We start from the raw sequence: 55,997 nt of genomic DNA, 5'->3' as shown, positions 1-55,997 counted from the left end.
GGAACACGTCCTTGTGGCGACCGAGGATCGACAGGAGCCGGTCGGGCTGGAGGTAGTCGTTGAGGTAGAGCTTGTTGTGGGTGCCCGAAACGGTGTTGGGCAGCGGGTGGTGGGTCATCACCATGACGGGCTTGCGACGGCGGGCCCAGTACGCGAGACGGTCATCGAGCCAGGCGAACTGCTCGTCGCTGATCCACACCTCGTCCCACAGCTTCGCGTCGTGGTAGTGCGAGTAGCGCTCGGTCCCGAGACTGAGCACGGGCACCCCACCGAACGAGGTCTCCGAGTAGACCCTGTTGCGGCCCGCGAAGTTGTAGAAACTGCGGAAGAGGGAGTCCTCCGTCGTGCCGTTGGGCCAGGTCGCCTGCGCGAGCGTGTTGGGGTCGCTGTACTTCGGTACGTAGAACTCGTGGTTGCCGATGGCCCAGGCGACGTTCCTGGGGTGCGGGTGCCGTTCAAGGGTCTGGCGGACCGCCGCGTACTCGAAGTCGTAGCCACGCGGGGTGATGTCGCCCGCTATGCCGAGGCCCGCACTGTCGGGGTTGACGCGGTGCAGGTCGTCGAGGGCCTTGCCGAAGTCGGTCAGGTCGCCCTGGATGTCACTGATGATGTTGAACCGGACCGTCCGGCCCTTGCCGGGCCGGTGCGGCGCGGCCTCGGCGGCCGGCGCCGCGAGCCCGGCCCCGGCGGCGAGAGCACCGCCCACCAGGGATGCGGTGCCTGTGGTGGCCATGAACGATCTGCGATCCATCGGAACTTCCTTCGTCTGTACGCCCCCGTGCGAATGGGACAGGGGGAGTGTCGCGGCTCGGGATGGCCCGGTGGGGTATCGCAGATGACTGTGGCCTGAACTGTTCGTTCTGGCCGATTTCGGTGGTGGGTTCCGCCGGGGCTCCGCGCAGCGCCCGTCGGCGGCAGCCCGGCCGCGATGCCTGACAGCGGGTCAGCCGACGGATCGGGCGGGCACCGCGGCCCCGTCACTCACTGAGTGCGGTAGGCGTCCACGATGGTCTGGGTGAGTGTGTTTCCCGTGGTGTCCGTCAGCTCCGCGCGCAGGGAAACACCCGTGCCCGCGCCCGGGTTGTGGATCAGGACGGCACCGCGCTCGACCGGCACCCGGCGCCACGAGCCACCGCCGTCCACGGACACCGACACGGCAAGCGAACGGACGCTTCCCCTCGCGGCGGCGCCCTGGACAGTGACCGGAACCCGGAGCACCGCGCCCGCGGCGGAGGTCCCGGTGGGGCCGAGCACGGGCGAGAACCGCACGGCGCTCACCGGCACCGGGACCGGACCCGTGGTCCTGCCCGAGACGAAGGTCCATGACACGGTCACACGGGTTGCGGTGCCGGGCGCACCGCTGCGCTTCACCGTGCTGGTCATCCGGTACGTCGCGCGCCCCGGGGCCACGGTGAACTCGGCCCGCCCGGGAGCGCCGGTCCGGGTTCCGACGAGCACACCGTCGCGGTGCAGTGTGGTCGAGGCCGACGCGTACGACGGTGACGAAGGCACATGGCCGCCGCCGTCCGCGAGCAGCGGAACATCGACAGTGAGTGTGTTCCCGTCGCGCACGACGCCGGGACGGCCGGCGAGGGCGGGCCCGAAGACGGCGTTGTCGAAGACATGGGTGGTCGTGGATCCGGCGCGCACGGCGACACCGTCCGCGCTGTAGCGGTTCACCGAACCGCCGGGCACACGGGGAGCCATGTACGTGATGTCCCAGGAGCCGCGCTCCGGAGTCACCAGGTAGGTGGTGGTGCCGGGAGTCGCCAGGGTCTGCGACACGCCGACGGTCAGTCCGGCACTCGGTTGCAGGTCGACGGACCCGGTGCCCGCGGTGCCCGGGAGCGCGGCGGCACGGATCTTCACGGTGGCCAGGTCCTTGGCGGAGGGGTGCCGGGTGAGGCCGGTCAGGGCACGGGCACCCGTGAAGACGTATCCGAGCGCGTAGCCGACACCCTTGGCCGTCCAGTACGAGTCGAACCACTGCTTCACCGAACCGGCCTCGGCGTCGGGGCCCAGGTGCGCCACGCGCAGATTCGCCGAGGCCGAGATCAGGTTGACGAGCCGTTCGGCGCCCTGATGCCTGACCTCGACGACCATCGCGCTGTGCGTGAAGGCCGCCGAGCGGTCGGGCGGCCGTACGTCGACGGGCGCCGTGGTCCGGGCGTCGACGGTGATGGTGGTGTCACGGTCCAGGTCGAGCCGCGGCTGGACGATCCAGTCGGTGCCGCCCGCACCGTCGGCGGCCGTCAGGGCGCTGCTCAGCAGGTAACGGCCCTTGGGCAGGCGCACGGTGGTCGTGCCGGAGGCGTCGTACGGCCGGACCTCCTGGTCGGCCCCCGGACCGGAGACTTGGGTGACGGTGGTTTCGTACGCCCCCGTCGGCCGGCCGTTGCGGTCGAGGTGCTCGATCGTGAGGGCGTACGTCTGCGGCGCCTCGGCGAAGGCCGTGGTGTTCCAGGCGGGCGTCGTGCTGCCGGCCACGGCGGCGATGGCCATGGTCCGCAGGACGGTCCGGCGGGGTACGGAAGAATTGGTCATGACCTGCACTGCGCTGCCCGGCCCAGCAGTTCCGGTGAGCCGCGTCACACCGGTCATGAGGGTCACGGCCCCGGTCCACGCATGTGGCGCACATCACGGGAACCGGCGCAACGGACGTGGCAGGGCAGAGTGTGGAAACACTCATGAGGAATCGCTTCCGCCGCGGGGACCGCGACGCCTTGGGAGAGCTGTACGACGAGCACGCCCAGGTGCTGTACCGCTATGCCCTTCGCGTGACCGGCGACTGGGCGGAGGCCGAGGATGTCGTCTCGGTGACCTTCCTGGAGGCATGGCGCAGCCGGGAGAGGCTGCGCCCCGACGGGGACAGCCTGCGCCCGTGGCTGCTGGGCATCGCCACCAACGTCATGCGCCGCAACGCACGTGTACGCCGACGCCGTGACATCGCCCTCGCCCGCGTCCCGGAACGCGGCTCCATTCCGGACTTCGCCGACGACCTCGTGGCCCACCTCGCGGATTCCGAGCAACTGCGTGCGGCGCACGACGCCCTGGCCCGGCTGCGGCGCCGCGACCGGGAGGTCTTCACCCTCGTGGTGTGGGAGGGCCTGGACTACGTGGCAGCGGCCGAGGCGCTCGGCGTACCGGTCGGAACCGTCCGCTCCCGCCTCTCCCGCGCCCGTACCCGACTTCGCGAACTCGCCGACGCCGAGACCCGTGCCACCCGCCCGCGCACCGGGCGACCCCGACGGCCCGAAGCCGCACCGTCATCAGCGGAGCCGGGCAAGGGCACCTGCCCCGCGGAGGGCAGCAACCCCGCCCGGGCGGAGGGCAGCGCCCACCGCGCCACCACCCACCGCGCCACCGCCCAGCACACCACCGACACCCCCGTCCCCGGCCGTATTGCCGCGGTCCGCCCGTCCAGCCAGGAGACCCACGGATGAACACCACCCCCCGGCACCCCTCGGACCACCCCTCCGAGGAGGACGAGCGTCCTGGCCTGACCGCCCTACTGCCCCCGCCGCCGGTTCCCGGCCTGGCCCCTGACCGCGAACTGTTCCTGAGGAAAGCACTCCTGGCCGACGCGGCCCCGGCCGACCCCTCCGGCAGACGCACCGCCCGAGCCGCGCGCCCGCGTCGACAGCTCGTACGGCTCGCGGTGCCGGCCGTTATCTGCACCCTGGCCGTCGGCGGCGTCACGGTGGTGAACCTGGCGGACACCCCCGGCAACGGCACCACCGCAGTTCCGGGTGGCGGCGCCACCAACTCCTCCGAGGCGACACGGCTCCTGGACCACATCGCGCTCGCCACCACCGGGGCGAAGCAGCCGACGGTCCGCGCCGACCAGTTCGTGTACATCGAGAGCAAGGTCGCCTACGCAGGGCAGAGCGCCGGAGGAGGCCCCGTGACCATGCCCCCCGTGCACACACGCCAGGTGTGGCTGTCCGCCGACGGCAGCCGCCCGGGCCTGCTCCGCGAGGCGGGCGGGCCCGACACCCCGCTCGGCACCGACGGCCCCGTGGAAACCCTGGACGGCCCCGGGGCGACACCCCGGCCGAGCACCCTCGACGCCTCGGATCCGTCGATCAGCAACCCGACCTCCGCGTACGTCGCATCACTGCCCACCGACCCCGACGTCCTGATGAAACTGATCCGGGACCAGACCCGGGGACAAGGCCAGGACCCGGACCAGCGGGCGTTCACCGCGATCGGTGACCTGCTGGCCGAGACATGGGCCCCACCGAAGGTCGGCGCCGCCCTCTACCGGGCCGCCGCGAAAATCCCCGGGGTCGCCGTGGTCCACGCGGCCGACGACGCCACGGGACGCGAGGGCATCGCCGTCGCCCGCACGGCACACGGGGAGCAGACACAGTGGATCTTCGACCCGGCCACGTACGCGTTCCTCGGCGAACGCACGGTCCTCGCCGAAGCGGGTGACGCCGGTCCGGCAGGCACCGTCGTGGGCACCTCGGCGGTTCTCACCAGGGCCGTGGTGGACCGCCCGGGCGAGATTCCCGCTGCGTGACGGAACCGCGGTGAGCAGACGGGTGTAAATGGCCGCACCGAGCTGCGCCTTCCCTTGTGCGGGAACCTCTAGAGTGCGAGTCCTGGACAGCGGCAGGTCTTCGGACGGAAGCCGGGTTTGCGTGGAGTACCTGGCTCGGCCGTGCCGGGCGGGGGATGGGAGCGGATCCTGAATGAGGGTTGAACTGCCACCGGAACCGGTGCACTTCGTCAATCGCGAGGAGGAGAAGGCACGGGCCTTCCGTGCGGTGGAGGAGTGGCAGGGGCGCTCCCGGCCGCTGGTCCTGTCGCTGAGCGGACCGGGAGGGCTCGGCAAGACCGAGCTGGCCTTCCTGATCGCACGGAAGCTGCGCGACAGCTTCTCCGATGTGTTGTCGGTCGACCTGGACGACTACCGGGTGAGTGGCGAACTGGACCCGGGCGAGGTGCTCGCACAGTTGCTGCTCTCCCTCGATGTGGAACCGGACGCGCTGGAGCGCCAGTTCAAGGCGCGCTGCCGGCAGTACTGGAACGTGACCTCCGACCGCCGCATGGTGGTCGTCGTGGACAATGCCCGGTACGCCTCGGAGATCGTTCCGTTGCTTCCGGCGTCGGGCAACAGCGTGGTGATCGTGGCGAGCCACGGACCGCTGTACGACCTGGAGGACGGTGCCGCCGTCGACCTGGTGCTACCGCCGCTGGAGGTCCCGGTGGCGACGGAACTGCTGGAGCTGATCGTCCGGGACCGTCGGCTGGCCACCGATCCGGAGGCCGCGCGGACGGTGGTGCAGATGTGCGACGGCTTGCCGGCCGCCCTGCATGTCGCGGGCCGCTGGGTCCGCTCGCGCCCCCTGCGGCCGCTGTCGCGTCTGATCCCGGAGCTACGGGCCGAGTTGGACGAGAACGGGGTGTCCTCGGGGGTGGAGGACATCTGGGACACGGCCTACCGAGGGCTGTCCTCCTCGGCCGCCCTGCTCTACCGCCTGCTGCCCCACCATCCCGGCTCGACATTCACCCACGAGTCCGCCACCGCGTTGCTGGGACTCGGCCCGGAAGCCTGTCAGGACGCACTGGAGGAGCTGGTCAACGCGGGCTTACTGGACCTGCGCATGCTGCGGCTGACGGATGACGGCCGGATGAGGCTGCCAGGTCCGCTGCACGCCCACGCCCGGCGCAGGGCCCGCGACCACGAGGCGCACGGGGAGACGGCCGAGGCACAGAAGCGGCTGCTGCGCTGGTTCGTCCGACAGGCCCAACTGGCCGACCGGTTCGCCGCCGGCAAGCGGCTCGTCGTCGCCGATCTCTTCGACCCCGTTCCCGATGCGCCGGACATGCCCCTCGAAGATCCGGAGGGGACCGAGGACCGTTCGGTCCGCACGGTACGCGCCGAGCGGGCGGCGCGCCGGCTGCACGGGGAACGGCACATGCTGTTCGCGTGCGTGCGACTGGCCCACGGGCGGGGGCTGGACGCAGAGGTCGTGGCACTGTGCGAACCTGTGTGGACGTACGCGATGGACCATCCCCACGCATCCGATGTGACCGAACTTTTCCGGCTCGGAGTGACCTCCGCACTCCGATCCGGGAACGCATCCTGGATCGTGCGCATGCGCTGCCAACTCGCCCGACCGCTCTGGGAGTCGGGCAAGCTCGCCGACGCAGGACGGGAACTCGACGGTGCGTTCGCGGCCCTCGACCTGTTGGGCGACTCCGAGCCGGAGAACAAGCTCCGTGCCTCGACGATCGAGTTCCGGGGCATGCTCGGCTCCGCGCGCGGGGACTGGAACGCGGCAGCGGCCGACTTCGCCAGGTCCCGCGAGGTGCACCTCGCGATCGGCAACACCTATGGAGCCATGCTCCAGACCTACCGCCTGGGCCAGGCGAACGCGAACCTCGGTGACCTGGAGGCGGCGGCCCGACTGCTGGCCGAAGCACACGACGCGGCCGTGGCACAGCACCGCGCGAGGATGAGCGCGCGCACCGGATTCGCGCTCGGCGGCGTTCTGCAACAGCTCGGGCGTACCGACGAGGCCCGTGTCCTGTACGAGCGGTCACTGGACGGAGCACGCCAACGGGGCTCCGGCTTCGACGAGGCCAGAGTCCTGGATGCACTGGCCGGGCTGGCCGGTACGGAAGGAGCGAGCGCGGCGGCCGAAGAGCACCGCGCAGCCGCGGAAGCCATCCGGCGACGATACGGCCTGTCCCGGGCCCTGTCCGGCGGACCGGGGCCGGACAGGAGCTAGGTGTATTGACCCGCAGCGTTGTTGATGCGGCTGATGGGCGGGTGTCCGCCCGAGGCGGTGTGGCAGCGGTGGTGGTTGTAGGTGTGGAGGAAGTCTGCCAGGGCCTCGGTCCGCTCGGTGTTCCACCGGCGGACCCACTTGTGGGCCGTGGGCCGGGATATGCCCATCTCCGCGGCAACGTGCGCGACGGGTCGGCCCGCGAGGACGCGTTCGACCAGGATCCGCCTGCCGTGAACAGTCAGACGGGCGTTACGGTGGGACACGAAGACCTCCGTGTGCGGTGTGGAGCCTAGACACCTCCACCACACCGGAGGTCTTCGCCATGATCAAGACCAATCGGTGTTGACAACGTCCGTGATCGATACGCCTAGACCGTTCGTCCGGCTTCCTCGTCCGTGGCCGGGCGGACCAGTACGCGGAAGGTCCGGTCGCCGATCACGCAGTCCAGGCCGAGCCCGTCGCCGGGCAGGCATCGGTGGGCGGACGACCAGGCGTGGACGGCGGACAGTGCGGCGGCCGGGTCGATGCGTACGATCCGGCCGTCCTCGGAGCGGGGTCGGACGAGCACGGCATACGTACCCTCGTCGCCCCGGACCTTGAGCACGCACAACCCGGAGGTCAGGATGGCTGCGGCGGAACGGCAGCCCGCGTACTCGGACAGAGCGTGCCGCGCCCACCCCGCCGCCGTCCACGCCAGTTCCCCGGTAGCGGGTGACGGCGGAAGCGGACGGCAGTACAACAGACCGGCGGAACGGACGAGTTGTTCGCTCGCCGCGCCGTATTCAACGGCCAGGTGGTGACCGGGCGGGCCGATCCCGGCGGGGCGTCGGTCGACCCGGACTCCGTCCTCGGAGATCGCGGCGTGCACGTCGAAGGCGGCAGGGGTGCGGGTGGCGGCTGTGGGAGAGGGCAGCAGCCGCGGTGGGGCGTGGTGGGCCGGCGGAGCGAGGCCGAGCAGTGCGTACACCTCGGTGCGCAGTCGGCTCAACGACTCGCCCTGGGCCGCGAACCCGGCTCGGGCTGCGGCGCCACCCGTACCCGGCCGGTACGCCCTGAGTGCATCCCGCACCGCTTCGGCCGGGCCCAACTCCGGTATCTCTCCAAGGAGTACGTCCATCGGGCTGCCGGGGATCAGCTCGACGCCGGCGCGGTGGACGTTCACGACCGGCCGGTCGCTCGCCGCGGAGAAGTACAGGGCTGTCGATCCGTGGTCGGTGATGAGCGCGTCGGCGGCGATGAGGACGGATGCCCATTCCTCGTACGGTCCGGCGAGCACCATTCCGGCATCGAGGGCGGGGGACAGTCGTTCGGTCAGCTCGTATCTGCCGAGCAGACTCCGCTCGTTGGGGTGCACGATGAGCGCCAACTGGTATTCGTCACAGGGGAGTTGGGCCGCCAACTCCGCCGGCAGTGCCGGCCGCTGACGCAGCAGGCACTCCGGTCCCCACGTCGAAGCGAGAACGATCAGTGTGCGTGACCCGGTGCCCAGCGCCGTCCGGTATCGGTCGCGGAGGGACCGCGAGGCGAGGATGCGCTCCAGCGTGGGGTCACCGATGACCTTGGCACTCGCGGCGGCCCTCGGGCTCGCGGCGGCCAGCCGGGCGACCTGGTCGGGGTGGGCGAGGGCGTACAGGGCGGTGGGCGCTTCGTCGTCGGACGACATCAGGTATTCCGGATCCAGCCCGGAGGCCGAGTCGGCGGAACCCTCACCCGGAATCGACTTGTTGAACCCTGCTCCGTGCGGGAGCAGCACGTGCTGCCCGCGAAGCAGGCTCAGTTCGCCCTTCGGGCTGGCTGTGAGGACCAGGTCGAAGGTGCGCCGACACGCTTCGTCCCAGGGGAGCGTGCGGCCGCCGACGTCATCGATGACCGAGAGCGCGTCAACTCCGAAGTCCGATCCGGGAACCAGGGTGAAGAGGCGGGTGATGCGCTCATCGCCGGTGAAGACGGGGAGAGCGTCGAGGAGGCGGTACAGAGCCACCGCCGACCGAGCAGCGAAAAGCACCGCTCGTCGCCCCGTCGCCCCGTCGCCCGTCGCCCGTCGCCCGTCGCCCGTCGCCCGTCGCCCGTCGCCCGCAAGTGTCCAGTCTAGGGAGGCGCGGCGGGGCCCATCCGGCGTTTCCGCAGATCGGGGGTGCTTCTTCGCGCCGTCGAACGACATGATCCGATCGTACCGCGCACCCTTCGCGGTGGCCGAGCGTGATCCACAACGCACATTCCGCAAGTGCCGGGCTGTGCCCGCGGGCGTTCGGGAGGATGGCGGCATGAGTGAGTTGGGAATCGCACTGATCGCTGCGGGAGCCGCCGTCGCGGGAAGCGTCGCCACCGGTTGGTACACCCGCAGCGCCGGACTCCGGCAGGCTGAAGCGGCACGTCAGGCCGGTGACCGTCAGGCCGACGCGCTGCTCGAAACGGTACGGATGACTCTTCGGGAACAGGCGGCCCTGCGTGTGCTCGACATCCGGCGCCAGACCTACGTGGCGTTCCTCGCGGCTGCGGAGTCGAGGATCCGGATCGAGCGGACGGGGCGGGGCCGGGGGGACGACGACGCCCTTCTGGAGACGGCCCTGGGCGAAGTCGTCCTGGAGGGACCGGCCGAGGTCTCCGCTGCGGCACAGGATGTCGCCGACCGACTGCGACGCCATGAGGCGCCGGACAGCATTCAGCGCGCCAAGCTCGCTTTCGTAGCCGCTGCGCAGGAGACGCTGGCCGCGCCACCCGGAGCCCGGTAGGCGCTGCCGAGCCGTCGAGCAGCGGGGCGCGACGCCTGGCGAACTCCGTTGTCAGTGGCGACGCGTAGGGTCTGCGCATGGTTGATCGGAGATCTCGTCCGTCGTTGCTGCACGACTTCGCGACCTGGGAGGCCGTGCTGCGATTGCTGCGGGACGGCGGAGAGACGGAGCAGGCGGCCTCCTCGATCCGTGTGGCGGGGCGCATCGGCCGACAGAGCTGGAGCCTGCCCCGGCAACGCCGGCTGCCCCGGCCCGATCGGGCCGCCCGGTCCCAGGACATGCAGGACGAGATGCAGGCGGTGGAGCTGGTGCGTCGCGCACTCTCGGATGCCGGTGTCGACGACGTCCCGTTCACAGCGGAGATCGCACCGACGGGTGAGACCGAGCTCCGTCTGTTCGGGTCGAGCCCCGCCGTGGAGCCCGGCCTCGGCAACCCGCACCCGGGATCGCTCATCCTGGTCGAGGACGCCGTTCCCCGGCCTTGGCTCTGCCTGCCCGACCCGGTGCCCGGCGCGGTGCCGGCCCCCTCGGCGGATCCGGCGCTGCTGGGGCGGACGCTCCATGAGCGGCTGCCGGACGCCATCGGTGCCACGGATGCGGAGATCGCCGCCGCGGAAGCCCGCCTCGGTGTCGCCCTGCCCGAGGAACTCAAGGCGCTCTACCGGGTGACACGGTCACGATGGGAGGACCGGGCCGACGACCACACGGCGGCTGAACGCGAATGCAGGGCGGTCGGCTGCGAGCTCTTCGCCCTGGACGGCCTGTACATCGCGGAGGCGTCGTCCCGCCGCACTCTCTGGAAGTTCGCGGCGATGGAAGCGGTCGTCACCCCGCCCGACGCCGCGGTGCAGGGACTGGTCGGCTCACCCGGCTGGATCGTCTTCGGGGACAACGGCGGCGGCGACCGGCTGGCGGTCGATCTGACACCCGGGCCGCGCGGACACACGGGGCAGATCATCATCCTCAGCCACGAGGAGAACATCGGCGCCTGCCTGGTCGCCGACTCGCTCACGGACCTGGTGATGCGTCGGCCCGGCAAACGAAGTGGCGGTTCGGGCGGAGACCGGCCGCCGGCCGTGGCCCATGTCAACATCCGGAGCCTGCCGAGCATCGAGGCCGCCGCGCATCCCGGTCTGGAGGTCCTGTCCATCGGAGTTTGGGAGGACGAGCCACTCAGCCTCGCGCCGGTCACCGGGCTGCCCCGCCTGCGGACCCTGGCCGCCTGCCCCGGCACGCTCGCCGATCCCATGGAGATCGCCGGGCTCACCACACTGGAGTTCCTGGAGCTGGGCCCGGAGGAATGGCGCGTCCTCCTCGACGCGGGAGCCGTCCCGCGCAGCCTGTCCGCCGCCGCGATCACGGCGGACGGAATCCGGAACCCCCTGCCCGTCGTGGCCATCGCCAACGAACTCCTGGCCCTATGGGACCGGCCCCGGATCACCCAGACCGTCCTCGAAGGCGACATCGGCCCCGCACGGCACTGAGCGGTGCCGGCCAGGGAGTTCATGCACCGGAACGACTGCGACGGCCGTCGCGGATCGCTCCGAACGTGACAGGGCCTGGATCTTCGGGCAGGTGGCGTACGGCGGCCGCCACCGCCTCCTGCGCCGTGGCGGCCTCGGCCGGCAGGCCCGTGCCTGTGAAGCCCTTGCTCACCGTGTAGCCCTGCTCGACGCGATCCGCGAGCAGGCACGGCCCGATGAGGGTCAGGTTCGGGCGGGTGGTGGTCGAGAAACGCAGCGTCCAGTGGCTGGTGAACGGGTAGAGGCGCCGCAGTACCGGCTCGGCGTATGCCGCTTCGATGAGTGCCTGGTACGCGGGCCGGTCCTGTTCTCCCGCCTCCGTGCGCATGCGCTGCCACTCGGACTCGGTCAGGCGCACGGGGTCAGGCTCGGGCACCTCGAAGCGGCCGGTCAGGCGGACGAACGGTGCTGCCTGCCGGATGTCGCCCAATGCCACCCCGTCCTGCCACGCCCGTGCGGCCCCGGCGACCTGCGCCAGATCGTCGGTATCTCCACGGATCACTGCGCTGCCTTCGAACGGCTCCTCACCCCGGACCGACCACCGGCGCTCGGCCACCCACGAACTGACGATCAGCGCCTTGCGGTACGGCAGTCCGCTCTCGGCGGCGGCATGGGACAACGGGCTGGAGTCCGGGGACGTGACGGATACGGCGAAGCCGCACTCCTCCGCCACAGCTTGCAGCGCCGCGGCAAGGCTGCCGCGTGCCGCTACATCGGGATAGAGAACGGCTGGATGAGGGTGCGTAGTCACAGCCGGTGATTGTGCCGTGGATCCCACCCCGCTCCGCGCGCGTCAGCCCTGCCGTGCGGTCACGCAACGGGCCCGCCACTCCGTGTCGGAGGCGAGGTCCAGACCGGTCCAGGCCATCGCGAGTGCTCCGTCGAGCACCGCGTCGTCCCCGGCCGGGGACGCGGTCTCCTCGGCGAACTGCCGGGTGTGCGGAATGCCACGGGCGCCCAGCACCCCGAGGCCGGGGTGGATGGCGGGCAGGGCGTGGGTGACGTTGCCCATGTCCGTGGAGCCGCCCGTGCCCTGCGGTACCGGACCGGGCTCGGGCACCTCCCGCCCGGTAGCGCGCAGATTGCGGGCGTAGGCGGCCATCAGCGCGGGGTCCTGGCGCAGATCGAGGTAGTCGGGCTGGATCTGCCGTACGTCCACGGTCGTGCCGGTGGCCAGCGCGGCGCCGCGGAAGCAGTTCAGCACCCGTTCGCGCAGATCGGTGAGTTCCTCGCCGGTGGGGGTGCGCACCTCGTATTCGAGCACGGACCGCTCGGGGATGATGTTCGTACGTTCCCCGCCGAGACGGACGATCCCGGAAACCCGGTATCCGTCCCGCAGCTGCTGGCGGAGCTGGCCCACCGCGACCTGGGCGACCACCGCCGCGTCGGCTGCGTTGAGCCCGGCCTCGGGGGCCGCGGCGGCATGTGAGGCCCGGCCGGTGAAGGTGACCTCGAAGCGGGCGACCGCGTTGCTGGAGCCGCGTGGATCCGTGATGTCGAAGGGGACGGGATGCACCATCATCGCCACCGTCACATCGTCGAAGGCGCCGCGTTCGAGCATCAGCACCTTGCCGCCTCCCTCCTCCTCGGCCGGGGTGCCGAGCAGTTTCACCCGGAAGCCGAGTTCGTCGGCGGCCGAGGCCAGGGCGATCGCCGCACCCGCACCGGCGGCGCAGATGATGTTGTGCCCGCAGGCATGGCCGATCTCGGGCAGCGCGTCGTACTCCGCGCACACCCCGATCGTCAGGTCACCACTGCCGTACTCGGCGGTGAGCGCGGTCGGCAGTTCGCACACCGCGCGATTCACGGTGAACCCGGCGTCCTCCAGCAGTACCGCGAGCCTTTCGGCGGCCCTGGTCTCGGCGAACGAGGTCTCCGGATCGTCGTGCAGTGCGTGGCTGAGCTCCAGAAGCCGGTCCTTGTACGTGTCGAGGCGGGCGGCGACGCGGTCGCGGAGCGACGAGCCGGCTGCGGGCATGGGGATCCCTCCACTGAAGCAGGCACGCGATGAGTGGGCGTGCAAAAATGGAAACGATTCGTTTCCTTAATCGACTTCCATGTCTACCCGCCTGCGCGGGAAATGGCCAGCGGTGCGGCACCATCTCGGGGAAACCATCCGTTTCCCATTGACGTGGGGCGTCGCATGCCCCGAAATGGGATGTCATGGCTAGGAGCACTCAGCGGCCGGTCGGCCGGCCCCGCAGCGAGGACGTCCGGGACCGGGTCATCGGGGCGGCCGACGAGCTGCTCGCCGAGATCGGCTATCTCGGCATGACCATGGACGAGATCGCCGTACGGGCGAAGGTGTCCAAGAAGACGCTCTACCGGTGGTGGCCGCACAAGGCGGCGGTGACCGCCGAGGTGCTCGTCGCGCGTGCCGACGTACGTGCCGTTCCCGACCTCGGAGACACCCGTGCCGAACTCCTCGTCGTCTTCGACCACATCGACGAATTCACCCGCGCCCGGGACACGTTCACAAGGTTGTGTCTGACCGAGGCGGCCGTCGATGAATCGGGCGTACTCCAGTCCTTCCTCGATGTCGTGCTGCGGCGCCGGGACCAGGTCCGGGCCGTCATGCAGCGCGGAATCGCCCGCGGTGACCTGCCCGCGGACACCGACGCCGACGCACTGCTCGACCTGTGGAACGGGTTCTTCGTCTACCGACGGTCCTTCCGGCCCGCTCCCGTGCATGAGGACACGGTCCGGCAGCTCGTCGATCTCGCCCTGGCCGGACAGGTGCCGCGCCTGCCCTCCGAGGAGCGGGCCGACGGCCGCCCGGCCGACTGACGGACATCCGGGGGGCGCCAATGCGGCCGACGCCGGGAGGTCACCGGCCGTGTCAGGTTTCCTCGTCCTCCCCGCGGCGCTCGCCCTCCGCCTGGGACGGCTGGGTGCGCATGGTGGCGGGGTGTCGCTCCTCGGCCGGATCCCTGTCCTCGTCCAGCCTCTCGCCCTCGGCCTGCGACGGGGTCGGGTACTCGATGTTCTCCTTCATGGCAGCCTCCGTGGTCGGAACGCGTGCCTACAGATCGAGCGTAGCGCGTCCGTCCGGTCGGCCGCCGGGCCGGATGTGACCGGTCGGTGCGGACGCCGAGCGGGCGCATCGAGCCGGTGGCCATTCCGGCCTACCGGTACGTGCTGCCCGGGGTCTCGTCGGTGAGGGTGAGGCCGTTGTACCGGACAGATCGAGCGAGACATGGCAGGGGCAGATGGCCCAGCCGGTGATCGCGGTGTTCACACGATTTGCCGCGGATGCCGTGCATCGTCCGTCTGATCGCCGAGCTCAACGTGCCCGAAGCAGGACCGGAGGCGGCCGGCGGCCCGACCAGGGCCCGGAGCAGGCTGCCCGCCACGATGACGGCGAAGGCCTGCCGGAGGCTCGGCCCATGAGGATCAGGGCGCCGCCGATGACCAGGTACAGATGGCTGACGTTCGCGCGGCCCGGACGGAGAACCGCCCGCGTGGGCGGCCATGGCGTTCCCGTTCGGGAACGTGGTCGATGCCGTGGGCCTAGATTCGTCCGGGCTGATCGGGCACCGGATCGAGAGCCGGGGCGTCCTCCGCGAGGTCGGGGGCCGTGGAAGTCATGCGCGCCTCCGCCCGGTGGGCGTATCCGCGCATTTGTCTATTGGTCACACACTCAATAGCATTGGTTTCATGACGCCAAGAGTCCAGCGGCGACGCATTCGGAAGTCGCCGTCCGATCGACGTGCGGAAATAGTTGACACGGCTGCCTCGGTTGCCCTGGCCGAAGGGCTGGAAGGCATTACCCTGCGCCGGATCGGCGAGCGCCTCGATGTACGCCCGGGGCTGATCGGTCACTATTTCCCCGCAGTGGACGAACTGGTTGCGGAGGCGTTCGGCAAGGTCGTCGGTGCCGAACTGGACACCCTCGTACCGCCCGGTCGGGCCGAGGTCGCCCCCGTCGAACGACTCGCACGCTTCTTCGCACTCGCGACGGGGGAAGGTCATGGCGCCCTCAGCCGGCTGTGGATCAACGCCCGGCACCTGAGCCGCTACCGGCCCGTCCTGCGTGACCGGGTCGTCCGCCAGGAGGCCCAGTGGCGCGGGCGGCTGGAGCAGCTGATCCGTGACGGTGTCGGCAGCGGCCACTTCCGCACCGCCGACCCGTACGCGAGCGCCGTCCAGATCCTCGTCGTCATGGATGGGCTCGGAGCCCATGCCAACACCGAGACCGGCATCCGCCCCCGCTCGGTGAACCGGCTGGCCGCGGCCACGGCCGCACGCGAACTCGGCCTGGCCGACGGCGCTTTGTCGACCCATCCGGCCTATCTGACCCATCCGGCCCATCCGACACCCCGGACCGCAGCTCTCCTCGCCACCCACTGACCAGCCCCCAAGGAGTCCGCCCGTGCATCCCGGCCTCGTCCTTCTCTCCGCCCGCCTCCTCGATGTCGTCACCGGCGAACTGCTCCCGCAGACCGCCCTGGCCGTCTCCGGCGGACGGATCTCCGCGCTCGACGACGACCAGCGGATCCGCGCCCTCGCCGGACCGGCGACCACGGTGATCGACCTCAAGGGCGCCGTCGTGACGCCCGGCCTCGTCGACGGCCACATCCACCCCCTCATGGGGGCCGAACTCACCCACGGCCTGGACCTGTCCGGATGCACCACCGTCGACGAGGTACGTCAGGCCCTGGCGCGGGAGGCCGGATCGCTGGCCCCCGGAGCGTGGCTGCACGGCTGGGGTCTGGACCCGAACGTCTTCGGCGACCGGCCCGTCGCATCCGCCACCATCGGACCGGTCCTCGACGGCATCCCGGCCGCCCTGCTGCTCTTCGACGCCCACTCCATGATCGCCAGCCCCCGCGCACTGGAGATCGCCGGCGTCGACGGCCCCCGCCGGTTCGAGCAGTACGCCGAGATCGTGTGCGACGATGCCGGCCGCCCCACCGGTCTGCTGCTGGAGGACGCCGCCTGCGAACTGGTCCAGCGGGCCGCACCGCCGGTCGCCCCCGCCGAGCGCCGCGCCCGCCTCGCCTCGGCGCTGCGCGAGGTGGCCGCCTCCGGACTCACCGGCGGGCACGCCATGGACGCCAACGGGGAAAGCCTGTCGCTGTATGCCGAGCTCGACGAGGCGGGTGAACTGCCGCTGCGTCTGAGGGTCGCCCCCTGGCTCCAGCCCGGGGCCGACGGCCGGGCCGTGGCCGACCTCATTGCCCAGCAGGGCACGGGCGGCCGGCTGTGGGAGGTGGCGGGCGTCAAGCTGTTCATGGACGGCACCATCGACAACGGCACCGCCTGGCTGGAGCGGCCCGACTGCCACGGCGAGTCCACGCACGCCTTCTGGCCCGACCCTGCGGCTTTCACGAGGATCATCGGCGAACTCCACCGGGCCGGTGTCCCCACCGCGACCCACGCCATCGGGGACGCCGCCGTGCGCCATGTCCTCGACGCGGTGGAGGCGGCGACGAGCGCGGAGTTCCGAGGCGTACGGCACCGGATCGAGCACATCGAGACGGTCCCCGACGACACCCTGCACCGGTTCGCGGAGCTCGGTGTCATCGCGTCGATGCAGCCGACCCACTGCTGTGACTTCACCCGTGCCGACCACACCGACAACTGGTCGCGGCGGCTCGGCGAGGAGCGCGCCGCGCACGCCTGGCGCTGCCACGACCTGTGGGAATCCGGAGCCACCGTCGTACTGGGCTCCGACTGGCCCGTCGCCCCCTACCCGCCGCTCACCGTGATGGCCGGTGCCCGCCACCGCCGCCCCAGCCGCGACCTCACCCAGCCCCCGCACAACCCCGGCCAGGCCCTCACCGCCCTCGAAGCGCTCCAGGGCATGACCCTCAACCCGGCCTACGCGGCAGGCGCGGAACACGAGTCGGGGCGACTGGCCATCGGCCACCGCGCGGACCTCACCGTGTTCGCGGAGAACCCCCTGGCCACACCCGCCACCGACCTGGCCGGCCTTCCCGTCGTGCTCACCGTGGTCGACGGCCGCACCACCCACCGCGACGCCGGCCTGTGACGGAATGAGGGGCGGGGCCTTGCGAGGATGTGGCCTTGCGAGGATGCCCCGCCCCTCGCCCCCGCCTCTTCCCTCGTCCCCCGGCCGTCCTTCGCCGCGCCGCTCACTCCCCGCCGGGCCCGCCGAAGACCTGCTGCCCGCCGACGTACGTGGCCTCGACACGCAGCGAAGCCAGTTCGGCCGGGTCCAGGAAGTGGGGATCGCGGTCGAGCACGATCAGGTGCGCGCGATGTCCGGCCCGCAGCACACCGGCGTCGTCGAGCTTGTTGACGTACGCGGAGCCCGGTGTGTACGCGCGGCGCGGTCGTCAGGCCGAGCCGCTGATGCGGGAGAAACGGCGGCCGGTGAGTGGTGCGGGTGACGGCGGCGTGGCAGGGGAGCGACGACAGACTCAACGGTGATGACGACACGGCTGACTCGCGTGTGGCCAGGCATGGCGTACGCACGACCGACGGCACAATGGGGCTGACCGGAGCGAAGGAGTGCGCAGTGGAGTCACGTACGGGGAAGCGGGCTGCCGCGGAGAAGGGGAAGCGGGCCGACTCCGGCCGCCCGCGGCCGTCGCTCACCCCTCGGCTCATCGTTGAGGCGTGCCTCGCGCTGATGGACGCCGAAGGCGCCGACGCACTGACGTTCCGCCGGATCGGCGCCCAACTGGGCGCCGACCCGGCGGCGCTCAACCGGCACTTCCGCAACAAGGACGATCTGCTGCTGTCGGTGGCGGACCACCTGCTGGAGGAGGGCATCGAAGGGTTCGAGCCCTCCGGTGACTGGCGGCAGACCCTGCGCAGGCTCTTCATCCGCATGCGCAAGGTCTATCTCTCGCACCCGCGCGCCGCCGTGCTCGTCACGGTACGCATCACACGGCGACCGGCCGAGATGCGGGTGGTCGAGATGATCCTCACGGCGCTGTCCGACGCGGGATTCCCGCCCGAACAGGCGGTGCGCCACTGCCGTGCGCTGGTGGACTTCCTGCTGGCCCGGTCGTGCATGGACGCCACCCACTGCACGCTCGACGCCCAGACCCGCCGCGGCGACGAGTCCGCCTGGTCCGGCGAGTACGCCGCCGTACCCGCCGCGACCCATCCCCATATCGCCGCGGCGGCCCCCTACTTGGCCTCGGTCGACGACGACGCCAACTTCCATCTCGCACTGGACCTGATGCTGGACGCCATCGCCGCCCGCGCCCCTGGAAGGGACTGAAGGGTCCGGCACGCCCCGCGAGTGGTCCTAGCCGGCGCGTCGCAGGCCGATCCGGTCGATGGCACAGGTCCCGGGGGTTCCGGTGCTGTCCGTGTGCTGCCCGACGTGGGTCAGCCGGAGCGTGTTGGTGCCCGCCCGCACGGACACCTGGCCGAACTCCGGCTCGGCGTAGGTCATCACCGGGCTGTAGAGGTCGAGCGGTGTTCCCACCGTCGTGCCGTTCACCGACAGCCGGTAGATGCCTCGGGAATCGTGCCGCTTCACCCGCAGGCGCAGGGTGCGCAGCCCGGCTTCCGGAGACTGGAACGTGCAGGTCAGCGCGTTACCGGTCGCGGCCGGAGTGAACAGCACGCCGTGGCCCGCGCCGCATTGGGGATCGGCGAAGACCTCGGCGCGCCCGCCCGAGACGGAGAGCGCCAGCTCTTCCGCCTCCGCCACCCAGTCCAGCGGACGCGGCGTCCAACTGCCGCGCGAATCGCAGAGCACCACACGGGTACGGTCGGTGGCGGCCTCCGTGTCGGTGAAGGCGACCATGCGGCCATCGGGCGAGAAGGCCGGATGGGGGTGGCCGGGATGGGCGGAGCCCCAGCCCACCAGGCCGAGCGTGCGCGGCGGGTGTACGCCGGTCAGGTCCACCAGGGCCACCGCGCCCACCTGTCCGCGTGCCGAGCCGTTGCGGCCGTTGGTGTCGGTGACCGCCCAGCGGCCGTCCGCGGTGAGGTCGCAGTGGTTGTACGCACCGTTCGCGCCGGACGGCCCCGGCGCCACCAGCCGGTCCGGCCGGTCGTCCGGGTCGACCATCCACAGCCCCGACGAATTGCCGCCGATGCCCACGACGAGAGACCCGGTTTCGGCGCGGGACTTCCACACGCCGTGGGTGCCGACCGGGACACCCGCGGCGGCCTGGTCCCAGATCATCTTGCCGTGCGGCGCGTGGACCGGGTGCAGGGCCCAGGAGTGGATGTTGCCGCCGAGCGCGTAGCCGATCCATTCCGGATCGTGGGCGCTGTACTGGAAGTGGGTGGCGAACGCGTCGCCGGAGTAGACCTCCCGCACCCGGCCGCCCGCGAGTTCGATCTCCACCGCCGTGGTGGGACCGGCGGTGATCGGCGCCGGGTAGTGGCTGCACAGCACCCGGTCGCCCGCCGGATGCAGATTGACGACGACACTGAGCTCGCGGCCCGGCGGCGGTGAGTAGAGCTTCACGGGCGAGGGGGCTGCCAGGTCGATCAGCCAGACCGCGTTCTCGGCGCAGGTGACGAGGCGTCCGGAGTGGATGTTCCACCAGACGAACGGATTCCGGTCGCCCGCAGGGGTGGCGAACCGTGCCAGGAACCGCTCCTCACCGGTCCGCAGATTCACCTTCCACAGGCTCGTGGCCCCGGTCTCCCGCTGCCCGAGCACGATGCGATCGGCGTCGACGAAGCCGTTGTGGGTGGGGTAGGTGAAGTAGCGCCGCTGGTCGAACGTACTGAGGTGGCGCAGCTCGAACGGTTCCTGGGTGGTGGCGGCGACGGCCGTGCCCACACATCCCGTCCCGGCGGTGAATCCTGCGGCCAGCACTGCCAGCCCGGCCATGCGGCCGAACCCTCTGCGGGTGATCTCACTCATGGCGTCCTCACTCATGCGTGTTCACTGTGGGTGGCGCTCAGCTTCGAACCCGCCGATGGAGGAAGTCAAGGTACTAATACGAATTAGTAGTGGCGCGAGGGGTGGCGTCCGGGGCGGGTGTGCTCTGCCGGCGGGGGCGCGGGAGCACGGCCCGAGCGAGTCGTCGAAGGCATCGCCGCCGAGCGGGACCGTGCCTCCGGCCATCCGTCAGGGCTCGATCTGCAGCACCTCGGACACGGGGCGACGAGGTGTGCACGGTCCCTCGGGGCCGTACCCGAGACGCACGATCATCTGCGGGTGACCCGTGCCGAGAGCCGGGTCGCGCAGCAGGTGCCGGAGCTCCGGCCATTCCAGGGGCTGCGTCGCGAACGAGGCGACGAGCCCGTGCTGTACGGCGGTGAGCAGGACGCGCTCCAGGGCCTGACCGGCGCGCAGCCAGTTCACCGGGCGGTCGCGCACGGTACGGAGCAGGGCGAGCTGCGGCCGGTCCTCGAACAGGGCCTGTGCTCGGCCCGGAATGACATCCGTCCCGGCGAAGTCCCGGTTGATCGCTCTGCCCGATGCGTCGGTGGGGCCGAAGGCGTAGTCCGGGACGCCGTCGACCGGCGCCTCCACCCCGGTGTCCCGGGTCCAGTAGCGCTGCTCCGCCTCCCTCGCCGGATCGCGCAGGTCGAAACCCTCGGCGTCCCGGATCAGTACGAGCAACCGTTCCAGGTGCTCCGGTGGCAGAAACGCGAAGTCGGCTTCCTCGACGCGGGCCGCGTCGACGAGGCGCGCACGGACGTCGTCGGGGACCACCCGGTCGTCGAACGGGAAGCGGCTGGTGTGACGGTCCCGGATCGCGGGGTGCAGAGCGGCGAGGGCCGCATCCGCCGGCTGAGCGGGTCCGCCGCGGCGCTCCGACAGACGGACGGTCGCCACGACGGCCGGATCGGTGGGAACCGGAAGCAGTGTGGTCACCGTATCCAGGCCCCGGTACGACGCCGATACCCGAAGATTCAGCAGCGCCGCACCGCACCCCACGTGCAGGCCGCGCGTGGACGGGTCCGCCTCCGGCATCTCACGGTCGAACTCCGCCCGGAGCGTGAGCGTCCGGCCGGCCCGCCCGTACCGGAACCACCAGGGCTGGGCGTTGTGCATGGACGGGGCGGCAGTGGCATCGGCAACGAGTTCCTTCAGCATCGTGTCGTCGAGCGGCTGTGCAGGCATCCGTCACCTCCCGCGGCGCAGTGCACTGTGTCCTTCCACCGTCCCACGTCCGGCGGGCTCCCGGAGCGAGAGGCCCGATCACGCAGCGCGATGTCCGAACAGCGCCGGACCCGGTGCTCCGTGCGAGCCAGCATCGACCACAGGGGCCTCCGGCCGCCCGTTCGGCACGGCACCGGACTCCGCACAGCGATGAACCAGGGACAAGAACCAGGAATCAGGAACCAGGCCCATGACGGACACGACACACCCGGCCGGATCCGTGCGCGACCAGGTCGACGCCACCGACTGGGCCGCACTCACCGACGAGATCGCCGCATACGGCAGAGCACCGACCGGGCGACTGCTCACCCCCGCCCAGTGCCGGGAGATCGCCGCCCTGTACGACGAGACCGAGCGCTTCCGCTCCACCGTCGACATGGCCCGCCACCGGTTCGGCTCCGGTCAGTACCGCTACTTCACCCACGTTCTGCCCGCAGTGGCAGGGGAGCTGCGGGAGGCGTTCCACCCGCACCTGCTGCCCATCGCCCGCGACTGGTCCGCGAAGCTGGGCACAAACGTGCCATGGCCCGACGGGCTGGCCGAATGGATCGGAATACGCGGCGGGGCAGTCCAAGTCCGCCCAGATCCTTTTGAGTTACGGTGCCGGAGACTGGAACGCCCTGCACCGCGACGTATTCGGTGACATGCTCTTCCCGCTCCAGGTCGTCATCGGACTCGACGTGCCCGGCGCCGACTACACCGGTGGTGAGTTCCTCATGACCGAACAGCGGCCCCGGGCGCAGTCCCGCGGATCGGCCACCGCCCTTCTCCAGGGCCACGGACTGGTCTTCACCACCCGTGACCGGCCGGTGGCCTCCAAGCGCGGCTGGTCACGGGCGCCCATGCGCCACGGAGTCAGCACCGTCCGCTCCGGCCGGCGCCGCACCCTCGGCCTCGTCTTCCACGACGCGCAGTGAACCGCCTCCCGTGACACGGGCCCCCGCCGGCCGGCTACGGGCCCCCGGGCCGGAGGCCGGGGTGCCCCGGCGGGTCGGTGCGGGCGGCGGCCAGCGCTGCGTCCGGAACCGGGGCCAGGGGGCTTGCGGCGTACGCGTCGGGGACCGTACAGGCCCGCAGATAGGCGGTGACCAGGGCCATGGCACGCGCTCGCCGGCCCCGGGAGGTGTGGTCAGGCACCATGCGCATCAGAGCGAGCCCTTCGCGTGCCGGGCCGCGGCCTCGGCCAGTCCCGTGATCAGGGGGTGGGGTCTGGTGCCGTCGCCGTGCAGTTCGGGCTGGAAGAGGGTGGCGAGGAAGAAGGGGTGTCCGGGCAGTTCGGCGATCCGGACCTCGCCCGCGTCATCGATGCCCGTGAAGCACAGTCCGTGCGACCGCAGCAGTTCGAGATGGCGCGGATTGGGGCCGTAGTTGCAGTAGTAGCGCTCCACCGTACGTTCGGCGCCCAGGAGTTGGGCGGCCCACGAGCCGTCGGCGAGCTCGATCGCACCCTCGTGGCCGACCAGTGAGCAGGCGAGCGGGATGAGGACCGCGTCCTCGGCGGCGGTCAGCGGCGCGTTCTCGGTGTGACCCGCGCCCGCCAGGCCGCACACATTGCGGGCGTATTCCAGCAGGGCGTGCTGGAAACCCCCGCAGGTGCCCAGGAACGGGATGCTGTTCTCGCGGGCGGTACGGATGGCCGCGAGCGCCCCCGCCTCGCTGCGGTACGGGCTGCCGGGCAGCATCCAGACCGCGTCGAACCCCTCGATGCCCTCCTCGGCCTCCTGCGTGGGGATCCAGTAGGCATCGAGGTCCAGGCCGTCGCGATCGCGGAGGGAGTCCAGCAGAAGGGGGACGCGGGTGTGGGAGCGGACGGCCGGATCCCGGTCGCCGACCAGGGCGATACGTGCGGTGTGGGTCATGAGCCCATCGAAGCCCAGCTTCCGCATCACGTCCAACGATGATCGGTGCATCCAGTATCAGCAATACTGATACTCATGGATCCGCATCTGCTGCGTACCTTCGTCGCCGTCGTCGAGCACCATTCCTTCTCCGCCGCCGCCCAGGCACTGGGCTACACCCAGTCCGCCGTGTCGCAGCACATCGCCGCCCTGGAGAACGACCTCGGCACCCGGCTGGTGAACCGCCGCCCCGTCGGACCGACAGCGGCGGGCGAGAGACTCATGGAGCACGCCTCCCCGCTGCTGCTCCGCCTCAACGCCGCCCGAGCCGATGTGGCCAGGGTCGGACGGACGCACACCGCCGCGCTGACCCTCGCCTGCAGTCCCGCCGCCCTCACACCCCGCGTCGCCGGGGACCTGGCCCGCCTGCGCACCGACACGCCGGGGCTCGCAGTGGACGTCCAGATGCTCGGACGGGCGGCAGTGGCGCAGGCGGTGCTCACCGGAGCCGCGGACCTGGGTCTGATCGACGGCGCGGCGGCCCCCAGCGACCCACTGCCGACGCCCGACACAGGACCCGTGACCGGGCTGGCCGTGGCCGAGCAGCCCCTGGCCGTCCTCCTCCCCGCCGGCCACCCACTGGAACACCGGCGGACCCTGCGCCTCTTCGACCTGGCCGACGCCCACTGGATCGACGCCCCCGACACCGCCGTTCCGCTCGCCCAGCTGCGCGCCGCCGCCAACACCGACGGATTCCGCCCGCACCTCACGTACCGCGGAACCGATGTGCACGGCCTCGGGACGCTCGTGGCCGCAGGACACGGGCTGGCGGCCCTGCCCCTCTCCCTCGCCCCCGCCCTGCCGGGCACCGCCGGTATCCGGCTGTCCGCCCCTCGCCTGGTCCACCGCACCGAAGTGCTCCATCCCCGGGCCCCGTCGGCCGTCGCTCAGGCACTCGTCGCCGCACTCACCGGCTGACGCGGGGGCGGCGAGGAAGAGACGGTCACCCGGTGCGGTCGATGAGGTACGGGAACAGCGCCAGGATCTCGCCGAGCGCGGCCGGAGCGAGCGGAACGGTCCCCAGGCTGCGCCGTGCGATGTCCAGCTGCCGGTGGGCCTCGGCCAGGGTGGCGGTGCGTCCGCCGGCCTCCTCGACGAGCTCGGCCGCCCGCCGGGCCCCGGAGTCGTCGAGCGGGTCTCCGGTGCCGAGCAGCAGGGCGAGCCGGTGGGCGGCGGGATGGTCCGTGGCCAGCGCCGAGAGGACGGGGTACGTCTTCTTCAGCCGGCGCAGATCGCTGTGCACGGGCTTGCCCGTGACCTCGGGATCGCCCCATGCCCCCAGGAGATCGTCCACCGCCTGGAACGCCACCCCGAGATGCCGGCCCGCCCGGGAGAGGGCCTCGACGGTGGCGGCCGGGGCACCCGCGAGCACGGCGCCCAGGCCGGCCGCACAGCCCAGCAGCGCACCCGTCTTGTTCTCGGCCATCCACCGGTACTCGTGCGGCTGCACCGCTTCGGGGCCGCTCCACGGCCTGGACTCGAAGAGCAGGTCGTCGGCCTGGCCGCGCACCAGATCGGTCAGCGTCCCGGCGAGCTGCCGGACCGCCGCCGCACTGTGCCTTCCGGGCGCTTCGGCCAGGGTCTGCACGGCCAGCGCGAAGAGCGCGTCGCCCGCGAGGATCGCCGGGCCGGTTCCGTACGCCTTCCACACGGTGGCGCGCTGCCGGCGGGTCTCGTCGCCGTCCATGATGTCGTCGTGGAGGAGCGAGAAGACATGGATCAGCTCCACGGCGACGGCACCGACCACCGCTTCCTGCGCCGGTGCGCCTGCGGCCTCGGCGCTGAGCAGTGTGAGTGCCTGGCGGATACCCTTGCCCTGTGAGCCCGGGGCGGGGCTGCCGTCCGCCGTGGCCCACCCGAGGGAGAAGGCCGCCATCTCCGCATGCCATGGATGCAGCCGCCGCACGGCCTGCGCGAGAGCCGGGCGCACCTGGTCGCGGCAGCGGGCGAGCGCCTCCGGCGGCGCGGCCTGACGGGTTGCGGGCGGTGGTGTCATCGTCGTCAGCTCTTCTCGTCCGTGCCGCCGTCGACCGGCGCCACACCGAGTTCGGCGTACGCCTTGTCCACCATGTCCCGGGCGTTGAGCAGGCCGATCCGGCTGAGAGTGCGGCGCAGTTCGTGCAGGTCCGCCGCGGTGTCATCGCGGTCTCGGCCGAGCCGGGCCAGCGATTTGACGAGTCCCAGCCGGGCCAGGGCCTCGCCCCGGGGCTCGGTCATGGCACGGAACTCCGCGAGCGCCTCCTCGTACATCCCGCGCGCCTCCTCGTACCGCCCGGCGCGGAAGAGGACATTGGCGCGCATCTTGTGGTTGTAGGCGAGGGCGCTGGACAACTTCATTTCACGGCAGGTGAGTTCGGCCTCCGCGAGCAGTTCCAGGGCGCGCTCCGGATCGTCCCGCAGGGAGATGATGTCGGCCATGCCGCGCAGGGCCCACGCCCGGCCGCGCCGGTCGTCCGCATTGCCGGCCAGCTCGGCCGCCTCCTCGAACATGGCCAGAGCGGTGTCGAGCGAGCCCGTGTTCCGGTGGATCTGCGCGATGCCCTCCAGTGCCCACACGGTGTGCCGTGCCTCGCCGCGCGCACGTGCCTCGGCGAGCAGCTGCTCGTGCAGCGCGGCGACGGTGCGGTAGTCGCCCTGGATGCGGCCGGTCTCCGCGAGGCCGGCGAGGGAGTAGCCGCGCGCGACTATGTCCCCGCCGCGCTTGCCCATGTCGGCGGCGAGCCCCAACAGGCGGAAGGCGAGCCTGAGTTCACCGCGCTGCCTGGCCAGAGTCCCGCCGCTCCACAGGGCCCAGGCCATCGCCCCGAGGTCGCCGGCCGAGCGGGCGGACCGGTAACTGGCCTTCCAGGCCCGATCGGCCTCCGTCACATTGCCGAGACGGCGGTGCGCCTCGGCGACGGCGAGCCCGCACCGGGCAACCTCCTGCTGTGAACCGGAGAGTTCGGCCTCCCTCAAGTGGCGTTCTCCTTCTGCCAGTACGTCTGCGAGAGAGGAGTTCACCGACATCTTGGTGAGGGCGCCTTGGTACTCGGGCGCCAGTGCCTTGTTGTGCATGGGAGCCTTTCGTGCACGGACCGGACCGGAACAGGGCATGGCTATGCGCTCGATGTATACATGCGGTGCATAGTTGCCTGCTCGGCGAACCCGGGAGCTCGTGGGGGATCGGTCGGGGCTTTCGGATGTGGCTGCTGCCGGCGGCTGTCGCTTGTGGCGAACCACCTTGCTGCGGATCGGGCTTGTTGTGGATCGGGCTTGTTATGGATCAAGACGACGGTCGTGCGTCCGAGGTTGCTCCGCGATCAACGGAAGTCGACATCGCCGCTACGGCGGGGCTGCTGTCCCATGTCCGGTACGTGGCCGTCGGGCCGGAACTGCCCGACGTCTCCGAACCCACCCGTAATGCCGGTGAGTGTTAGCGGTTACTGTCACCACCACATGCCCTGGCCATAGTAAAAGACAGAAATATTTGAGAGCCCCTTGCGTCCCATGGCAATCGCTTACATGCTGACGCGCAGCCCCCACGACCCTCCGATTCCGTTGATCCCCAAGGGAGTTCCCGGATGCGTCCTGCCCGATCACCGTTCACCACCCCGGCCCCCGGCACATTGGAAGGCTCTGTCTCGCGTGCCATGAGCCGCCGGACCGTCCTCGGCTCCCTCGCCGGGGCCGGCGCGGCAACCCTGCTGGGCGCGGGTCCGGCCACCGCCCGGCAGGGCGGGCACGGCTCGGGGGACACGCTCCTGGTCAAGGCGTTTCCGGACGCCGAGAGCGAGCGCATGCGACTGGCCCGCGCCCTCCGGTCCAGCGACTTCATCCCCACCGGCCGGTACGCCCCGGCGGGCCGGCCCATTTCGGTGACGGTCCGTCCGGCGGGCGGCCGCGTACCGGTGCTGCACATCGGCACCTTCGACTACTACAACGAGGACGCCGCGCTCCAGGAGCCGCGCGCCTTCCCGCTGCGCCCGGGCCGCAACACGGTCGGCGACGCCCATGGCGGCCCGATCTACCTGAGCTTCGCCGGACAGGGCGAGCGTGCCGCCGTCACCTTCGGCCCCGGCATCCCGCGCATGGCGGTCTTCGAGCTCGGCCGCACCGATGAAGCAGTCTTCCAGCGGCAACTCGACGAGAAGAACGACGTCCCCTGGGTCGAGTTGATCACCGATCAGGCGATCCTCACCCTCACCCGCGAAGGCGCGCTGCTCTACCGGGGCGAGGACCACGCGAAGCTGATGGAACTGTTCGACACCGTCATCGACAGCCATGCGCGCGTCAGCGGCCTGGACGGCAGAGGGCGGCTCAACCGCCCCAAGGCGGGCCGCTACCACTTCAACGAGGTCAGTGTCGTGCCCAGCGGGGTGGGGGCCTACGCCTGGCACGGGTACAACGGCTTCCCGCGCGCCTACATGGACCGGCTGTGCACGGTTGCGGGCCTCACCACGCGGGGCTGGGGGCTGTACCACGAGCTCGGCCACCTCCACCAGCAAGGCGCCTATCAGGCCGACCAGTTGACCGAAGTCACCGTCAACATCTACTCACTGGCCGCACAACGTACCCTCGGCCAGACCTCCAACCTGCTGACGGTCGACCCGAAGACCGGGCTGAACCACTTCCAGACCGCGCTGCCGAAGCTCGGCACCAGCGGAATCAGCTACGAGAAGACCTTCGGCGCGTACGAAAAGCTCGTCCCGCTCCGGCAGTTGGAGCTGGCCTTCGGCGAGGGCTTCTGGCCGGAGCTGCACCGGCTCGTACGCAGTGAGCACCAGCACGACGCCCCGGTCGACGACTACACGCACGACCCCGTCATCAACGCCCGCCAGTACCTGGCCCTGGCGAGCTGTGCCGGCCGCACCGCCGGATACGACCTCACCGACTTCTTCGTCCGGAAGTGGGCCCTGCCGATCGACTCCGCGGGCGTCGCCGCGCTCGCGGCACTGGGCCTGCCGAAGCCGCCCGTCGACCCCAGCACACTCACCGACTGATCGGGCCCGGCCCCGCGGCCCGGAGGGGTCGCGGGGCCGGGCCGCAAAAGAAAGGAAATGACATGCGCATGACATCATTGACTCGCTCGGGTACGCCCGCCCGCGGGCATCTGCGTCGCCTCATGAGGCCGGGCACGGTTCTCGCCGCCACCACACTGCTCGCGGTCGGTGCGGCGGGACAGTCCTGGGCCTCCACGCCGATCCTCCGCTGGACCACGAACGCACCCACACCCGTGTCGACGCTGACGCTGCCGATGGCCGTGGACTCCGCGCCGGACGCGTCCGGCGTCTACTTCGCGTACTACACGACCCTGGAGAGCGGCACCCGCCCCTACGCCGGCTTCCAGCCGAAGCCCGTGGACGCGAACGGGAACCGTGTGCTCCAGGCGATCTTCAGCTCCTTCACGCCGATGCCACGACGACCGACGACCACTGCACCTACGGAGCCGACGGCGGTGCCGGAGTGAGCTGTGCCGTCCGGTTCCGCTACACACCGGGGACGATGTATTCCCTGGTGCTCAAACGGGCCGCTGTGACCGGGGCGACGCAGCTGATGACGGGGGACGTCATCGAGACGGTGACAGGGGCACCGGTGGCGCACATCGGCAGTTTCGGGCTGCCATCGGCCTCGGGCCGGTTCAAGATGGCCGATCAGGGATTCATCGAGCCCTACCTCTCCACGGGCTGCGGCCAGCGGATCACCGTGACGTACGGCAAACCGGTCGGTACCGAGGCGGGCGTCGCTCATACGGGCGGCCTTCCCACCGTCACCGACCCGTCGTCCGGAAGCTGCCTGAGCACCGCCTCGCAGACCACGAGCCGGGGCCAGCAGGTCACGGTCACGGGCAACGCGGCTCCGGCGGCGCCCGCGCCCGCAACGGCCTGAATCCTTGAACCCAGAACCATGGCCGGGCCCGGCCCCCCTCTTCCCGTGAAGCGCTACCGGCGCCCACTGGCTAAGCTCGACGAGGGGCCAAGAACGGGACGGAGGCTCCCATGACGACCCTCGAACCACGCGATGTCCCCCCTCGCCTCGCCACCGGTGCGTTCATCCTGAACTCCGGTCTGGGAATGCTGAAAGCCGACGCGGAGACGGCCCAGGGTGTGCATGGCATGGCCTGTGCCGCCTATCCGTTCCTGAAGAAGATCGACCCGGAGCGGTTCACCCGGCTGCTCGCCTGGTCGGAGATCGCGGTCGGCGGAACGCTGCTCGCCCCCTTCGTACCGACCGGGCTGGCCGGGCTGGCGCTCACGGGGTTCTCCGGGGGGCTGGTCGGTCTGTACCTCCGGGTTCCCGGGATGCGGGAGCCAGGGAGTCTTCGCCCCACCCAGAACGGCATCCCGCTCGCCAAGGACTTCTGGATGCTGGGCATCGGTCTCGGTTTCCTGGGCGCCAATGCCCGATGGTCACGCACGGCCGGGTCCAGATGCCCATGGCACCGGTCCCGAGGCTGACCCGACGGCATCGGACGGTACTGACGGCGACCGGCTCCGTGGCGGGGCCAGCACATCAAGGAGTGATCATGAGTGAGTCGGACGAGCTGCGCAATCGCGTGCAGCAGATGCGAGCCAAGGCGAAGGACCTGAACAACGAGGCCGAGCGCGCCACCGACCCCGAGGAGCGCCGGCGGCTGAAGGAGAAGGCCCGCAGGATCGAATCGGAGAGCGAACAGGTCAGCGGCATGGCGAGTGGGGACATCTACCCCATGAAATGAGGCCGGGAAGGTCCGGCACCGTCCCCCGGGCTCCCGCGCACCGCGCGGGAGCCCGGGGGAATGCCGCCGCGCCCCGGACGTTGAACAACTGTGTGAGCTCAGTGATCGCATCCACCCGGTTCTCCGTTCTCGACCGCTCCCGCATCCGTGCGGGACACGACGGCCCGCAGGCGCTGCGCGACTCGGTGCGCCTCGCCCAGCAGGCCGAGGCGCTCGGCTACCACCGGTTCTGGGTGTCCGAGCACCACAGCGTGCCGGGCGTCGCCGGCTCCGCGCCCGCCGTGCTGGCCGCAGCCGTCGCCGCGGCCACCTCCACCATCAGGGTCGGCACCGGCGGCGTCATGCTGCCCAACCACCAACCGCTTCTGGTGGCCGAGCAGTTCGGTGTGCTGGAGTCCCTTTTCCCCGGCCGGATCGACATGGGCCTCGGCCGCTCGGTGGGCTTCACCGACGGCATCCGCAAGGCGCTGGGACGGGACAAGTCCGCTGCCGAGGACTTCGCCGGACAGCTCACCGAACTGCTCGGCTGGCTGGACGGCACACAGCGCTCCCACCCGCAGGTCCATGCCCTGCCCGCCGAAGGGCTGCGCATCCCGCCGTTCCTCCTGGCCACCGGCGAGGGCGCGGGCATCGCGGCTGCTGCCGGGCTGCCGCTGGTGGTGGGCGACCTCCGGGGCCGGGACAAGCTGCTGCGCGCCGTCGAGCGCTACCGCAGCGAATTCCGCCCCTCCACCTGGGCGGCGGAGCCGTACGTCGTCGTGGCGGGAACGATCGCGGTGGCCGGAAGCCGGGAGGAGGCCCGTCGGATCCTGATCCCGGAAGCGTGGTCCATGGCCCACTCCCGGACCCATGGCGTCTTCCCGCCGCTCGCCCCCACCGAGCAGATCGAGGCGCGGACCATGACGGAGAAGGAGCGCGGTTTCTACGAGAGAGGGTTGCGCGGCCACCTGTACGGCACGGACGACGGGGTGGCCGCGGAGCTCGAATCGGTCATCGAGGAGACCGGCGCCGACGAGGTGCTCGTCACGACCAGTACGTACGACCGTGTCGCCCTGCTCGACTCGTTGCGCCGCCTGGCCCGCATCGCGCGGTTGACCCCGCACCGGGCAGGGCCCGCCGCAATCCGGTGACGGCCCGCGCCCGGGGCTCCGTACGGCGGGGCGACCCGCCTACCCTGGGCCGGACGGACAGCACCGATGGGGGAGTTGGCATGCGAACGGTGTACTGCGGGGAACTGCCCGTCTCTTACGGGCAGTTCTACGTGGAGAGCAGGACCGACGAGGCATACGCCGAGCTGTCGAAGACCTTCGCCGGGCAGGCCGGCGGGCTCTGCGGAGCCGCCGTGCCCGGATACCTGTTTCTGGTCACGGGCCTGCACACCGGGGAGGTGGGGCTGACCATCGAGGTGCACGACAGCGCCCCCGAACTCGACGACGGCTGGGAGGACGTGGTGGAGGCCGCGTTCCGGCCCGCTTCCGCGTCCACGGTCGTCCTGCCGTGGGGCGACGGCCCGCTCGTATCACTGGATCTGCCCGTGACCGACCACCGGGTCCGGTACTGCGGACGCGACATGGACCGGGCCCGCGAGGAGGAGCTCGCCATTCTCTCCGGCGAGGCGACGGCCGATCAGTACCTCTTGCAGTTCTGGCCGGCGCCGCCCCGCCCCGACGAGGTCGTCAAGCAGACGGCGGGCATTGCGGAGTACTGGCACCAGCACGCACGCGCCCTGCCACCACCTCCGTGACCACCGGAGCGCCGCCCACCGTACGTACGAGGAAGCGAGCCTGAGCGGCGCCGACCGGATTTCACCCCGCCTTGGGCCGTGGCCGGGCGGCCAACAGGGCGGTGGCGATGGCGAGCTGCGATGGCTCCAGGGCGGACTTGCCGTCCTCGATGTCCCACAGTGTGTTCTGCAGGACACGGCCCAGCGTCCAGCCGATCGCCCGCTGGCGGTCCAGGCCGAGCACCTCGGTCAGCCGGTCGAAGCGGCGGAGCACCGCGCGGGGCACATCGCCGGTCGCCACGACCTCGTCCCAGCGGTTGTGCATCGCCGGCATCAGATCGAAACCGGGGTCGCCGGCCAGGGGTTCCGGATCGATGGCCAGCCACGGTTCCCGCTCCCCGGCGAGGACGTTGTCGTAATGCAGGTCCCAGTGCAGCAGGCGGTCGCCGGGTTCACCGATGAGTTCGGCCACCGCGGACGCGCAAGTACGTACCAGTCGCCGTTCGGCCGGGTCGCGCAGGCGCGGCACGCTGCGCGGTACCTCGTCGAGCATGGCCGCCGCGATGTCGTCCAGTCGCCGAAAGCCGGGCGGCGCGGGCACCGCGACCAGGCGTGCCAGCAGCTCGGCGAGGATCTGTACGGCCACCGTCTCGTCGGCCACCGCCGACAGCGGCCGTGCGGCGTCCAGCCGTTCCAGCAGCATGGTGCCGGTCTCCGGGTCGTGGTCGAGCAGATGCACCACACCGTCACCGTTCCACACCCGCAGACCCGGTACGGCGTCGATGTTCTCCTCGGTGACCTCCTGGAGCTTCAGCACGGCGGGCGTGCCGTCCGCACGGGTCACCGGCAGCACCAGCGAGGCCATGCCGTGCGCCGAGGGGCCGTCCACCCGCAGGCTCCAGCGGTCCAGGAAGTCCGTGGCCAGCCCGGGCAGCGCGGCGATCCAGGCGCGGGCGGACGCACCGCCGTTGCCACCGTAGGACGCGGCGAACGCGTCGGGGACGTCGATGGGGTGGGAGTTGCTCATATGTCTCTCCTTCGTCGGATCAGGATTCGATCGGGTACGAGGGAGATCACGGTGGTGCCCGGCTTCCGGGCAGGCGTCAAAGCATGCTGCCACCTTATGCGCACACCGAGGTGGAGCGGGAGGCCCCCGTCGGTGACCGGGGCGGGTGTGGTGCGCGGCGCGTGTCGGTGGCGGGGGAGCGGTGCGGCAGCGGCGATGGTGAGGGCATGAAAAGTGCTGACCTTTTGACCGACGCGTTCAGCCGCGTCCGGGAGACGGTGCACTCGGCGGTCGAGGGCCTTTCACGTGCCGACCTCCATGCCCGTCTCGACGACGGAGCGAACTCCATCGGCTGGCTCGTCTGGCATCTGACCCGTATTCAGGACGACCATGTCTCGGACGCGGCCGGTGTTGAGCAGGTCTGGTTCTCCGAGGACTGGGCCTCCCGCTTCGATCTGCCCTTCCCGGAGGAGGACACCGGCTACGGACACAGCAGTACGGATGTCGCGGCCGTGCGGGTGGGCTCGGCGGACCTGCTGCTCGGCTACCACGACGCGGTCCACGAGCGGACTCTCGGCTTCGTGCGCGGGCTCGACAACAAGGCGCTCGACCGCATCGTCGACGAGGCGTGGTCGCCGCCGGTCACCCTCGGGATCCGGCTGATCAGCGTCATCTCGGACGATCTGCAGCACGCGGGCCAGGCCGCCTACGTCCGGGGAGCGCTGGAACGCCGGTAGACCGGGCCGTCGCGCAGCGGCCGGGCCGGGCCCGGCCCTCATGCTGCCGCGGGCTCGCCGAGCACGGGCCGAGGGCGGCCGGGCCATGGAAGGCGAGGCTCCCGCCCTGGTTCGCGGGGTGGTGCGAGGAGCCGGCGGGCTCGGGCATCGCCGACACGCTCGACCGCTCCGACCTGCACGACGGCCGGACTGCGGCGGGCACTGAGCCCGGCCTGGCGACTCGGGGCGATCGGACGGGCCTGCTCCCGGGGACGGCTCTTCCCCGGGAGCATCCGGCGCGGTGAGCGGCACCGGCGACGTGATGGGCGCGCCGGCTGCCGGAACTCTCCGCCGAACCACCGTTGTGGAAGGCGGAGCGGACGGGCGGCGTGCCGGGCCCGACGACCAAGAACTACGCTGCTCCGATGCACCGTACGACGCCTCCTCGACCGGTCGACATCACCCAGGAGTTCCCGGAGCTCCTGCCGTTGGCCCGCACGGCGATACGGCTGCACCCGCGCCCGGGGGAGCCGGTCGCCGGGGACAGTTCCGTCGGCGGACCGCTGTTGTGGCCGCGCGACGAACCGTGGCCCACCTGCCCGGAGCACGCGGGCCCCTGGCACCTCGGGTTCGTACCCGACGAGGTGCGGGACAGCCGCCGGGTCCTGACCGCGGGCTGGGCGCGGGCGGTGGGAAACCGCCTGATCCTCACCCCGCCGGAGCGGGAAGTGGTGGACCGGGTCGGCCACAGCGGCCGGCGTATCCCGCAGAACGGGCCGGTTCCCCTCCTGGCCGTCGCTCAGCTGTACGCGCGTGACCTCCCGGCCGCCGAGGGCGAAGGGCTGTGGCCGGGCCCGCAGGGGGCCGATCTGCTCCAGGTGCTGTGGTGTCCCTTCGAGCACGGCGACGACTGCATTCCGCAGGTGCGCCTCGTGTGGCGCAAGGCCGCGGAAGTCGGTCCGGCGCTGTCCACGCCCCCCGAACCGTCGGTGATCGAGGACGAGAGCTATCTGCCCGGTCCCTGCGTACTGCACCCCGAAACGGTCACCGAGTACCCCGCACCGCTCGAACTGGACGAAGAACTCGCCGAACGCGTCGGGACCTGGGAGGAACCGCGCGATCACCTGTACCACTACGCCCTGTCCGTGGCACCCGGATGGAAGATCGGTGGCTGGGGCAACTGGAGCTTCTGCGATCCGTGGCCCATGGAGTGCCCGGACTGCGGCGGACCCGTCCGGCCGCTGCTGACCATCGACAGCGCCGAATGGGACAACGAGCAGAGCTGGCGGCCCGTCGAGGACGAAGCCGTCTGCGCGGCACCGGGCGTGGTCCACCCACAGCCCCAGGAGCCCACCCGGATCACCATCGGCCGCGGCTACACCATGCAGGTCTACATCTGCGAGCGGTCATTCGGGCACACCCCGCTCCAGGTGATGCAGTAGCCCGCTGCCACCGGGGATCCGGACGCGGGCGCGCATCCGGATCCCCGGTGGCAGCGGCGGGACGCCCTGAGCGTCGATGCCCAGGCCCTTCGCGATGGCAGGGGGCACCGGACAGATCCGCTCGGGCGGGAGCAGCCGCTGCGCCTGTGCGCTGCGGCCGCCCTGTCGGAGCGCCGCGATCTTCCGGACCTCGGGCGTGACATCGGTGATGTCGACGACCCACTCCTCGGCGAACGCGCGGACCAGACCGCGCCCGACCCCGACCTGGATGCTGTAGTGGTTGAGCGCGGCTCCCCGCAGCGAGCGTTCGGGATCCCACTGGACGTGCACCGGAGCCTGGGCGACGGCCGACGGGTCGGCCGTCGTCAGCACCGCCCGCGAGAGCGCCTCCTCCCATCCCGCCCGGGTGATCCGAACCGCGAGAATCCGCTCCTGGCCCGGCTTCTGCGCCCAGTTGCTGCGGTGCATCAGCCAGAGGAACGACGGCTTGATCCAGGTCATCCGGTTGAACGAGAACGGCGCGACGAACCGCTGCGCCCGCAGGGCCGGACCGGCGACCGCCGGTGAGTACGCCTGATGGACGACGATCGTCCGGGCGTCGTAGTCGGCCCTGATCCGGTGCTGGGGGGCATGCGGCACAGGGTGCCAGGTACCGGCCCCCACCACGATCGATTATCCGCGCCCTGTCCGGGACTCCGACGGAACCTCTCCGTCCTTGTGTCCGGGCGTACGTCTTCGGTGCGGCGCACCGTCGGGGCGCCGGTTTTTTGTGCGGCGCCACCACTCGGAGGCGGTCCGGCGCTGCCTACTGTTCCCTCACTCGGCGGCGGAGTGCCGCTCCCTCGGAGGTGACCATGGCCAGCACCGCAGGCACGGAGACCAGCAGCAGAACGGCCCGCAGGACCCGGACGGCGGCCGCGGTGGTCACGGTGCTCGGCCTCGTCGGCACCGCGGCCGCGTGCGGCGGCGATGAGTCCGCCGGTGGCGGTGACGGGTCGACGGTGGTGGTCGCCGTCGCCGGTGACCCCGGCAGCCTCAGCCCCACCACGGCACTGGTCAGCACCGCACTGGCGATGAACTCCTTCGCGTACGACACGCTCGTGCACATCGACGCCGACGGCTCGCTGGTGCCGGGAGTGGCGGAGAAGTGGTCCGCCACGACCACCTCGGCGAAGTTCACCATCCGCTCCGGTGTCACCTGCGAGGACGGATCGCCGCTCACCGCCGAGGACGTGGCCGCCGAGTACAACCACATCGCCGATCCGAAGAACCAGTCGCCGATGCTCGGTCTCTCGGTCCCCGTCACCGCCGTGGCGAAGGCCGACAAGGCGACCCGGACGGTCACCGTCACCACCGCGAAGCCCGCGCCGTTCATCGTGCAGATGTCCCGGCTGCTGCCGCTGCTCTGCAAGAACAGCCTGGCGAAGCCGACCGCGCTGGCCAGGGCCACCAACGCGAGCGGCCCCTACCGGCTGACCGAAGCGGTTCCGGGTGACCGCTACACGTACGTCAAGCGGGAGAAGTACAGCTGGGGGCCCCGCGGATCCACCGGTGCGGGGATGCCCGGCAAGGTGGTGGTCAAGGTGGTCGCCAACGAATCGACAGCGGCCAACCTTCTGATGGCCGGTCAGATCAATGTCGCCCTCATCAACGGTGCCGACCAGGACCGGCTGGACGGGGCCAAGGTGAAGTACCGCAGCTCCACGGCGCTGTTCGGACAGTTCCTGTTCAACCAGGCGGCCGGCCGGCCGACCGCCGATCTCGCGGTGCGCAAGGCCCTGGTCTCCGTACTCGACCTGAAGCAGCTGGGAAGCGTCGCCACCGGCGGGAAGGGCAAGCCGGCCACCGGCATCGGCGAGATCGCCCCCACCCCCTGTACCGGCGACACGGTGACGGGCAACCTCCCCGCCCACGACACCGCGCAGGCCGCCGCCGCACTCAACGCGGCAGGCTGGAAGAAGAGCGGCGGCACCTGGACCAAGGACGGCAAGCCGCTCGCCGTCGGGCTCAACTACGCGACCAACCAGGGGCCTCAGGTCGGCTCGGCGGTCGAACTGGCCGTCCAGCAGTGGACGTCCTTCGGTGTGAAGGCGACGGCGAAGCCCACCGGCTCCGGCAGCATCATCAGCACCCTCGGCGGCGGAGACTGGGACATCGCCTGGGCACCCATCGGAGTCACCCTCCCCGACCAGCTCACCCAGTTCTACGACGGCCCGCCCCCGCCGAAGGGCAACAACTTCGGCTCCGTCGTCAACCCCGACTACCACCGGCTCACCGCGCAGGCCGCTGCCAAGCCCGGCGCCTCGGGCTGTCCCCTGTGGGACGCGGCCGACGCCGCCCTGGTCAAGCACGTCGACATCGCGCCGATCGTCAGCAAGGCGAACCGGTACTACGGAAAGGGCGTCACCTTCGAGGTGGACGGCAGCGGCATCGTCCCGAGCACCCTGCGCCGGAGCGCCGGCTGATGGCGACGATCACCATGAACTCGCTGGGGGCGAGGGCCCGCAACCCCTGGGTCGGATTCGTCCTGCGCCGCGCCTGCCGGCTGCTGGTGTCGCTCGCGGCACTGGTCACGGCCGCGTTCGCGATGATCCATCTGATCCCGGGCGATCCGGTCCGGGCGGCTCTCGGCACCACCGCCGATCCGGTCCTGGTCGCGGCCCGCAGGGAGTCGCTGGGCCTGGACCAGTCGCTGTTGAAACAGTACGGCGACTTCGTCGGCAATCTCCTCCGGGGCAGGCTCGGGGAGTCGATCGGCGCCCAGATGCCGGTGTCCGAGATCATCTCCGGCCGGCTCCCGGCCACTCTGCAGATCGCCGTCCCGGCGTTCGTACTGATCCTGCTGATCGCGGTACCCGTCGGCATGACCGCAGCGGTGCTGACCAAGGACGGCCGCAGGCGGCGCGGTGAACTCGCCTTCACCGGCGTCACCGGATTCCTGGGCGCGGTGCCCGAATTCCTGCTGGCAGTGGGCCTGATCGCGGCGTTCGCGGTGGCCTGGCCGCTCTTCCCGGTCGCCTCCCGGGGCGGCATGGACTCCTACGTACTGCCGGTGCTGGCCCTGACCGTCGTACCGGCGGCGTCGCTCTCGCGCATCGTCCGGGTGGAGACGCTGCGGGTGCTCGGTGAGGACTACATGCGGACCGCGCGGGCGAAACGGCTCCCGGCCCGGCTGCGCTACCTGCGGCACGCACTGCCCAATCTGCTGACCTCCTCGCTCACCCTGGGCGGCCTGCTCTTCAGCTCGCTGCTCGCCGGCACCGTGCTGGTCGAGAACGTCTTCGCCTGGCCCGGCCTCGGCACCACGATCGTCCAGGCGATCACCGAGAAGGACTATCCGCTGGTCCAGGGTGTGGTGCTGGTCTACGGGGCGGCCGCACTGCTGATCACCTTCGTCGTCGACGTGGCCGTGGCCGTCGCCGACCCCCAGTCCACCGTCCGCGGGAGTTGACGATGCCTCATCACGACCATGACAGCTCGCTACGGCACCGGCTCGGGCGCACCCTCCGAACGCCGATCGGCGTCACCGCGCTCACCGCCTGCCTGCTGGTCGCACTGGTCGCCGTCCTCGGCCCCGTGCTGCTCGGCGACCGGGCCGCGCAGGTCGACACCGACGCGATCAACCAGGGCAGCAGCGCCGCCCATCTGCTGGGCACGGACCAGCTCGGCCGGGACATCGCCGCCCGCGTCGTGGTGGCGACCCGGCCGACCCTGCGGCTCACCCTGCTGGCCGCGGTGATCGGAGTCGGCGGCGGGCTGCTGCTGGGTGTCGCCCCGGCGGTCGTGGGCCGGCGCCTCGGACGGCTGATCACCGCGACCGTGGGCGTACTGGTGGCCTTTCCGGGGCTGCTGTTCCTGCTCTTCCTCGCCACGATCTTCGGGGTGGGCAGCACCGGCGCGGTGTTCGCCGTGGGGCTGGCCATGGTTCCGCCCATGGCGCGGCTGGTGCAGAACCTGACGGCGTCGATCGCGGGTTCCGACTACGTCGCGGCCGCCCGCATCCTCGGTGTGGGCCGGTTCAGGATGGTGGTACGCCATCTGCTGCCCAACATCGCCGAACCGTCGGTGCTGTTCGCCACCCAGGCGACAGGGGGCATCCTGGTCGCCTTCTCCGGCCTCTCCTTCCTCGGCCTCGGCGTACAGCCGCCGCAGTACGACTGGGGGCGGCTGCTCAATGAACAGCTGAACCGCATCTTCGTGAATCCGGCGGCCGCCCTGGCGCCCGGCGCGGCCGTCGTCCTGACGGGGCTGATGTTCGGGCTGGTCGGTGAGGTGCTCGCACAGGCCGGTGGCCGAAGGGCGCCACAGGCACCGGAGACGACACCGCAGGAGCAGCCGGGGACACCGGACGAACCGGCCGCCGAGCACGACGGTGGGGCCCTGGTCCGGGCGCGCGACCTGCGGGTGACGTTCCCCGGCGGGCGGCAGGCGGTACGCGGGATCTCGCTGGACATCGGCGCGGGCGAGGCCGTCGGGCTGGTCGGCGAATCGGGATCGGGCAAGAGCCTGAGCGCACTGGCACTCGCGGACCTGGTGCCGCACCCGGGCCGGGTCTCGGCCCGAACCCTCGGCTTCGACGGGCACGACCTGCGGGCGGACCCACGGCTCGGCACCGAACTCGCCATGGTCTTCCAGGACCCGATGGCCTCGCTGAACCCCGCCCTGCGAGTGGGCCGGCAACTCGCCGAGGTGGCCGAGGTGCACCTCGGAGCGAGCCGCGCAGAGGCCACGGCACGCGCCGTCGACCGGCTCGGCGCCGTCCGCATCGCCACGCCCGAACGCCGCGCCCGGCAGCGGCCGCACGAATACTCCGGCGGGATGCGGCAGCGCGCCGTCATCGCGATGGGACTGATGGGGAAACCGAAACTGATCATCGCCGACGAGCCCACCACGGCGCTCGACGTGGCGGTCCAGCGGCAGGTGCTCGACCTGCTCGCCGAAGTGCGCGCGGAGTCCGGCGCCGCGCTGCTGCTGATCTCCCACGACCTCGCCGTCGTCGCCCAGGTCTGCGAACGGGTCCTGGTGATGTACGCGGGCCTGGTCGTCGAGAACCTCCCGGTCACCGAACTCCTCGGCGGCGCCGCCCACCCGTACACCCGGGCACTGGTCGGGGCGGTCCCGACCATGACCACGAACCCCGGTACGGAGCTGGCCACCATCCCCGGCCGGCCGCCGGAGCCGGGGGAGACCGGCGCGGGGTGCCCGTTCGCAGCGCGCTGCGAACGCGCCCGGGAACGCTGCCACGAAGACACCCCCGAACTGACGGAGCTAGGGCCGGGACGGCAGGTCGCCTGCTGGTACCCGGTCGGGACGGCAGCGGCCGGCCGGCCCGTCACGGCCACGGCACACACGGCGGAGGCCACGTCATGAGCTCACTCGAACTGCGCGGGATCACGGTCCGCTACGGCCGCTTCACCGCCGTGGACAACGTCGACCTGCTGGTTCCGGAAGGCACGGTCACCGGTCTGGTGGGCGGGTCCGGGTCCGGGAAATCGACCCTCGGCAAGGCCGTCGTCGGCCTGGCGCCGAGGCAGTGCGGGCAGGTACTGGTCGACGGGAGCGAGGTCCCCCGCCGTCGCGGGCGCAGCCCCGTACAGCTGGTGTTCCAGAACCCGTACGCCTCGCTCGACCCCCGCATGACCGTCGGCGCCTCCGTGGCCGAGGCACTTTCCGGCGGAAACGGAAACGGAAACGGAAGCGGAAACGGAAGCGGAAACGGAAACGGAAACGGAAGCGGAAGCGGAACAAGAACAGGAACCGGACATGGGAACGGACACGGACCCGGCACGGCGACCGGACGAAGGGCCCCGGCCCGTGAACGCCGTGCCGCACGCGACGCCGAGGTGGCGCGCTACCTGGAGCTCGTCGGCATCGACCCCGCACGGGCCGCCCTCACCCCGGACGCGCTCTCCGGCGGGCAGCGCCAACGAGTCGCCCTGGCCAGGGCCCTGGCCGCCCGGCCCGCCGTGCTGATCGCGGACGAGATCACCTCGGCCCTCGACGTGTCGGTCCAGGGCGCGGTCCTCAACCTGCTCCGCCGGCTCCAGCGCGAACTGGGCTTCGCGATGCTCTTCATCTCCCACAACCTCGCGGTCGTCCGCTACCTCTGCGACCAGGTCGCCGTCCTGGACGGCGGACACCTGGTCGAATGCGGCCCCACCGGCCGGGTGCTGGACCGCCCGGAGCACCCGACGACCCGCAATCTCATCTCCTGCGTGCCCGACCTTGCCCTCGCCGAGGAGGCGTCATGACCCGACCGCTCAAGATCGAAGACCTGTACCGTTTCGAGATCCCCGGCGACCCCGCACTGTCCCCCGACGGCGAACGCCTCGCCTACACGCTGACCACGCAGGACGCCGGGAACGACCGGGTGATCCGCTCCATCTGGGAGGTACGCGGCGGAGGCGGCCCGGCCCGGCGCCTCACCCACGGACCGGCGGACACCGCGCCGCGCTGGTCCCCGGACGGGGCGCGACTGGCCTTCCTGCGCTCCGGCCAGCTCCATCTGCTGTCCACCGACGGGGGAGAGGCCGTACCGCTCACCACCCCCGACCGGTGTCCGGCCGGGGCGGGCGTCCCGGTCTGGAGCCCGGACGGGACGCGCATCGCCTACGCCGCCCCCGAGACCCGGCGCGCGGACAGCGCACCCGTCGTCATCGACGCCCTCGGCTGGAAGGCGGACGGGGCGGGCCTGATCGGCTCGGTCCGCACGCAACTGTTCGTGGTGGACGTGGAATCGGGCGAGATCGTACAGCTCACCCGGGACGACCGGCATGTCGGCTCCCCGAGCTGGTCGCCCGACGGCACCCGGCTCGCCTACCCCGCGCAGACCGGCCCGGACGCGGCGGTGTTCGGCCCCTCGGCCGCCCATGTCGTGGCGGTCCGTGCGGACGCGCCGGAGCCCCGCCGGATCGGACCCGCAGACGGTCTCGCCGGCCCGGTGAGCTGGTACCCCGACGGATCCGCGCTGCTTGTCGTCGGCCGCACCACGTTCGGCGTCGGCCACTCGGAGCTGCTGCGCCAGCCGCTGGACGGCTCCGCGCCGGTCTCGGTCAGCGCGGCCCTGGACCGCAACGTCCTGCCCGGTGGGCCCGGCTACCCGGGCGCGCTGCCGCAGTTCCACGGCGACGACATCGTGTTCTGCGCCCGCGACCGGGGCGCCACCCGCCTGTACCGGGTGGACGCGGCGGGGATCAGCGCCTCCCCGCTGCCCGCCGGCACCGGGGTCAGCGGCTGCTCGGTCGCGGCGAAGGCCGGACGGGCGGCGGTCGTGGTCTCCGACGCGGCGCGCTTCGCCGAGGTCGTGCTGCTCGACCTCGACGACTGGACGTCCGGGCAGCAGCCCGTGCGGCTCACCGACCACATGGCCCGGTCACTGCCGGAGATCGCCCTCCACCCGGTCACCGAACGCGAGTTCAGTATCTCGGACGGCACGGTCGTGCACACCACGATCACCCGTGCCGCGGACACACCCCCGGGCGGCCCGCTGCTGGTGGACGTGCACGGCGGCCCGCACAACGCCTGGGCCCCGCACTCGGACCCGGCCCACCTCTACCACCAGGAACTGGCCTCACAGGGCTGGACGATCCTCACGCCGAACGTCCGCGCCAGCGACGGCTACGGCGAGGCGTTCTACACGGGCGCGGTGGGCGCCTGGGGCGAGACGGACGAACAGGACGTCCTGCAACCGGTCGCCGCCCTCGTCGCCGAAGGGCTCGTCGACCCGGACCGGATCGCGCTCACCGGCTACAGCTACGGCGGCTACCTGACCTGCTGGCTCTCCGCCCGCACCGACCTGTTCGCCGCCGTCGTCCCGGGTGGCGTCCTGGTCGACCTGAAGAGCATGGCCGGCACCTCCGAAGAAGGACACCTGATCGCCGAGCACGAGATCGGCGACCCGGCCCGGCTGACGGAACTCTCGCCGATCAGCCACGCCGACGCCGTACGCGCACCCACCCTGATCCTGCACGGCGGCGCGGACGACACCTGCCCCGTCGGCCAGGCCGAACAGTGGTTCCACGCCCTGCGCACCAGGGACGTACCGGCCAGGCTGGTCGTCTACCCCGGCAGCTCGCACCTCTTCCTCCTCGACGGCCGGCCCTCGCACCGGGAGGACTACTCCCGCAGGCTGATCGAATGGGTCACCACGCACACCAACCGCTGAACGAAACGGAATCGGAGCACGACATGACCGACACCACCGAGCTGTCAGCCCGCTGGACCACCCGCCTCACCGAACTCGCCGCCCGTCACTCCGTGCCCGGTGCCTCGCTCGGCATCCTGCACCGCGGTGAACTGGTCGCCGAGACCGCCATCGGCCTGGCCAACACGGAGGCCGGGATCGGGGCGACCACCGACACCCTCTTCCAGATCGGCTCGATCTCCAAGGTCTGGACCACCACGGTGGCCATGGCCCTGGTCGACGAGGGCGTGCTCGAACTGGACGCGCCCATCGCCTCCGTACTCCCCGAACTGCGGCTTGCAACCGACGAGTTGACCGAGGGGCTGACGCTCCGGCACCTCCTGACCCACACCAGCGGTATCGACGGCGACCTCTTCACCGACACCGGCCGGGGCGACGACTGCCTGGAGAAGTACGTAGCGCTGCTGGGCGACACCACCCCCAACCACCCGCTCGGCGCCACCATGTCGTACTGCAACGCGGGCTTCACCCTGCTCGGCCGGGTACTGGAGGTCGTCACCGGCGTCCAGTGGGACGAGCTGATGCGCGAGCGCCTGTACCGGCCGCTCGGACTGACGCACACCGCGACCCTGCCGGAAGAGGTGCTGCGTTTCCGTGCCGCCATCGGGCACCTGGGCAGCCCTCCGGTGCAGGCCCCGATGTGGGGACTGATGCGCTCCGCCGGACCGGCCGGGCTGATCTGCTCCACACCGCGCGAGGTACTGGAGTTCGCCCGGCTGCACCTCGACAACGGCGTCACCTCCGACGGCACCAAGATCCTCTCGGCCGAGGGTGTCGCCGCCATGCAGACCCCGCAGGTCGAGCTCCCCGACCCGCACATCCTGGGCAACGCCTGGGGGCTCGGCTGGTTCCTCGACACGTGGGACGGACACCGGGTGTACGGACACGACGGCGGCACCATCGGACAGAACGCCTACCTGCGGGTGCTGCCCGAGGCCGAGCTGGCGATCTGCCTGCTCACCAACGGCGGCGACACCTCCGGCCTCTACCGGGACCTGTACGCCGAGATCGTCCGGGAACTGGCCGGGGTGACGATGCGCACCACCATCGAGCCCGCGACCGAGCCGGTGGCCGTGGATCCCGCCGACTACGTCGGCGTGTACCAGCGGCTCTCCAGCCGCGTGGAGATCGTGGAGCGGGACGGCGGCCTGGTGATGCTGGACCGCATCACCGGACCGCTGGCCGAACTGGCCCCCGAAACGGAGAAGGAGTACGAGCTGCACCCCGTCGAGCCGGGGCTGTTCGTCGTGCAGCGGCCGGGGTTCGAGCTCTGGGTTCCGGTCGTGTTCTACACACTCGCCGACGGCACCCCGTACATCCACCACGGTGGCCGGGCCACACCCAAGGTGGGCTGACGTGACCACGATCGCCACTGCACTCCGGGCGGCGCTGCCGACCCTGCTGGCCGACATCGAGGAGCTGGTCCGCACCGAGTCGCCCAGCGACGACCTGGCCGCGGTCACCGACTGCGCCCGCGTCGTCGCAGGCCTCGGCACCCGGCTGACCGGTGCGGAGCCCGAGTGGATCGAAGGCTCGGGGCGGCCCGCCCTGCGCTGGCGCTTCGGTTCCGGCAACCGGGTGCTGCTGCTCGGCCACTTCGACACGGTGTGGCCGGTGGGCTCCCTGGCCCGCCACCCCTTCGAGGTGGCCGGCGGGCGGCTCACCGGACCCGGCAGCTTCGACATGAAGGCCGGTGTGGTGCAGCTGTTCCACGCCCTGTCGGTCCTCGACGACCTGGACGGCGTCTCGGTCCTGCTCACCGGGGACGAGGAGATCGGTGCCCCGACCTCGCGCACCCTGATCGAGGACGAGGCCCGCCGGACCGGCGCCGCGCTCGTCCTGGAGGCGAGCGAGGGCGGCGCGCTGAAGACCGCGCGCAAGGGAATGTCCGGCTACGAGCTGACCATCGCCGGACGCGCCGCGCACGCCGGACTGGAACCCCACCGGGGCATCAACACCACCACCGAACTGGCCCACCAGGTCCTCGCGTTGTCCGCCCTCGCCGATCCGGCGGCCGGCACCACGGTCACCCCGACCGTGGCCTCCTCCGGCACCACCCGCAACACGGTGCCCGACACGGCCCGGCTGCTGGTCGACGTGCGCGTGGCGACGGCCGCCGAACAGGACCGGGTGGACCGCGCCGTGCACAACCTCCCCCCGATGGCCGACGGCGCCTCGCTCACCTTCTCCGGTGGCCCGAACCGGCCGCCGCTGCCGGCCGTCGCTTCGGCCGAGCTGTTCGAACTCGCCCGCGGTCACTACGCGGAGCTGGGCTTCGGCCCGCTGCGCGGCGTGGCGGTCGGCGGCGCCTCCGACGGCAACCTCACCGCCGGCGTGGGCACCCCGACGCTCGACGGCCTCGGGGCCGTGGGCGGCGGGGCACACGCGGACGACGAGCATGTGGTCGTCGCCGAACTGCCCCGCCGAGCGGCACTCGTCGCCGCCCTGGTGGCCTCACTGCTGAGCGCCTCGCCGGCCGTCCCCGGCCGGGTGGAACCATGAACGGTACGCCGGCCTCCGCCGCGACGGCCGCCGCGGAGCTGGCCGCCCGGCGAGCGGGCGTCACCCTCCGAGAGCTGCACGGACTGGACGAGATGCACGAGGCCTGCCGGGTGCTGGACCGCATCTGGCGGCCCGATCCCGGAAACCCGCTGATCACCCCGGAGTTGCTGCGGGTCTTCGCGCACTCCGGCAGCTATGTCGTCGGTGTCGACCGGGGCGGCCGGATGGTCGGCTTCTGCCTGGGCTTCCTCGCCAGCGCCGGACTGCACTCGCACATCGCCGGGGTGGACGACAGCGTCCGGGGCCGCAACGTCGGCTTCGCGGTCAAGCAGCATCAGCGGGCCTGGTCACTGGCCCGCGACATCACCACCGTCACCTGGACCTTCGACCCGCTCATCAGCCGCAACGCCTACTTCAACCTCGCCAAACTGGGCGCGGAACCGAGCGAGTACCTGGCCGACTTCTACGGCGCCATGCAGGACGAGGTCAACGCCGGGACCGAGACCGACCGGCTGCTCGTCCGCTGGGAACTGACCGGCGAGCACGCCGCCGGATCCGCCGCGGGCACCCCCCGCACCATCACCGCCGACGTCACGGGCCCCCGCACGGTGGTGGCACTGGACGCCAAACCCGACGGCCGCCCGGCCGTGGGGCGCCGGGACGGCGACACCGTCCTGGTCCGGATCCCCGCCGAGGCGGAGGAACTGCGCCGGACCGACCCGCCCCTGGCCCGCGCATGGCGGTACGCGCTGCGCGAGGTACTCGGCGGCCTGATGGCCGAGGGGCACACCGTCACCGGATTCACCCGGGACGGCTGGTACGTGATCGACAGACGTCAGGAGAGTCAGGCATGAAGCTCACAGGTGTGGAACTGCGCCGGATCGAGATGCCGCTGGTCGCACCGTTCCGGACCTCGTTCGCCACGATGAACACCCGGGAGGTCCTGCTGGTCAGGGTCGAGACCGAGGACCACGAGGGCTACGGCGAATGCGTCACCATGGCCGATCCCCTGTACTCCTCGGAGTACACCGCCGCCGCGGCGGACGTGCTGCGCAGCTATCTCGTACCCACGCTCGCCGCCCTGCCGTCGCTCGACCCGTGGGCGGTCGCCCCGGCACTGGCCGCGTTCAAGGGCCACCGGATGGCCAAGGCCGCACTGGAGACGGCGGTCCTCGACGCCTGGCTGCGTGCCCACGGCCTGTCGATGGGCCAGTGGCTGGGGGCCACGGCCGAACGGGTGCCGGCCGGGGTGTCCGTGGGCATCATGGACTCGATCCCCGCACTCCTCGATACCGTCGACGGCTATCTCTGCGAGGGCTATCTCCGGATCAAGCTGAAGATCGAACCCGGCTGGGACGTGGCGCCCGTGCGCGCGGTCCGCGAACGCTTCGGCGACGACGTACAGCTCCAGGTGGACGCCAACACCGCGTACACCCTCGCCGACGCCGCACAACTGGCCCGGCTCGACCCGTACGGGCTGCTGCTCATCGAACAGCCCCTGGACGAGGAGGACGTCCGGGGCCACGCGGAACTCGCCCGCCGGGTACGCACCCCGATCTGCCTGGACGAATCCATCGTCTCCGCCCGCTCGGCGGCCGACGCCATCGCGATGGGCGCCTGCTCGGTCGTCAACATCAAGCCGGGACGGGTCGGCGGCTATCTGGAGGCCCGGCGGATCCACGACGTGTGCGCCGCGAACGGCGTCCCCGTCTGGTGCGGCGGGATGCTGGAGACCGGCCTCGGCCGCGCCGCCAACGTTGCCCTCGCCGCACTCCCCGGCTTCACCCTGCCCGGCGACACCTCCGCCTCCGACCGGTACTACCGCACCGACATCACCGAGCCGTTCACCCTGCGCGACGGCCATCTCGACGTGCCCACCGGACCCGGCATCGGAATCTCCCCGAACCCCGGGCAGCTGGCCGAGGTGACCGGATCGACGGAATGGATCGGCCGGTGACCCGCGGCGTCCCGGACCCGCCCACCGCGCCCCACCTGCGCGAACCCCAGGCAGGCCGGCAGTGCGGAGCGGCGGCCGTCCCCGTCGCGGACGATCTCCGATCAATTACCTTGTGATGATGACGGAGCAGCCTCGGGCCGTGCTCGGCCGGATCCTCAACGATCTCGGATCGACATTGATCGAAGTGCTGGCCGGGGAGGCGGACCCGGCCCGCACCGTCACCGGGGTGCTGATCCAGGACCCCCTGGACGAACCGGCGCGGCTGCCCGGCGCGGTGGTGCTCGGCGTCGGTGTGTACGGCGCCGGGCCGGTCGCCGCCCTGGTCGACCGGGCGGCCGGGCTGGGCGCGGCGGCCGTGATGGTCCGGTCCCCGGTCCCGGTGTACGGATCGGTGTCCGAGGCGGCCGCCCGCACCGGGGTGACCGTGCTCGGCCTGACCCCCGGAGCGTCCTGGGCCCAGGTGGCGGCGCTGCTGCGGTCGCTGCTCGCCGTCGACGAACTGGGCACGGTGGGCGGCCCCGACGAGTCCGACGGCGCCGAACCCCTCGCCGGTGACCTGTTCGCCCTGGCCAACGCGACGGCCGGACTGTTGGACGGCCCGGTCACCGTGGAGGACCGCGGCGGCCGGGTGCTGGCCTTCTCCAGCAGGCAGGACGAGGGCGACGAGGACCGGATCGCGACCGTCCTCGACCGTCAGGTGCCCGCCGAGAAACTGCGCGCCCTGGAGGAACGCGGCGCCTTCCAGGCCCTCTACCGGAAGGAGGAACCCGTCTACGTCGACGGCATCTCGGACAAGCCCCGGGTCGCGATCGCCGTCCGCGCAGGCGGCGAGATCCTCGGCTCGATCTGGGTCGTGGTCGACGCACCGCTGAGCGCGGACCGCACCCAGGCACTCCAGGAGGCGGCGAAGGTGGCCGCCCTGCATCTGCTGCGCCGGCGCACCGGCGAGGACGCCGAACGGCGGCTGCGCGCGGATCTGCTCGCCACCGTCCTGGAGGGCGGTACGCACGCCCCGCAGGCCGCCGTCCGGCTCGGCCTGTCCGCACAGCCCGCCTGTGTGCTGGCGCTCGCGGTGACCGGCGAGCAGTACGCGCCCGACCGGGTGGCCACGGGCCTCCGCGTCGCCGAGGCGCTCACCCTGCACCTGGCCGCGATCCACCCCCGCACCGCCGCCGCCGCGATCGGCGGGGTCACCTACGCGGTCCTGCCCACCGGTTCGGACGAACAGGGGCTGCGGGTGGCCGAGGCGTTCCTCGGCCGGATCGGGGACCGGGTGCCCGCCGTCATCGGCGTCGGCCGGCTCGCCGCCCGCCCGGTGGAGCTGCGCCGCTCGCGCGCCGACGCGGACCGCGCGCTGCGGGTCCTGGGCTCCGGTCGCACCCAGCGCAGGGCCGCACGGCTGTCGGACGTCTACGCCGCCTCGCTGCTGGAGGAGCTGACGGACCGGATGGCCGCCGAGGACGATCTGCCGGACGGCCCGGTCATACGGCTGCGCGCCTACGACGCCGAGCACAACACGGCCCTCACCGACACCCTGGACGCCTGGCTGAGCACCTTCGGCGATGTGCCCGCCGCCGCTGCCGCCGTACACATCCACCCCAACACCTTCCGCTACCGGCTCAAGCGGCTGGCCGTGGTCGCGGGCATCGATCTCGGCGACCCGGAGGCGAGGTTCGAAGCGATGCTGCAACTGCGGCTGAGACCACCGCACTCCTGACTCGGGTCACTCCCTCGCCGTGGCACTCGGACCGATCCGGGCGCCGGACGGACGGAATGGTGCGAGAGTTTCCCGGAGCAGTGGGACACACCGACGCCCGTGTGTCCGGAAGCCGACGATGGGACAGATGACATGCCTCTGCAGGGAGAGTACGAGCCGAGCCCCACACAGTGGGTCCGCGACCAGGTCGAGCTGTTCGAGAGCTCCGGCGGCACCGAGGGAACCGAGATGCGGGGCATGCCCGTCATCATCCTCACCACCCGCGGGGCCAAGAGCGGCAAGATCCGCAAGACCCCGCTGATGAGGGTCGAGCACGACGGCAAGTACGCGGTGGTCGCCTCGCAGGGCGGTGCCCCCAAGCACCCCGTCTGGTACCACAACATCGTGGCCGACCCCCGTGTGGAACTCCAGGACGGTCCCCTCCGCCAGGACATGAACGCCCGTGAGGCCACCGGCGAGGAGAAGGACCTGTGGTGGGCGCGCGCGGTCGAGGCGTTCCCCGACTACGCCGACTACCAGCTGAAGACCGACCGGCAGATTCCGGTCTTCGTCCTCGAACCGGCGGCCGGGCAGCACTGACGACCGCCGGCGGGGGCACGGGCCCACCGGCCCGCGCCCCCGCATCCGGCCCGCGCCCCCGCATCCGGCCGGCGCACCAGGTCCGGCCCGTCGGCGGAGCCTCCCCCGGACAGCCGATCAGGACGCGCACCCGCACCGCACCGCGCGCTCCAATGGACGGGTGACCGCGCCCCCGGACGACTGCCTAGCGCGCAACGAGTGGCTCTGCGGGGCCTATCTCTCCAGCCGTCGCGAGATCCTCTGGGACGCCGTGGTGCAGCACCTCCAGCTCACCCTGGCCTCCGTGCTGATCGGGCTGGTCATCGCCGTTCCGCTCGCCCTCGTGGCACGGCACCGGCGCTGGGCGGCGGGCCCGGTGCTCGGTGTGACGACCATCCTCTACACCGTGCCGTCGCTCGCCATGTTCTCGCTGCTGCTGCCGGTGTACGGACTCTCCGCCTCGCTCGTCGTCACCGGGCTCGTGCTGTACTCGCTCACCCTCCTGGTACGGAACATCCTGGCCGGACTGCGCGCCGTGCCCGAGGAGACCCGGCAGGCCGCACGCGGTATGGGATACGGGCCGCTGCGGCTGCTGCTCGCCGTGGAGCTGCCCCTCGCACTGCCCGCGGCCATGGCCGGACTGCGGATCGCCACCGTCTCCGCCGTCTCCCTGGTCACGGTCGGCGCGATCGTCGGCTACGGCGGGCTCGGCAACCTCATCTACTCCGGGATGAACACCTACTTCAAGGCCCAGGTGCTCACCGCCTCCGTCCTGTGCGTCGTCATCGCCGTCGCCGCCGACCTGCTGCTCCTGCTCGCGCAGCGAGTGCTCACCCCATGGACCCGGAGGCAGTCGTGAAGACCCTCGCCGACGCCTGGTCCTGGCTCACCACCGCCGCCAACTGGTCCGGCGACGGCGGTATCTGGAACCGGCTGGGCCAGCACCTCTTCCTCACCGTCGTCTGCCTGCTCATCAGCTGCCTGATCGCGCTGCCCGTCGCCCTGGTCCTCGGCCATCTCGGCAGGGGCGGCGCGCTCGCCGTCAACATCTCCAACATCGGCCGGGCCGTGCCCACCTTCGCCGTACTGGTGCTGCTCCTGCTCACCCCGATCGGCGGCCACGGCGAATGGCCGACCATCATCGCCCTGGTCCTCTTCGCCGTACCGCCGCTGCTCACCAACGCCTACGTCGGCATGCGGGAGGTCGACCGTGACATCGTGCGCGCCGCCAGAGGAATGGGCATGACGGGCGGACAGCTGATGCTGGGCGTCGAGGTGCCGCTCGCCCTCCCGCTGATCCTCACCGGCGTACGGATCGCCGCCGTGCAGCTCGTCGCGACCGCGACCCTCGCGGCACTGGCCGGCGGCGGGGGACTCGGCCGCATCATCACGGCCGGCTTCAACCTCGCCTCCACCTCGCAGGTGGTCGCAGGGGCGGTCCTCGTCGCGGCCTTCGCGCTGATCGTCGAAGGGCTCTTCGAGGCGGGCCGGCTGCTCGTCCCCGACAGGCTCCGCGGCAAGGGATCCGGATGAGGCCACGAACCGCCGCCCCGATCCTGCTGCTGCTCTCGGTGGCCGGCTGCACCACCGGCCCCTCCCTGGAGAACCAGGGCGAGGTGACCGCACCCCCGGGCGACAGCAGACATCTCACCATCGGCTCCGCGGGCTTCACCGAGAGTGATCTGCTCGCCCAGATGTACGCGCTGCTGCTGAACCGGGCCGGCTACTCCACGAAGATCATCTCCGTCACCAACCGGGAGATCTACGAACCGGCGCTGGAGAGCGGCCAGATCGACGTCGTGCCGGAGTACGCCGCCACCTTCGCCGACTGGCTGAACGCCAAGAAGAACGGCGCCGACGCCACCCCCGTCGGCTCGCCCGGCCTCGCCGCCACCATGAAGGCTCTGCGCGCACTCGCCGCCCCCCGTGGCCTCACCGTGCTCGACCCCGGGCGCGCCGTCGACCAGAACGCCTTCGCGGTCACCGCCCGCTACGCGGCCGAGCACCACCTCAGGACGCTCGGCGACCTGGGCAGATCCGGGCTTCCCGTAAGGCTGGCCGCCGGTGACGAATGCGTGCAGCGCCCCTACTGCGCACCCGGGCTGAAGAAGACGTACGGAATCCGCATCACCGCCGTGGACCCCAAGGGCGTCGGCACCACCCAGGCCAAACAGGCCGTCCAGAAGGGTCAGGACCAGATGGTCCTGACCACCACGACCGACGCCACGCTCGACAACTTCGGCCTCGTCCTGCTCGCCGACGACAAGCATCTGCAGAACGCCGACTACCTCGTCCCCGTCGTCAACCGGTCCCGGGCGGGCGGCGAAGGCGTCCGTACGGCGCTGGGCCGGCTCAACACCGTACTCACGACCGCCGACCTGGCCCGGCTCAACGAGCAGGTCGACAGCTGGCGGCGGCTGCCCGAGGACGTGGCACGCAACTACCTGGAGTCCAAGCACCTCGTCCCGCGCGACTGACCGCCGCCGCACCCGGTCAGGCCCGCAGCTTTCCCGGCAGCCAGCCCAGCTGCACGGCCTGCTGGAACGGCCCGCCGCCCTCGTGGTCGTTGAAGTCGTACACCTCGATGGTCTTGTCCTGGTGGGCGTAGGCGTTGAAGGCGGCGAAGACGGTCGAGGGCGGGCAGGTCATGTCCTCCAGGGCGGTCGAGAACAGCGCCGGAGCCCGCCCGCGCGCGGCGAAATGCACCCCGTCGAAGTACGACAGGGTGGCCCTGGCCCGCTCCGCCCGGCCGCGGTGCGTCTTGAGGTAGTTGCCCACCTCGCGGTACGGGGTCCGGTCGGTGACGGTGAGGGCGCGGGGGAAGTCGCACAGGAACGGGACGTCCGGCGCGATCGCCACGAGGTCGGGTATCAGCCCGCCGACGGCGAGCGTGATGCCGCCGCCCTGGCTCTCCCCGATCGCCGCGGTGCGCGCCGCGTCGGCCAGCGGGTGCGAGCGCGCCGCCTCCACCGCACGCACCGCGTCGGTGAACACCCGCCGGTAGTAGTAGGACTCCGGGTCCTCGATGCCCCGGGTCATGAAACCCGGGTACGCGGGGGCACTGCCCACCGGGTCGGGGGTGTCGCCGACGAGCCACCCGCTGCCCTGGCCCCGGGTGTCCATCACGAAATGGGCGAAACCGGCCGAGGCCCAGAGCAGATGGGTGTGCGCCAGGCCCCGCCCGCCGCCGTAGCCGATGAACTCGACCACCACCGGCAGCGGCTCCGTGGCGCCCGCCGGGACGACGAACCAGCCCTTGACCGGATGACCGCCGAAGCCCGCGAACGTCACGTCGTACACGTCCACGGTGCTCAGACCGGTGCCGGTGCGCGGCTCGAAACGGGCGTCGAGATCGTGGGACCGGGCCTCGTCGAGCGTCTTCGTCCAGAACGCGTCGAAATCCTCCGGCTCGACCGAACCGCTGCGGTAGTCACGCAGCCGGTCGAGCGGCAGATCGAACAGGGACATGTGGGGACCGCCTTCTGTGCGGGGATGGTTGATCACACCGTACGGGGGATCGCGGTGAAGAATTTGAGCCCGGCCTCTTGACCGGCGCCCGATGGACCCTCACAGTAACTCGTTAATGCGCATTAGTAATACGCATTAATCGATGCGAGGAGTCATGGTGGAGGAACCCAGGAAGCGGGCCAGGCCCGGCCGTTCACCCGCGCCGGCAGGCCGCACGGCCCGCCCGCGCCAGGCGGAGGTCGCACGGCTCGCCGGGGTCTCACAGGCCACGGTCTCGCTGGTGCTCGCCGACAAGAGGCAGGGGCCCGCGATCTCGGAGGAGACCCGGCAGAAGGTCCTGGAGGCGGCCCGCAGCCTCGGCTACGTGCCCGACCCGGCGGCCCGCAGGCTCGCCGCGGCACGCAACAACCTGCTGGGCGTCTTCAGCTTCACCGCGACCTTCCCCACCGATGTGCAGCACTCGTACTACCCGTTCCTGGTGGGCGTGGAGCGCGAGGCGGCGGAGCGCGGCTACGACCTGGTGCTGTTCACGGGGTCGAGCACCGGCGGCGCGGGGGCCGCCGGACCCGACGCGCTGAGCCGGGTCCGCCTCGCCGACGGCTGCCTGTTCCTCGGCCGCCACGCACCCGTCGGGGAACTGGCCCGGCTGGTCGCAGACGGGTTCCCGGTGGTCCACCTCGGCCGCCGGGACGAGCCGGCGGGCCTGCACTGGGTCGGCGCCGACTACGTGAGCGCCGCCCGCGAGGTCGTCGGTCACCTCGCCGGCCTCGGGCACCGCCGGATGGTGCTGATCCGCGAGGACGACGAGGCACCCGCCTCCACCGACCGTGAGCGCGGATTCCTCGAAGGACTGGCAGCGGCCGGCCCGGCCGCCCCCGAAGCCGTCTTCCGTTCCGCCGACCCGGAACGAGACCTCACCTCCGAGCGGCTGCGGAACTGGCTCGCCGACGGCGTCACCGCGTTCGTCGCCGAGGAGACCGACACCGGCGCCGCCTGGCGCGCCCTGCGCCGCGCCGCCGCCGACGCCGGGATCGAGTGCCCGCGAGACGCCTCGCTGGCGCTGCTCGGCAGCCCGCCCGCAGACCTCGCGGACGGACCCGAACCCACCGGTTTCGACATCCCCCGCACCCGGCTCGGCGCGGCAGCCGTGCGCATGCTCGCCGCGCTGGTCGCGGGGGAGGAGGCCACCGAACCCCTGGTCGCCTGCACCTTGCGGCCCGGCGCCACCTCGGGTCCGCCGCCCGCCACCGAAGACCACTGACCGACCGCACCACCCGTACGCACAGCTCAAGGAGACCCGTGATACCCGAACCGGACATCCTCGTCGTGGGCGCCGGACTCGGCGGCGTCGCCGCCGCGCTCGCCGCCTGCCGCGCCGGACGCACCGTCGTCCTCACCGAGGAGACCGACTGGATCGGCGGCCAGCTCACCTCCCAGGCCGTCCCCCCGGACGAGCACCCGTGGGTGGAGCAGTTCGGCACCACCGCCTCGTACCGCAGGCTGCGCGAAGGCATCCGCGCGTACTACCGCCAGTGGTACCCGATGCGTTCCGAGGCCCTGGCCCTCACCGGCCTCAACCCGGGCGCCGGACGCGTCAGCAAGCTCTGCCACGAGCCGCGCATCGCGCTCACCGTGCTGGAGGCGATGCTCGCACCGCACCGCGCGGCGGGCCGCCTCACCCTGCTCACCGAGCACCGGGCCGTGGCCGCCGAGTCGGACAACGATGTCATCCGGGCGGTCACCCTGGAGAACCTGCGCACCGGCGACCGCTACACCGTCACCGCCCGCTACGTGATCGACGCCACCGAGACCGGTGAACTCCTCGAACTCGGCGGCGTCGAGCACGCCATCGGCGCCGAGGCGCGCGGCGAGTTCGACGAACCGCACGCCCCCGAACAGGCCCAGCCGCTCAACCAGCAGGGCATCACCGTGTGTTTCGCGCTCTCCCACCACGAGGGTGAGAACCACACCGTCGACCGCCCCGCCGACTACGACTTCTGGCGCTCCTACCGCCCCGACTTCTGGCCGGGCCCGCTGCTCGGCTTCCAGGCACCCGACCCCCGCTCACTGGAATCCGTACCGCGCACCTTCGTCCCCAACCCGGACGTCGACCCGCTCGCCGTCAGTGCCGACCAGAGCGCCGACGCGGGTGACAAGGAGCTGTGGGGCTTCCGCCGCATCCTCGCCCGGGGCATGCACCGCCCCGGCGCCTTCGACTCCGACATCACACTCGTCAACTGGCCGCTCAACGACTACTGGCTCAAGCCCCTGATCGGCGCCGGTGAAGCGGTGTCCGCCCAGGCGGTCGCCGAGGCACGGCAGTTGTCCCTCTCGCTGCTGTACTGGCTCCAGACCGAGGCCCCCCGCCAGGACGGCGGCACCGGATTCCCCGGTCTGCGGATCCGCCCCGACATCACCGGCACCGAAGACGGCCTCGCCAAGGCCCCGTACGTACGCGAGTCCCGCCGCATCAAGGCCGTCACCACCGTCACCGAGCACGACGTGTCCATCGACATCGTCGGCCCGCACGGCGGAACACGGCACCGGGACTCGGTCGGCGTCGGCAGCTACCGCATCGATCTGCACCCCTCCACCGGGGGCGACAACTACATCGACATCGGCTCGGTGCCGTTCGAGATCCCGCTCGGTGCCCTCGTACCGCGCCGCGTCCGCAACCTGCTGCCCGCCGGCAAGAACGTCGGCACCACCCACATCACCAACGGCTGCTACCGGCTCCACCCGGTGGAGTGGAACATCGGCGAGGCCGCCGGTGCCCTGGCCGCCCACTGCCTCACCGAGGGCGTCGAACCACAGCAGGTCCAGTCCGAGGACAAGCGGTACGAGGCGTTCGCGCGGCTCCTGGACCGCGACGGGGTCCAGCGCCACTGGCCCGACGTGCGCGGCTACTGACCACAGGCGCCGCAACCGTGAATCGCCGGGTGGGACAGCTCCACCTGTTGCCCCCCCCCCCCCCCCCGCAAAAAACCACACCCCCAACAGGTTGGCCACCCAGAAAAACACAAACCAAACCCGCGGGGAAATACATGGGGGGAACAAA

Annotated in this window: 50 protein-coding genes and 4 pseudogenes (1 of these 54 cut by a window edge); 36 read left to right on the top strand and 18 right to left on the bottom strand. The window is 71.6% G+C overall.

Annotated features, from left to right (window positions below):
- A protein-coding gene (locus ACFVH0_RS14455) for a metallophosphoesterase family protein (RefSeq protein WP_385819941.1) crosses the window boundary here: on the bottom strand, positions 1-751 show its 5' portion. Its footprint begins 284 nt before the window's first position; 751 of the gene's 1,035 nt are visible here — the first part of the coding sequence; it begins with the start codon at positions 749-751; its stop codon lies beyond the left edge, outside the window.
- Between the two features lie 230 nt (positions 752-981).
- Complete coding sequence (locus ACFVH0_RS14450) at positions 982-2,544, bottom strand: serine protease (RefSeq protein ID WP_385819939.1); 1,563 nt, start codon at positions 2,542-2,544, stop codon at positions 982-984.
- 143 nt (positions 2,545-2,687) lie between these two features.
- Between ACFVH0_RS14450 and ACFVH0_RS14445 the strand changes: the two genes are divergently transcribed.
- From ACFVH0_RS14445 to ACFVH0_RS14435, 3 genes are all read left to right on the top strand, one after another.
- Positions 2,688-3,443 carry an RNA polymerase sigma factor gene (locus ACFVH0_RS14445; RefSeq protein WP_385819937.1) on the top strand — a complete coding sequence of 252 codons (756 nt, stop codon included), beginning with the start codon at positions 2,688-2,690 and terminating at the stop codon, positions 3,441-3,443.
- Positions 3,440-4,525 carry a CU044_5270 family protein gene (locus ACFVH0_RS14440; protein WP_385819935.1) on the top strand — a complete coding sequence of 362 codons (1,086 nt, stop codon included), beginning with the start codon at positions 3,440-3,442 and terminating at the stop codon, positions 4,523-4,525. The genes ACFVH0_RS14445 and ACFVH0_RS14440 overlap by 4 nt, the downstream gene beginning before the upstream one ends.
- 172 nt (positions 4,526-4,697) lie before the next feature.
- Complete coding sequence (locus ACFVH0_RS14435) at positions 4,698-6,743, top strand: NB-ARC domain-containing protein (RefSeq protein ID WP_385819933.1); 2,046 nt, start codon at positions 4,698-4,700, stop codon at positions 6,741-6,743.
- Positions 6,744-6,780: 37 nt separating this feature from the next.
- Here the strand turns inward: ACFVH0_RS14435 and ACFVH0_RS14430 are convergent.
- Together ACFVH0_RS14430 and ACFVH0_RS14425 are read right to left on the bottom strand one after the other, a co-directional pair.
- Positions 6,781-7,006 (bottom strand): annotated as a pseudogene (locus tag ACFVH0_RS14430) (helix-turn-helix domain-containing protein); the annotation flags it as partial.
- Positions 7,007-7,110: 104 nt separating this feature from the next.
- Positions 7,111-8,748 carry a translation initiation factor 2 gene (locus ACFVH0_RS14425; RefSeq protein ID WP_385819931.1) on the bottom strand — a complete coding sequence of 546 codons (1,638 nt, stop codon included), beginning with the start codon at positions 8,746-8,748 and terminating at the stop codon, positions 7,111-7,113.
- A 259-nt stretch (positions 8,749-9,007) separates the two neighbouring features.
- Here ACFVH0_RS14425 and ACFVH0_RS14420 point away from each other — a divergent pair, with 259 nt between their 5' ends.
- Both ACFVH0_RS14420 and ACFVH0_RS14415 read left to right on the top strand, forming a co-directional pair.
- On the top strand, positions 9,008-9,475 hold the full coding sequence (locus tag ACFVH0_RS14420) for a hypothetical protein (protein ID WP_385819929.1): 468 nt from the start codon (positions 9,008-9,010) through the stop codon (positions 9,473-9,475).
- 77 nt (positions 9,476-9,552) lie between these two features.
- Positions 9,553-10,959 (top strand): SMI1/KNR4 family protein, encoded by a 1,407-nt coding sequence (locus ACFVH0_RS14415; protein WP_385819927.1) that lies wholly within the window; start codon positions 9,553-9,555, stop codon positions 10,957-10,959.
- Between the two features lie 19 nt (positions 10,960-10,978).
- Here ACFVH0_RS14415 and ACFVH0_RS14410 read toward each other — a convergent pair whose 3' ends face one another.
- Entirely contained in the window at positions 10,979-11,776 is a 798-nt protein-coding gene (locus ACFVH0_RS14410; RefSeq protein WP_385819925.1) for a DUF6193 family natural product biosynthesis protein, read from the bottom strand.
- Positions 11,777-11,791: 15 nt separating this feature from the next.
- Complete coding sequence (locus ACFVH0_RS14405; protein WP_385819923.1) at positions 11,792-12,976, bottom strand: amidohydrolase; 1,185 nt, start codon at positions 12,974-12,976, stop codon at positions 11,792-11,794.
- A gap of 185 nt (positions 12,977-13,161) precedes the next feature.
- Between ACFVH0_RS14405 and ACFVH0_RS14400 the strand changes: the two genes are divergently transcribed.
- The gene (locus ACFVH0_RS14400; RefSeq protein ID WP_385819922.1) at positions 13,162-13,785 is read left to right on the top strand and encodes a TetR/AcrR family transcriptional regulator; all 624 of its coding nucleotides are present in this window, start codon (positions 13,162-13,164) and stop codon (positions 13,783-13,785) included.
- A 52-nt stretch (positions 13,786-13,837) separates the two neighbouring features.
- Here ACFVH0_RS14400 and ACFVH0_RS14395 read toward each other — a convergent pair whose 3' ends face one another.
- Positions 13,838-13,993, bottom strand: coding sequence for a hypothetical protein (locus tag ACFVH0_RS14395; RefSeq protein ID WP_259928902.1), 156 nt, complete (start codon positions 13,991-13,993; stop codon positions 13,838-13,840).
- Positions 13,994-14,508: 515 nt separating this feature from the next.
- Positions 14,509-14,820, bottom strand: a complete 312-nt coding sequence (locus ACFVH0_RS14390; RefSeq protein ID WP_385820034.1) for a hypothetical protein — start codon at positions 14,818-14,820, stop codon at positions 14,509-14,511.
- On the opposite strand from ACFVH0_RS14390, the gene ACFVH0_RS14385 reads away from it, so the two are divergent.
- Together ACFVH0_RS14385 and ACFVH0_RS14380 are read left to right on the top strand one after the other, a co-directional pair.
- Positions 14,716-15,348: a TetR/AcrR family transcriptional regulator gene (locus tag ACFVH0_RS14385; protein WP_385820029.1), complete on the top strand. Its 633-nt coding sequence runs from the start codon at positions 14,716-14,718 to the stop codon at positions 15,346-15,348. The genes ACFVH0_RS14390 and ACFVH0_RS14385 overlap by 105 nt on opposite strands.
- A gap of 22 nt (positions 15,349-15,370) precedes the next feature.
- Positions 15,371-16,993, top strand: a complete 1,623-nt coding sequence (locus ACFVH0_RS14380) for an amidohydrolase (RefSeq protein ID WP_385819920.1) — start codon at positions 15,371-15,373, stop codon at positions 16,991-16,993.
- 103 nt (positions 16,994-17,096) lie between these two features.
- On the opposite strand, the pseudogene ACFVH0_RS14375 reads toward ACFVH0_RS14380, so the two are convergent.
- A pseudogene (locus ACFVH0_RS14375) lies at positions 17,097-17,279 on the bottom strand (amidohydrolase family protein); the annotation flags it as partial.
- A 203-nt stretch (positions 17,280-17,482) separates the two neighbouring features.
- On the opposite strand from ACFVH0_RS14375, the gene ACFVH0_RS14370 reads away from it, so the two are divergent.
- On the top strand, positions 17,483-18,196 hold the full coding sequence (locus tag ACFVH0_RS14370) for a TetR/AcrR family transcriptional regulator (RefSeq protein ID WP_385819918.1): 714 nt from the start codon (positions 17,483-17,485) through the stop codon (positions 18,194-18,196).
- Between the two features lie 27 nt (positions 18,197-18,223).
- On the opposite strand, the gene ACFVH0_RS14365 is transcribed toward ACFVH0_RS14370, so the two are convergent.
- Together ACFVH0_RS14365 and ACFVH0_RS14360 are read right to left on the bottom strand one after the other, a co-directional pair.
- Positions 18,224-19,807: a hypothetical protein gene (locus ACFVH0_RS14365; protein ID WP_385819916.1), complete on the bottom strand. Its 1,584-nt coding sequence runs from the start codon at positions 19,805-19,807 to the stop codon at positions 18,224-18,226.
- Between the two features lie 207 nt (positions 19,808-20,014).
- Positions 20,015-21,016 (bottom strand): Acg family FMN-binding oxidoreductase, encoded by a 1,002-nt coding sequence (locus ACFVH0_RS14360; protein ID WP_385819914.1) that lies wholly within the window; start codon positions 21,014-21,016, stop codon positions 20,015-20,017.
- A gap of 229 nt (positions 21,017-21,245) precedes the next feature.
- On the opposite strand from ACFVH0_RS14360, the pseudogene ACFVH0_RS14355 reads away from it, so the two are divergent.
- A pseudogene (locus ACFVH0_RS14355) lies at positions 21,246-21,972 on the top strand (2OG-Fe(II) oxygenase).
- Positions 21,973-22,006: 34 nt separating this feature from the next.
- Here ACFVH0_RS14355 and ACFVH0_RS14350 read toward each other — a convergent pair.
- Together ACFVH0_RS14350 and ACFVH0_RS14345 are read right to left on the bottom strand one after the other, a co-directional pair.
- The gene (locus ACFVH0_RS14350; RefSeq protein ID WP_385819912.1) at positions 22,007-22,201 is read right to left on the bottom strand and encodes a hypothetical protein; all 195 of its coding nucleotides are present in this window, start codon (positions 22,199-22,201) and stop codon (positions 22,007-22,009) included.
- Positions 22,201-22,914, bottom strand: coding sequence for a hypothetical protein (locus tag ACFVH0_RS14345; RefSeq protein WP_385819910.1), 714 nt, complete (start codon positions 22,912-22,914; stop codon positions 22,201-22,203). Before ACFVH0_RS14345 ends, ACFVH0_RS14350 begins: the two co-directional genes overlap by 1 nt.
- 75 nt (positions 22,915-22,989) lie before the next feature.
- Here ACFVH0_RS14345 and ACFVH0_RS14340 point away from each other — a divergent pair, with 75 nt between their 5' ends.
- On the top strand, positions 22,990-23,871 hold the full coding sequence (locus tag ACFVH0_RS14340) for a LysR family transcriptional regulator (protein WP_385819908.1): 882 nt from the start codon (positions 22,990-22,992) through the stop codon (positions 23,869-23,871).
- A gap of 25 nt (positions 23,872-23,896) precedes the next feature.
- Here ACFVH0_RS14340 and ACFVH0_RS14335 read toward each other — a convergent pair whose 3' ends face one another.
- Entirely contained in the window at positions 23,897-24,949 is a 1,053-nt protein-coding gene (locus ACFVH0_RS14335) for a polyprenyl synthetase family protein (RefSeq protein ID WP_385819906.1), read from the bottom strand.
- A 5-nt stretch (positions 24,950-24,954) separates the two neighbouring features.
- Complete coding sequence (locus tag ACFVH0_RS14330; protein WP_385819905.1) at positions 24,955-26,007, bottom strand: tetratricopeptide repeat protein; 1,053 nt, start codon at positions 26,005-26,007, stop codon at positions 24,955-24,957.
- A 575-nt stretch (positions 26,008-26,582) separates the two neighbouring features.
- Between ACFVH0_RS14330 and ACFVH0_RS14325 the strand changes: the two genes are divergently transcribed.
- The 7 genes from ACFVH0_RS14325 (at position 26,583) to ACFVH0_RS14295 (ending at position 31,391) form a co-directional block, all read left to right on the top strand.
- Positions 26,583-27,932, top strand: coding sequence for a M60 family metallopeptidase (locus ACFVH0_RS14325; protein ID WP_385819903.1), 1,350 nt, complete (start codon positions 26,583-26,585; stop codon positions 27,930-27,932).
- A gap of 68 nt (positions 27,933-28,000) precedes the next feature.
- Entirely contained in the window at positions 28,001-28,399 is a 399-nt protein-coding gene (locus ACFVH0_RS14320; protein WP_385819901.1) for a hypothetical protein, read from the top strand.
- Positions 28,396-28,818 carry a hypothetical protein gene (locus ACFVH0_RS14315; protein WP_385819899.1) on the top strand — a complete coding sequence of 141 codons (423 nt, stop codon included), beginning with the start codon at positions 28,396-28,398 and terminating at the stop codon, positions 28,816-28,818. The genes ACFVH0_RS14320 and ACFVH0_RS14315 overlap by 4 nt, the downstream gene beginning before the upstream one ends.
- Positions 28,819-28,928: 110 nt before the next feature.
- The gene (locus ACFVH0_RS14310; protein ID WP_385819897.1) at positions 28,929-29,387 is read left to right on the top strand and encodes a hypothetical protein; all 459 of its coding nucleotides are present in this window, start codon (positions 28,929-28,931) and stop codon (positions 29,385-29,387) included.
- Positions 29,388-29,455: 68 nt separating this feature from the next.
- Entirely contained in the window at positions 29,456-29,647 is a 192-nt protein-coding gene (locus tag ACFVH0_RS14305) for a DUF6381 family protein (RefSeq protein WP_259928889.1), read from the top strand.
- A 101-nt stretch (positions 29,648-29,748) separates the two neighbouring features.
- Positions 29,749-30,777, top strand: coding sequence for an MsnO8 family LLM class oxidoreductase (locus ACFVH0_RS14300; protein WP_385820027.1), 1,029 nt, complete (start codon positions 29,749-29,751; stop codon positions 30,775-30,777).
- An 80-nt stretch (positions 30,778-30,857) separates the two neighbouring features.
- Positions 30,858-31,391 carry a hypothetical protein gene (locus tag ACFVH0_RS14295; RefSeq protein WP_385819895.1) on the top strand — a complete coding sequence of 178 codons (534 nt, stop codon included), beginning with the start codon at positions 30,858-30,860 and terminating at the stop codon, positions 31,389-31,391.
- A gap of 61 nt (positions 31,392-31,452) precedes the next feature.
- Here the strand turns inward: ACFVH0_RS14295 and ACFVH0_RS14290 are convergent, their stop codons facing one another.
- Positions 31,453-32,397: an aminoglycoside phosphotransferase family protein gene (locus tag ACFVH0_RS14290; protein ID WP_385819893.1), complete on the bottom strand. Its 945-nt coding sequence runs from the start codon at positions 32,395-32,397 to the stop codon at positions 31,453-31,455.
- Between the two features lie 206 nt (positions 32,398-32,603).
- On the opposite strand from ACFVH0_RS14290, the gene ACFVH0_RS14285 reads away from it, so the two are divergent.
- Together ACFVH0_RS14285 and ACFVH0_RS14280 are read left to right on the top strand one after the other, a co-directional pair.
- The gene (locus ACFVH0_RS14285) at positions 32,604-33,113 is read left to right on the top strand and encodes a DUF664 domain-containing protein (protein WP_385819891.1); all 510 of its coding nucleotides are present in this window, start codon (positions 32,604-32,606) and stop codon (positions 33,111-33,113) included.
- A 404-nt stretch (positions 33,114-33,517) separates the two neighbouring features.
- Entirely contained in the window at positions 33,518-34,534 is a 1,017-nt protein-coding gene (locus tag ACFVH0_RS14280) for a hypothetical protein (protein WP_385819889.1), read from the top strand.
- 72 nt (positions 34,535-34,606) lie between these two features.
- Here ACFVH0_RS14280 and ACFVH0_RS14275 read toward each other — a convergent pair.
- Positions 34,607-35,173: pseudogene (locus tag ACFVH0_RS14275) on the bottom strand (DUF4291 domain-containing protein); the annotation flags it as partial.
- Positions 35,174-35,388: 215 nt separating this feature from the next.
- On the opposite strand from ACFVH0_RS14275, the gene ACFVH0_RS14270 reads away from it, so the two are divergent.
- From ACFVH0_RS14270 to ACFVH0_RS14205, 14 genes are all read left to right on the top strand, one after another.
- Entirely contained in the window at positions 35,389-36,999 is a 1,611-nt protein-coding gene (locus tag ACFVH0_RS14270; protein ID WP_385819887.1) for an ABC transporter substrate-binding protein, read from the top strand.
- Positions 36,999-37,985 carry an ABC transporter permease gene (locus ACFVH0_RS14265; RefSeq protein WP_385819885.1) on the top strand — a complete coding sequence of 329 codons (987 nt, stop codon included), beginning with the start codon at positions 36,999-37,001 and terminating at the stop codon, positions 37,983-37,985. The genes ACFVH0_RS14270 and ACFVH0_RS14265 overlap by 1 nt, the downstream gene beginning before the upstream one ends.
- A gap of 2 nt (positions 37,986-37,987) precedes the next feature.
- Complete coding sequence (locus ACFVH0_RS14260; protein WP_385819883.1) at positions 37,988-39,904, top strand: dipeptide/oligopeptide/nickel ABC transporter permease/ATP-binding protein; 1,917 nt, start codon at positions 37,988-37,990, stop codon at positions 39,902-39,904.
- Entirely contained in the window at positions 39,901-40,785 is an 885-nt protein-coding gene (locus ACFVH0_RS14255; RefSeq protein ID WP_385819880.1) for an ATP-binding cassette domain-containing protein, read from the top strand. The genes ACFVH0_RS14260 and ACFVH0_RS14255 overlap by 4 nt, the downstream gene beginning before the upstream one ends.
- Positions 40,782-42,698 carry a S9 family peptidase gene (locus ACFVH0_RS14250; RefSeq protein WP_385819878.1) on the top strand — a complete coding sequence of 639 codons (1,917 nt, stop codon included), beginning with the start codon at positions 40,782-40,784 and terminating at the stop codon, positions 42,696-42,698. The genes ACFVH0_RS14255 and ACFVH0_RS14250 overlap by 4 nt, the downstream gene beginning before the upstream one ends.
- Before the next feature lie 23 nt (positions 42,699-42,721).
- A complete protein-coding gene (locus tag ACFVH0_RS14245) occupies positions 42,722-44,092 on the top strand; it encodes a serine hydrolase domain-containing protein (protein WP_385819876.1) in 1,371 nt (456 codons plus the stop codon).
- Position 44,093: 1 nt separating this feature from the next.
- Entirely contained in the window at positions 44,094-45,239 is a 1,146-nt protein-coding gene (locus ACFVH0_RS14240) for a M20 family metallopeptidase (RefSeq protein WP_385819874.1), read from the top strand.
- Positions 45,236-46,093, top strand: coding sequence for a GNAT family N-acetyltransferase (locus tag ACFVH0_RS14235; protein ID WP_385819872.1), 858 nt, complete (start codon positions 45,236-45,238; stop codon positions 46,091-46,093). Before ACFVH0_RS14240 ends, ACFVH0_RS14235 begins: the two co-directional genes overlap by 4 nt.
- Positions 46,090-47,196, top strand: coding sequence for an o-succinylbenzoate synthase (gene menC, locus ACFVH0_RS14230; RefSeq protein WP_385819870.1), 1,107 nt, complete (start codon positions 46,090-46,092; stop codon positions 47,194-47,196). Before ACFVH0_RS14235 ends, menC begins: the two co-directional genes overlap by 4 nt.
- 118 nt (positions 47,197-47,314) lie before the next feature.
- Positions 47,315-48,913, top strand: a complete 1,599-nt coding sequence (locus ACFVH0_RS14225; protein ID WP_385819868.1) for a helix-turn-helix domain-containing protein — start codon at positions 47,315-47,317, stop codon at positions 48,911-48,913.
- Between the two features lie 132 nt (positions 48,914-49,045).
- Positions 49,046-49,492, top strand: coding sequence for a nitroreductase family deazaflavin-dependent oxidoreductase (locus tag ACFVH0_RS14220; RefSeq protein ID WP_124720316.1), 447 nt, complete (start codon positions 49,046-49,048; stop codon positions 49,490-49,492).
- Between the two features lie 160 nt (positions 49,493-49,652).
- Entirely contained in the window at positions 49,653-50,330 is a 678-nt protein-coding gene (locus ACFVH0_RS14215) for an ABC transporter permease (protein ID WP_385819866.1), read from the top strand.
- On the top strand, positions 50,309-51,004 hold the full coding sequence (locus tag ACFVH0_RS14210) for an ABC transporter permease (protein WP_385819864.1): 696 nt from the start codon (positions 50,309-50,311) through the stop codon (positions 51,002-51,004). Before ACFVH0_RS14215 ends, ACFVH0_RS14210 begins: the two co-directional genes overlap by 22 nt.
- Positions 51,001-51,948 (top strand): ABC transporter substrate-binding protein, encoded by a 948-nt coding sequence (locus tag ACFVH0_RS14205; protein ID WP_385819862.1) that lies wholly within the window; start codon positions 51,001-51,003, stop codon positions 51,946-51,948. The genes ACFVH0_RS14210 and ACFVH0_RS14205 overlap by 4 nt, the downstream gene beginning before the upstream one ends.
- Before the next feature lie 16 nt (positions 51,949-51,964).
- Here the strand turns inward: ACFVH0_RS14205 and ACFVH0_RS14200 are convergent, their stop codons facing one another.
- Positions 51,965-52,939, bottom strand: coding sequence for an acetylxylan esterase (locus ACFVH0_RS14200; RefSeq protein WP_385819860.1), 975 nt, complete (start codon positions 52,937-52,939; stop codon positions 51,965-51,967).
- Positions 52,940-53,093: 154 nt separating this feature from the next.
- Here ACFVH0_RS14200 and ACFVH0_RS14195 point away from each other — a divergent pair, with 154 nt between their 5' ends.
- Together ACFVH0_RS14195 and ACFVH0_RS14190 are read left to right on the top strand one after the other, a co-directional pair.
- Positions 53,094-54,200, top strand: coding sequence for a LacI family DNA-binding transcriptional regulator (locus ACFVH0_RS14195; RefSeq protein ID WP_385819858.1), 1,107 nt, complete (start codon positions 53,094-53,096; stop codon positions 54,198-54,200).
- A gap of 38 nt (positions 54,201-54,238) precedes the next feature.
- Entirely contained in the window at positions 54,239-55,849 is a 1,611-nt protein-coding gene (locus tag ACFVH0_RS14190) for an FAD-dependent oxidoreductase (protein ID WP_385819856.1), read from the top strand.
- Positions 55,850-55,997 lie beyond the last annotated feature (148 nt).

This window comes from Streptomyces sp. NPDC127117 (assembly GCF_042677325.1).
In the GTDB taxonomy this organism is placed as follows: domain Bacteria; phylum Actinomycetota; class Actinomycetes; order Streptomycetales; family Streptomycetaceae; genus Streptomyces.
The sequence above is the reverse complement of the archived record's forward strand: the minus strand, read 5'-3'. Positions and strand labels throughout refer to the sequence as shown.

Excerpts from the sequence above, each read along its gene's own strand:
- ACFVH0_RS14450 (WP_385819939.1), bottom strand. The coding sequence starts at position 2,544 with ATGACCAATTCTTCCGTACCCCGCCGGACCGTCCTGCGGACCATGGCC.
- ACFVH0_RS14445 (WP_385819937.1), top strand. The coding sequence starts at position 2,688 with ATGAGGAATCGCTTCCGCCGCGGGGACCGCGACGCCTTGGGAGAGCTG.
- ACFVH0_RS14440 (WP_385819935.1), top strand. The coding sequence starts at position 3,440 with ATGAACACCACCCCCCGGCACCCCTCGGACCACCCCTCCGAGGAGGAC.
- ACFVH0_RS14435 (WP_385819933.1), top strand. The coding sequence starts at position 4,698 with ATGAGGGTTGAACTGCCACCGGAACCGGTGCACTTCGTCAATCGCGAG.
- ACFVH0_RS14420 (WP_385819929.1), top strand. The coding sequence starts at position 9,008 with ATGAGTGAGTTGGGAATCGCACTGATCGCTGCGGGAGCCGCCGTCGCG.
- ACFVH0_RS14415 (WP_385819927.1), top strand. The coding sequence starts at position 9,553 with ATGGTTGATCGGAGATCTCGTCCGTCGTTGCTGCACGACTTCGCGACC.
- ACFVH0_RS14405 (WP_385819923.1), bottom strand. The coding sequence starts at position 12,976 with ATGCCCGCAGCCGGCTCGTCGCTCCGCGACCGCGTCGCCGCCCGCCTC.
- ACFVH0_RS14400 (WP_385819922.1), top strand. The coding sequence starts at position 13,162 with ATGGCTAGGAGCACTCAGCGGCCGGTCGGCCGGCCCCGCAGCGAGGAC.
- ACFVH0_RS14395 (WP_259928902.1), bottom strand. The coding sequence starts at position 13,993 with ATGAAGGAGAACATCGAGTACCCGACCCCGTCGCAGGCCGAGGGCGAG.
- ACFVH0_RS14365 (WP_385819916.1), bottom strand. The coding sequence starts at position 19,807 with ATGAGTGAGATCACCCGCAGAGGGTTCGGCCGCATGGCCGGGCTGGCA.
- ACFVH0_RS14360 (WP_385819914.1), bottom strand. The coding sequence starts at position 21,016 with ATGCCTGCACAGCCGCTCGACGACACGATGCTGAAGGAACTCGTTGCC.
- ACFVH0_RS14350 (WP_385819912.1), bottom strand. The coding sequence starts at position 22,201 with ATGCGCATGGTGCCTGACCACACCTCCCGGGGCCGGCGAGCGCGTGCC.
- ACFVH0_RS14345 (WP_385819910.1), bottom strand. The coding sequence starts at position 22,914 with ATGACCCACACCGCACGTATCGCCCTGGTCGGCGACCGGGATCCGGCC.
- ACFVH0_RS14340 (WP_385819908.1), top strand. The coding sequence starts at position 22,990 with ATGGATCCGCATCTGCTGCGTACCTTCGTCGCCGTCGTCGAGCACCAT.
- ACFVH0_RS14335 (WP_385819906.1), bottom strand. The coding sequence starts at position 24,949 with ATGACACCACCGCCCGCAACCCGTCAGGCCGCGCCGCCGGAGGCGCTC.
- ACFVH0_RS14330 (WP_385819905.1), bottom strand. The coding sequence starts at position 26,007 with ATGCACAACAAGGCACTGGCGCCCGAGTACCAAGGCGCCCTCACCAAG.
- ACFVH0_RS14325 (WP_385819903.1), top strand. The coding sequence starts at position 26,583 with ATGAGCCGCCGGACCGTCCTCGGCTCCCTCGCCGGGGCCGGCGCGGCA.
- ACFVH0_RS14320 (WP_385819901.1), top strand. The coding sequence starts at position 28,001 with ATGACATCATTGACTCGCTCGGGTACGCCCGCCCGCGGGCATCTGCGT.
- ACFVH0_RS14310 (WP_385819897.1), top strand. The coding sequence starts at position 28,929 with ATGACGACCCTCGAACCACGCGATGTCCCCCCTCGCCTCGCCACCGGT.
- ACFVH0_RS14305 (WP_259928889.1), top strand. The coding sequence starts at position 29,456 with ATGAGTGAGTCGGACGAGCTGCGCAATCGCGTGCAGCAGATGCGAGCC.
- ACFVH0_RS14295 (WP_385819895.1), top strand. The coding sequence starts at position 30,858 with ATGCGAACGGTGTACTGCGGGGAACTGCCCGTCTCTTACGGGCAGTTC.
- ACFVH0_RS14290 (WP_385819893.1), bottom strand. The coding sequence starts at position 32,397 with ATGAGCAACTCCCACCCCATCGACGTCCCCGACGCGTTCGCCGCGTCC.
- ACFVH0_RS14285 (WP_385819891.1), top strand. The coding sequence starts at position 32,604 with ATGAAAAGTGCTGACCTTTTGACCGACGCGTTCAGCCGCGTCCGGGAG.
- ACFVH0_RS14280 (WP_385819889.1), top strand. The coding sequence starts at position 33,518 with ATGCACCGTACGACGCCTCCTCGACCGGTCGACATCACCCAGGAGTTC.
- ACFVH0_RS14270 (WP_385819887.1), top strand. The coding sequence starts at position 35,389 with ATGGCCAGCACCGCAGGCACGGAGACCAGCAGCAGAACGGCCCGCAGG.
- ACFVH0_RS14265 (WP_385819885.1), top strand. The coding sequence starts at position 36,999 with ATGGCGACGATCACCATGAACTCGCTGGGGGCGAGGGCCCGCAACCCC.
- ACFVH0_RS14260 (WP_385819883.1), top strand. The coding sequence starts at position 37,988 with ATGCCTCATCACGACCATGACAGCTCGCTACGGCACCGGCTCGGGCGC.
- ACFVH0_RS14255 (WP_385819880.1), top strand. The coding sequence starts at position 39,901 with ATGAGCTCACTCGAACTGCGCGGGATCACGGTCCGCTACGGCCGCTTC.
- ACFVH0_RS14250 (WP_385819878.1), top strand. The coding sequence starts at position 40,782 with ATGACCCGACCGCTCAAGATCGAAGACCTGTACCGTTTCGAGATCCCC.
- ACFVH0_RS14245 (WP_385819876.1), top strand. The coding sequence starts at position 42,722 with ATGACCGACACCACCGAGCTGTCAGCCCGCTGGACCACCCGCCTCACC.
- ACFVH0_RS14235 (WP_385819872.1), top strand. The coding sequence starts at position 45,236 with ATGAACGGTACGCCGGCCTCCGCCGCGACGGCCGCCGCGGAGCTGGCC.
- menC (WP_385819870.1), top strand. The coding sequence starts at position 46,090 with ATGAAGCTCACAGGTGTGGAACTGCGCCGGATCGAGATGCCGCTGGTC.
- ACFVH0_RS14225 (WP_385819868.1), top strand. The coding sequence starts at position 47,315 with ATGACGGAGCAGCCTCGGGCCGTGCTCGGCCGGATCCTCAACGATCTC.
- ACFVH0_RS14220 (WP_124720316.1), top strand. The coding sequence starts at position 49,046 with ATGCCTCTGCAGGGAGAGTACGAGCCGAGCCCCACACAGTGGGTCCGC.
- ACFVH0_RS14210 (WP_385819864.1), top strand. The coding sequence starts at position 50,309 with ATGGACCCGGAGGCAGTCGTGAAGACCCTCGCCGACGCCTGGTCCTGG.
- ACFVH0_RS14205 (WP_385819862.1), top strand. The coding sequence starts at position 51,001 with ATGAGGCCACGAACCGCCGCCCCGATCCTGCTGCTGCTCTCGGTGGCC.
- ACFVH0_RS14200 (WP_385819860.1), bottom strand. The coding sequence starts at position 52,939 with ATGTCCCTGTTCGATCTGCCGCTCGACCGGCTGCGTGACTACCGCAGC.
- ACFVH0_RS14195 (WP_385819858.1), top strand. The coding sequence starts at position 53,094 with ATGGTGGAGGAACCCAGGAAGCGGGCCAGGCCCGGCCGTTCACCCGCG.